Raw genomic sequence first — 54,535 nt, 5'->3', positions numbered from 1 at the left:
GTTCTTCAAGACACTGAAATCTGAACTCATCTGGAGAACGGTTTTTCTGTCACGATGGCAGGCAGAACGCGCCATTGGCACATTCATTGACGGGTTCTATAATCCTATACGGCGACACTCGGCCTTGGGCTACAAAAGCCCTATCCTGTTCGAGGCCGCCGCCTGACGGCGAGAAAATGGCTCTCCACTTTGCCAGGGCAAGTCCAGATCGAGGCGTTGCGGGGCCTGGGCTATTCAACGGCCACGGCGCTCGCCGACATCATCGACAATAGCGTGTCCGCCAACGCCCGAAACGTGTCGCTCACCTTCGAATGGGCCGGCAATAGGAGCCACGTCGCCATCCTCGATGATGGCGACGGAATGGATGCTGCCACCCTCGACCTCGCCATGCGCCTCGGCGAACGCAGCCCCCTCGACAAGCGGGAGGCGGGGGATCTCGGTCGGTTCGGCCTGGGCCTGAAGACGGCTTCCTTCTCCCAATGCCGTAGTCTGACCGTGGCTTCCGCCAAGGACGGCGAAATCCACTGCCTGAGATGGGACCTCGACGTCCTCGCGGCTTCCGCCGACGACGGGTGGCATCTGTTGGAGGGATCCGCCGAAGGGTCCGAGGGCATGCTCTCTCCGCTGACCGAAGCCCGCAAAGGAACGCTGGTCCTGTGGGAGAGCCTCGATCGCATCGTCACCCTAGGCTTCAAGGAGCAGGATTTCCTCGACCTCATCGACGGCGTGGAGCGGCATTTGGCCATGGTCTTCCACCGCTATCTTGGCGGCCCGCGCCCCAGGCTGCGGCTGATCATCAACGGACGTCCCGTCGCCCCGTGGGACCCCTTCATGGTTTCCCATCCCGCCACGTACAGTTCCCCCGTCGCCCCGCTGGGGGACGTCGAGGTGCAGTGCCACGTCTTGCCGCACAAGGACCGGCTGACGCCCGACGAAGTGGAGTCCGGCGGCGGCCCGCACGGCTGGACGGCGCAGCAGGGATTCTACGTCTACAGGAACGAGCGCCTGCTGGTGGCGGGAAGCTGGCTCGGCCTCGGCCAGGGACGGTCGTGGACGAAGGAGGAGGCCCACCGCCTAGCCCGGATCAGGTTGGACATCCCCAACTCCGCCGACGCCGCGTGGAAGATCGACATCAGGAAATCGACGGCGAGACCACCCGTCGGAATAAGGGCGGCGCTGACCAAGCTCGCAGAGGATGCCCGTTCGCGCGCCCGGAAGGTCTTTGCCCACCGAGGCCAACCCGTCCGCGTCGTCGGGGCGCAGCCAGTCGCCCAGGCGTGGCGGGCCGAGCACTTCAACGGGGGAATGCGCTACCGCATCGACGTCTCCCATCCTGCCGTCCGCGAGGTGCTCGACCAGGCCGGCGACCTCGCCCCGCAGATCAGGGCGATGATCAGGGTCATCGAGGAGACCGTCCCTGTCCAGCGCATCTGGCTGGACACGGCCGAGGGCAAGGAGACGCCGAGGACGGGCTTCTCGGGCGATCCGCCGGCCGAGGTCCGCTCCGTCCTGTTGGCTGTCTACCGGAATCTGGTGCTGCGAAAGGGCATGTCGCCCGAACTCGCCCGAGAGCGCCTTCTCCACACCGAGCCTTTCCACAATTACCCGGAGCTTGTCGGGAGCCTGCCCGACGACCCGGACGCAGGGGGGATGAAATGACGTCCGCAGCCGAGGAGACCCGCCAGAGGGTCGTCAAGCTGGTGCAGGAACTGTTGGTCGACGAGGATGACAGGTCGGCGGTCACCCCCGCCCTGATCTCCGAGAAGATCGACCTCGTCCTGACCATGCGGCCGAGGTGGGGCGAAGGCCTCGACCGCGAGGCGGTCACCGACGAACTGATCCGCCGGTTCAGCCTCTGGATCGGCGAGGACACCACGCTCAAGAACGACGCGGGCCACGAGGCGTGGCTTGTGGCCGCCCGCAAGCGGAACTGGAGATACTGGCAACGCTATCGGGAATGGCTTGAGCGCAGGCTGTCCTATAAGGCGGTCGAGGCGCTCGACAAGTCCACGGACTCGGTCCTCGCCATGCTTGAGGATCCGCTCCGCGAAGGGGCGTGGGACCGGCGCGGCCTCGTCGTCGGCCACGTGCAGTCCGGCAAGACAGGCCATTACAGCGGCCTGATCTGCAAGGCCGCCGACGCCGGCTACAAGATAGTCATCGTCCTCGCCGGCCTGCACAACAACCTGCGCTCCCAGACCCAGATGAGGCTCGACGAGGCCTTCCTCGGTTACGAGACCAAGCCTAACCACGAGGACATCCTGCCGATCGGCGTCAGCGAGATCGACGGCGACCCGGCGATCCGGCCCAACTACGCCACGAACCGCACGAACGGCGGCGACTTCAACGCCGGGATCGCCCAGAAGCTCGGCATCACGCCGGAGCAGCGGCCATGGCTGTTCGTGGTCAAGAAGAACAAGACCGTCCTGGAGCGTCTCCTGCGCTGGATCCGCAACCATGTCGCCAACGTCCACGACCCCGAGACGGGCCGCCGGATCGTGACGAACCTGCCGCTGTTCCTCATCGACGACGAGGCCGACCACGCCAGCGTGGACACCGGCGAGACCGTGCTGGATTCCGACGGCAAGCCCGACCCCGACCACCAGCCCACGGCGATCAACAGGTTGACCAGACGGATCCTCCATTCCTTCTCCCGGTCCGCCTACGTCGGCTACACCGCCACCCCCTTCGCCAACATCTTCATCCATGAACGGGGCGAGACCCGCGAGGAAGGCCCTGATCTCTTCCCTGCCAGCTTCATCGTTAACCTCGCGGCTCCGTCGAACTACATCGGCCCAGGGAAGGTGTTCGGGACGAACGGCAAGGATGGCCGTGAGGGCGGGCTTCCGCTCGTGAAGCAGGTCGACGACTACTGCTCGTCCGACGGGGTCGGCGGGTGGATGCCGCCCAAGCACCGGAACGGCCACCAGCCCCTCGTCGACGGGGAGGACACGCTTCCGGAGTCGTTGAACGAGGCCGTCGACGCCTTCGTGCTGGCCTGCGCCATCCGCAGCCTGAGGGGACAGGTGGACGCGCACAGCTCCATGCTCGTCCACGTCACCCGCTTCACCTCCGTGCAGAAGGCAGTCCACTCGCAGGTGGAGGAGCGCGTCCGCCACATCAAGCAGCGGCTGACCCGCCGGATCGGCCACGAGCCGGTCGTCGCGGCGCTCAGGGGGCTTTGGGAAAGGGATTTCAGGCCGACCACCTCGGACATGGCCGACAAGCATCCCGACTTGGTGCACGGCGACACGTTCGGTTGGGAGGAGATCGAAGCCGAGCTGGCGGACACGGTCTCTGACATCCAGGTCCGCATGATCAACGGCACGGCCAAGGACGCCCTCGACTACGCCGACCACGACGGCGCGGGCCTGAAGGTGATCGCCATCGGCGGCGACAAGCTTGCCCGCGGCCTGACGCTCGAAGGGTTGACGGTCAGCTATTTCCTGCGGGCGTCGAAGATGTACGACACCCTCATGCAGATGGGCCGCTGGTTCGGATACAGGCCGGGCTACCTCGACCTCTGCCGCCTCTACACCACGGGAGAGCTCTGCGAGTGGTTCGGCCACATCGCCGACGCCTCGGAGGAGCTCCGCGAGGAGTTCGACCTCATGGCCGCCAGCGGCGCCACGCCGCGGGAGTACGGGCTGAAGGTGCAGTCCCACCCCGTGCTTCTCGTGACGTCACGGCTGAAGATGCGCTCGGCCCGGAACCTGATGCTGTCGTTCAGCGGCCAGCTTCTGGAGACCGTGGCGTTCCATCGGGAGACCGACGTCCTCGAACGGAACCTCGCCGCTGCCCGGAGGCTGGTGTCGTCCCTCGGCATGCCGGAGGGGAATCCGGTCAGGGTCAGGAACGGGACCAGGCAGGCATGGCGGGGATACCTTTGGGAGGGAGTCCCGGCCGCCGACGTCGTCGATTTCCTCGTCGCCTACAGGACGCACCCGGAGGCCCACAAGGTCAACAGCGTCCTGCTTTCCCAGTTCATCCAGTCCCTCGTGGCCGAGGGCGAGCTGACGAACTGGACCGTGGCGCTCATCGGCGGCGGCGACGGCAAGCCGGCTGCATTCCGCGACGGCGTCTCCGTGGACATGCTCCAGCGCGCCGCGCACGGGGCTCATTCAGACCGCTACTCCATCCGGCGCCTGATGTCGCCCCGTGACGAGGCGATCGACCTGGACGAGGCCGCGTGGACAGCCGCGCTCGCCGTCACGCGGGCCGCGTTCCACGCCGACCCTGCGAGGCACGGGTCGGGCGAGCCGCCCGACGCCCCGAACGGCCCCGCCATCCGCCGCATCAGGGGATTCGGGGCCGAGGGCGTTCCCGCCCGGCCGGACCGCGGCGTGCTGTTCATCTACGCCATCGATCCCGACCTCGCCGGGCCGGAGGCGGGCCTGCCGCTAGGCGCGCCCCCGGTGGTCGCCTTCGCCATCAGCTTCCCCGACAGCAGGTCGGGCGCCAAGGTGGAGTACAAGGTCAACAACGTCGCATGGGAGCAGGAATATGGCGCCGCGGACTGACGCCGAGAGCCTGCGCCAGGCATGGCGGGCGCTTTCCTGCAAGGGCGGCGGCGAGGGATGGCGCACGATCCCCATCCAGTTGGAAGCCCCGTGCCGCCTGCTGGCGGGGCGGCACTGCCCCGGGGACGAGGAGGCGATCATCGTCGGCTTCAGCGGGGTCAGGCTTCCCCCGGATTCTCATCTCCCGCAAGGGCACGGCTTCGGCGTGGCGAAGCCCTCCGTCGAGGCGTTGGGAACGTCGCACGCATGGCTTGCCCTGTCCCGCAAGGCGGCCGGCGGCATCGACCTGTTCGCCATGATGGCCGGGGACGTGGTCCGGCTGCTCGAAGGGTGCGCCGACGCGGGCGAGGAGCGGCTTTTCCAGCTCTTCCTGTCGCGGATCCGTGCATGGCAGGACTTCATGGAACGGGGCCGGGACAGCGTGTTGAGCCAGGAGGCCGAGGTCGGGCTCTTCGGCGAGATGGTCATCCTGAAATCCCTGCTCGACGTGGGCGTGCCGACCAATTTCGCGCTCGACGCATGGCAGGGGCCGCTCGACGGCCTCCAGGATTTCCTTGTCGGCACGGGCGCAATCGAGGTGAAGACGACATTGTCGGCCAACGGCTTCCCGGCAACCGTCAATTCGCTTGAGCAGCTTGACGAGACCCTTCGCCAGCCTCTCTATGTGGCTGGAGTCCGCCTTGTGCTCGGAGGGGACGGCTCGACGCTGCCGGAGTTCACAGACTTGATCCGGGAGTTACTAAAGGACCGGCCCACGGCCCTCGGGATGTTCGAGAGTCGCCTAGTGCAGGCTGGCTACCTCCGCGCGCTTGCGGACAAGTATGTCCGTCGGTTCACGCATTCGGGAACCGCAGTTTTACCCGTCGAGGGCGATTTTCCGAGATTGACGCGCATGAACGTCGGCCCGGGCGTCAGGAAGGTGCGCTACGAAGTCGACCTTGACCTTTCCAGCTTGGTCGATGTCGGCCTTGTCCACGCGCTTGAAAAGTTGGGGGGAATATAGATGGAGCTTGAGGAGTTTCTTCAGCAGACACAGGCCGAGGTCAGAGGCGAGACCGACATGCCGTATCCGGAGCTGGTCTTCGCTGAGGTCGTGATGCAGCACATGGCGGACGAGAACATGACCTTTGAGCCGGTCGTCTGCCACTACCTCCATACAGGCAAGGGGAATGTGGGTACGCTGAGGCTGAGTGGCTACGCTATTTCCGAGGAGGCCGACCAGATCGACCTCTTCGTCAGCCTCTATGCAGGGGTGGATACGGTGACCCCAATATCCGACGTCGACACCAAGACGGCTGCGGAACAGTGCATCCGCTTTCTCTCCCGGGCAGCGGACGGCACCCTGCTCAAGGACATGGAGGAGACCCACGAGGCATACGGCTTGGTGCTCAACATCAAGGAATCATACGAAAGCCTGGACCAGATCCGTATCTACGTCCTGACAGACCGGCTGGCCAAGGCGAAGAATTTCAAGGCCCGTGAGGTGAAGGGCAAGACCATCAAGCTTGAGGTGATGGACATTGAGCGTCTTCACCGCCATTGGTCGTCCGGAAAACCCCGCGACGAGCTTGTTGTGAACTTCGAAGAGGTGTCGGGAGGGGCTCTGCCGTGCGTGTATGTGCCTGGCCAGATGGCGGACTACGACTACGCGCTGACGGCCATCCCTGGTGAGGCCCTGAGGTTCGTCTACGAGAAGTACGGCGCTCGCCTGCTTGAGGCGAACGTGCGCTCGTTTCTCTCCGTCACCGGAAAGGTCAACCGTGGCATCCGTGACACGCTGCGGGACGATCCCGAAAAGTTCATGGCCTACAACAATGGCATTGTCCTGGTGGCCGACGAAATCCACCTCGGCAAGACCGGAGACGGCGCCCCGGGGATCCTCTGGATGAAGGGTATGCAGGTGGTGAACGGAGGGCAGACGACGGCATCCATCTACTTCACCAAAAAAAGGACACCCGAGGTTGACCTGGGGCGTGTTCGCGTCCCTGCGAAAATTATCATCCTGAAGTCAAAGGACGGACCGGACGAGGAATCCCTGATTTCGGACATCTCGAAGTACGCAAACAGCCAGAACGCCGTGAAAATGTCGGATCTGTCGGCGAACAAGCCGTTCCACGTCGAGATGGAGCGGCTTGCACTGTCGACCTACTGCCCCGACGGCATCGGGCGCTGGTTCTACGAGCGCGCAGCGGGAAGCTACAATACCATACTGGCCCGGGAAGGCTCCACACCCGCCAAGCTTAGGGCGCTTAAGGAGGCAATTCCGACTGCCCGGAAAATCACGAAGACGGATCTGGCGAAATATCTCCATGCCTGGGAAAGCAAGCCGCACCATGTCAGCTTAGGTTCTCAGAAAAACTTCGAGCGATTTATGGAGGCATTCAAGGAGATCGACGGACAGCCAGTGGTCCCATTGCCCAATGTGGTAAACTACCGGCACATGATAGCTAAGGCGATCATCTTCAAGAAGGTCCAGAAGCTGGTCCGCCCCATGTTCCCCGCCTTCCAGGCAAACGTGGCCGCCTACACCGTTGCCGTACTCGCCAACCGCGTCGGTTCGCGGATCGATCTCGACGGCATCTGGACCCGCCAGGACCTGTCCATGCTACTGCAGGAGCAGATCATGACCTGGGCGAGGGAGGTCAGCGACGTCCTCCACCGTACGGCCGGCGGCAGGATGATCTCGGAATGGGCGAAGAAACCGGAATGCTGGGAGGCCGTCCGGGTACATGCGTATTCGGCTCCCATCAATGGCATCCCGGAGGTGCGCTGACAGAGGGAGAATCCGATGGCCGACGTCGTGTCCAAGGAGATCCGCAGCAGGATGATGGCGAGCATCCGTGGCAAGGATACCAAGCCGGAGATGCTGGTCAGGCAGGCGTTGACCACCGCAGGGGTCCGCTATCGACTCCATCGTAAGGATCTGCCGGGAGCACCCGACTTGGTGATGGCCAGCAGGCGGGCCGTCATCTTCGTCCACGGTTGCTTCTGGCACCGGCACAAAGGATGCCGGTACGTGAAGCTTCCATCTTCCAATGTTGACTTCTGGAGGGCGAAGCTTGACCGCAACGTCGAACGGGATAGAAAGGTGGTTGATGAGCTAATTGCGGCGGGCTGGCGGATCCTAATTGTGTGGGAGTGTGCTATTAGGCGCGGCGCAAATTCCGACCTTCAAAGGCTCATCATGAGTTGGCTGGAAAGTTCGGAAAGAAATGCAGAAATTCCGGCTCTAATCGAATTTGTGGATATAAATGGTCAATGAAGTGGAAAAGACCTTCCCGAGCCGGTAATTGTTGGCGATGCGACTGAGAACGATCGACCTTTTCTGCGGCGGCGGCGGAAGCAGCTGGGGCGCTAAAAAAGCGGGGGCAGAAATTGTCTGCGGCGTTGACGCATGGGACGTTGCGACCCAAACCTACGGAGCGAACTTTACCGGAGCCAGAGCACTCAACGTGCGGATGGAGGACGAATCTGGTCCATCTATCCTAGGTGACGTCGGCGAGATCGATCTTCTTCTTGCCTCGCCAGAATGCACGAACCATACCTGCGCGAAGGGTTCACGTCCGCGTGACGAAGGGAGCAAGAAGACCGCCCATTACGTCACGAACTTCGCGAGAGAACTGAACCCTCGCTGGGTCATAGTCGAGAACGTGATCCAGATGCGGAGCTGGAATGGATACGAAAGCCTGATCGCTGACCTTGAGGATTTGGGCTACAACGTCCTCCCGCAGGTGCTCGACGCCACCGACTTCGGTGTGCCTCAGTCTCGCCGTCGCCTGTTTCTCCTATGCGACCGGGAGGCAAAGCCGCTCCCCCTCTCCCCGTGCGGCCTGCCGTTTGGCACCGTAGGTGATAACATCATCATGAACGGCGGCTGGAAGTCACGGCCACTTTATCGACCAGGTCGGGCCAAGGGCACCCTTGCCCGTGCTGAGCGAGCGATCGAAGTCTTGGGTAGAGGCGTGCCGTTCCTGATCGTGTACTACGGATCAGACGGCAGCGGCGGCTGGCAGCCGCTAAATCGACCAATCCGGACCCTCACTACGCTCGACCGTTTCGGTCTTGTGACGTGGAACGGTGACGAGCCGATGCTCCGGATGCTCCAGGTGCCCGAGCTCCGCCGCGCCATGGGCTTTGGTAACGATTATCAACTGCCTTACGGGTCTCGGAGAGACCAAGTCAAGCTCCTTGGCAATGGCGTCTGCCCTCCGGTCATGACGGCGATAGTTCGATCGCTGGTATCGAGAAAAAATGTGATGTTGGCTGCTGAATGACGCAAGTTCTGTTGGGTTCAGAGCGGATTACGGTTGCGGATACTGTTTAGCCGTGCAGTGAACAAGTTCATGCCCCGCTCTCCAGTCTACATGTACCAGCCTTCAATAACAGCAAAATTAGTTTTGCCCCAGGCGATGAGCAGCAGCAGTGTCGTCATGACGGCGGTACAAAGGGTGACGAAAGCAACCTTCAAGGCATATTCGGCAGTGATCATACGCGAATCCCCGTCGGGGCGGAAGCTCAAGACAGGATCCCCGCATTTTTCAGATCCAGGATCAGGGCGCGCAGCACGGCGCGGACATCCTCCAAGGTGGAGCCATCGGCGTCCAGGCTGCGGGTGAAGGCGGTGCCGGTGGGATTGGGCCAGACCGCGGCGGGGCGGTCGTAGCGGGCGGCGATGATGTGCCAGGCGGCACCGTTGGAGATGGCGACCACATGATCACCGCGCCGGCCGAGCCGGACCTGGTCGGCGTCGGGGCCACCGCCGCCGGCTTGGGTGACGGTTACGGCGTGGGGGCCGCTGTCGGTTTTCTTCACCACCAGCACGACGCCGTTCAGCGGATGCGGATCGGGCAACTCGGCGGTGACCGGCCCGGTCCAGGCGCTGATCAGGTGGACGGTCCGCGCCGGGTCGAGGGTGATACTGGCCGTGCCCTCGGTAAAGGCGGTCTCCAGTTCCAGCCGCCCGATGCGCGCCTCGGTCAGTTCGGTGCGCTTCAGATGGTTCTTGACCGGATGGCCAGCGTTGAAGGCGGTGTAGCGACCGGCCCCGGTGGTATCCCAGATCGGCGCGCCGCCGGTCGCGGAGAACAGGTTCAGGATGGCCGTGTTCTGCGATCCACCGTCAATGCGGATGCCGGGGACCGGGCCGAGGCTTTCGGCGTAGAAGTTGACGATCAGGTTCTGGTCGGTGGCAAAGCCGAGCCGGAAACATGCTTCCGCCCCCGGATGCAGGTTGGCCTCGCAGTCGATGAAGCTGTTGTTGAAGCGCCCGGCCGAGATGAAGAACCCGCAGCCGGCCATGGGAGCTGCGAGGGAATAGACCCGGACGTCGTGAAACTTGTTGGCGTTGGGCGTGTCGCCGGCGGAGTCCACGGTCAGCAGCACCCCATGCAGTTGCGGTCGGGCGACCAGGGTGCGAGCGATGTGGTTCCAATAGCAGGGCCGGTCAGGATTATCGTTCCCGTCCAGCACGATGCCGATCACTGCATCCCAGATCGAGACATTCTCCACCACCGTCTTGACGCAGGGTCCGTCGCGGCCAAACAGCTTGATGCCACTGGCCCCGCCCACAATGCGCAGATTGCGGATGGCCGCATAACCATCCACCACCTCGACCGCGTTCCAGCCGGTCTGGCTGTAGATCGGTGCCGCCCCGTCGAATGGATCGGGACGGGCCTGGAGGACAGAGCCTTCCCCCACCCCCATCAAGGTCTGGCCGTAGCCAAGCACAACTGGGCGGGACACACGGTAGATGCCCGGCACCAGCAGCACCGTGGGAGCGGCGGCCAGGGCGGCGTCGATGGCGTCGGAACAGTCGGAAACACCATCGGGAATGCCGCCATAGCTCTGGGGAACAGCGATCTCCCGGCCGCGCAGATAATCGCGCAGGCGCTGTTTGTCCACCGGCTGGCCGGGGATCAGCACATCGTCGATAGCGGATGCCATGGCTCAGAGTTCCGCGCTGGCGAGCAGCCGCCCGCCAAGGCTGGTCAACACCACCGGGGTGTCACTGGTCAGACCGGAAAAGCCACTGACATCAAAGCGACCGCCATCGGCAGTGCGTTCATGGATGCTGCCGATACCAGCGGAGCCTTGCGTATAGTTGGCTGTCACCATGTCGGTGATGGTCAGCGGCGCTGTCACCTGATAGGCGGGGGCCGCCCGCATGCCGGGGTGGTTGACGGTCAGTTGGATGTTGGTGCCGGAATTGGCCCGACCGAAGGCGGTGGCGATGGGGCGTAGCTAGCGGTGGACCAGGGCCGTTTCCAAGGCGATGGGGCGCAGGTCGAGTGCCGTCGCGGTGTCTCCCGCTTCCAACTGGATGGCGCCGAGATAGAACCAGCGACTGGATACGGCGCCACAGGTGGCGGTGATGGTGATCTGCAACCCGGTCTCACAGGCACCCATGTCGGGCACGGCCAGGACGAGGTTCGTGTTGCTGTCATGGGGGACGCTGATGGTGGTCGTTGCGATGGTGCTGACGCTGGTGAAGCTGTCGGGGCTGCCGGCACGAGACAGTGTCAGGGTCCAGCCAATGGTCTGCCCGCAATCATGATAGGCGCGCGCCGACAGCACCGCCGGGCTGTGACGTAACCGCAAGGCATCCGCCGCCTCCAGACGCAGGCGCCAGTGGATGGCACCACCGCTGCTCAGGGTAGCGCCCTGAATGAGGCCAGCCGAACCAGATGGGGACAGGCTGAACACGCCGGTGGCGCGCTTCACCGTGCCGGCACTGGGGCTGCCATCGGCGCGGACCTGCCAAAGGTCAACCTCCCCCGGTTGCCAGGTGGCCGCCAACGCCGCCGCCGGGCGATGGGAAACGCGGGCACAGCCATTGACCACCAGATTGCGCTGGGCGGCCAATGCGCCAGCCCCACTGCCTGCCGACAGCCGTGGATCGTCGGCGCGCACCAGCTTTGTGGGATTGCTCTCCCCTGGATCGGCCACCGGCAGGTCGGCCAGGGCGTGGGTGTGGGTGGTCGGTGCCTTGCCGTTCAGCGCCGTGGACAGTCCCGTCACATCGTCAAGACTGTGGCTGTGGTCAGCCGGCGCCTTGCCGTCCAGGGCGGCGCGAACGCCGGGCAGGATGAAGCGGGCATCGCGCATGTGAGGTTACATGGGTTTCAGCCAGGAGGGATCGTGGGCGTAGACGTCGGCGGCGTCTTCGGCCAGGGCCAGATCGACGCCCATCTCTTCGGTCAGCCGCCAGGTCTCGACCCGGAACGGCGTGCTGGCCAAACCAAGCCGCCCCAGGGACACAGCAACCGGATAGCCTGCCGCCAGCCGCAGGCCGGCCAGATTGGCGGGCCAGTCCAGGCTCTTCTGCCGGCGGTTCTGGCGCAGCGCGATGCGGGCGATGCGCTGCGCCATGGTGTGCGAGGTGGTGAAGGGCAGATCGAGGGTCAGTGCCGCCTCGCCGTCATCGACGGCGATGGAGGCGGCGTCCGCCACCGGCGGATAGTCGGTCGGCTGCCAGTTGTGAGACGGGCTGGTGAAGGCCCCGCGCACGATATTGACCAGATCGCGCCGTGAGCGCCAAGGGCGATAGGATACCGGCGCCCGCAGCTCGTTCTCCCCCAGGATGACGGTCGGCGGCTGCCATGCCCCCACCGCCAGCCGCCACTTCCCACCGGTGAAGCTCAGACGGCCGGCACAACTGGTCAGCATGGATTCCAGATTGTCCAGCGGTCGCCCGGCCAGATCGAGCACGCCGTTGCAGGTGTAGCGTGGTTCACTGCCGGTCAGCGTCGCGACCTGTTCGTCGCAGATATTGGCCTGGGCGATCCAACCGGCAACGTCGATCTCGTCCGGGCCGGCGGCCAGCCCCCAGGGCGCCATCAGATAATCGAGGATGCACAGCGCGGCGTTGGCCGACCAGCTTGTGGCATCGTCGCGCGGATCCCAGAGTTTCCGGCCTCGCACCAGCCGGCTGAGATTGGGAATGCCGCTGGCAAACGCCTCCTGGTCGTAACGCAGACGCAGATGGGTATAGGCCCGCCCGCGCAGCCGATGGTTATGGGTCCAGCGCCCGCCCGCTTCCGCCACCAGCACCCCATCGGCCCCCTGGTCCGGATGGCCGGCATGGCTCCAGACATGGACCTTGCCGGCCCAGGGTGCGGCAGTGGCGGCCCCACTGCCATCCAGTGCGATGGCGGTGTCACCGAACCAGACCGTACCCAGGTTCTCCACCTCATGCGCCGCGTGGACGACGACCAGATGCAGAATGTCGAGCTTGCTGCCGCCGTCGCTGCGGGTGTGGGCAAAGACCAGCGGGCCACCCGTGCGGACCTCGCCATAGACGATGCGATGGCTGGTCACCGGCTGCACCAGCATCTGGGTGCGGCCAGCGGCATCCAGCATAGTCTGGCTGGGTTTCGGGGTGCCGATGACGCGGTTGCCGAGATAGGAGACGCCAACCGTGACCGTGGCCCCGACCAGGGCCCCGATCAGCCCGCCCCCCACAGCGGCAGCCGCCGCCGAACCGGCCACCGCGGCACCGACCGCAATGATGGCCGGTGGCATCAGCTGATCCTCCAACCGGACAGGGCATGGTTGCGGTCCAGGGCGGCCAGACCGCGCTGCGCCGGCAGGACCAGGGCGGCACCCAGGCAGACGGCGAGTGCATGGCGGTCGTCCTCCAGCCGTACCAGGGCCACGTCCCCCCTGCCGAGAAATGCCGGGGGAACCCTGGGCCAGCCGTGATGGCGGGCAATGCCGGCAGCGGTCGCGTCCAGACCGCCCATCCGCGCCAGCAGGCCGGCGGCTGCTCGAGCGCCTGCATAGGCGCCGCGCCAGGAAGCGGCGGGGTCGATGCCGGTGACGGCGGACACGGCATCGGCAGCAAACAAGCAGCAGTCGAACAGCCCCCAGGAGAAGGTGCGATGCCGCGCGTCCTCCACCAGCCGGTCAAGCCGTTCCGGCCAGTCGGGCAAACGGGTCATGATGCGGGCGCTCCCCAGCGGATTTCCAGTTCCTGAAGCTCGGGCACGAACTCGAAGCCCAAATCGCCAGGAAAGTCTGACTGCTGGTCCTGGCTGGTGTAGCGGCGCAACCGGGGGCGTTCCAGATCGCGCAGACGGTTTTCCGCGGCCAGGGCAATGGTGGCGATGCGGCCACCATCGGTGACCTCCACCATGTCCATCCGCCCATCGAACAACAGAACCGGTGCCTCGATGAAGCCGCCCCAATCTTCCGCCATGAAAGCCAGCCATAGCCGGGCTCGGCGCCCCTGGACACTGACGCCAACCACCTCGTTCAGCAGGCCGGAAGGCACGCCGGACAGTTGGAAACGCGCACCCGTCGCCCGCACCTCCGTGGTTTCCTCGATCGGCCCGACCGCGCCGAAGCTGCCAACACCAATCCAAGTCTGCCCCTCCCAGACCAGATCGCCCACCCCTGACCAGGCGCGCACGGCACCGCCGGCAAAGTCGAACAGGGCCATCAACACTGGGCGCACCACCGGCTGCGCCGTCTCTGCGGCCAGGGTGGCGCTGAGGCGTTGGGTCACGCCAGATCCTCCACAAGGTTCAAATTCCAACGGGTCCGGGCCGGTGGGCGGGTGCGTCCCCGGCCTGCCTCGTCGTTCGCCAGCCGCATACGCACTGTCAGCCCATCGGTCGCCAGGGGCGCGCGGCCGATGGGGCTGCGCAGAGGGGGCCGGACGGTGACGATCATCCGGCCGTCAATGTCGGTGCGCCCGGTCTGGACCAGCAGATGCACAGTGCCGGGTGGGAGCGAGACGGCATCGCCCGGTCTCAACACCCCTTCTGCCCATGGTGCAAAGCCGGCCACGGCCAGCCGTGCCGCGACGCCGCCGGTGATGTGGGGTTGGCCGGTTCCCTCGATGAAGCCGGCACCATCGTCGAAGTCGGTGCCATCACTGAAGCGGGTGATCCCGATGGCGGCTGCATACTCGTCCATCGACCGCAGCGAACCGGTGGCCCCGTCATGCAGCCAGAACGGTACGCGGAACGAGGCGACGGGGCCGCGACAGGCAGCCAGCCACGCCCCGAAACGGGCGGCATCAGCGCCCGACAGATCCACCGTCACCTCCGCCACCCAGCGGGAACCTTCCCGCTCCAGAACCAGGGTCTGGCGGGTCAGTGGTGAGGCGCTCTGCACTGTGACCGGCTGGAACCAGAAAGCCACAGCGACGGGATGAATGTCTTCCGGCCAGTCCGAAATCATGCCAGCACCTCGAACAGTTCCAGCGACCATTCGCTGCGGCGCGGCGGACGGGTCGGGTTGCGCCCGGCATCGTCAGAGGACAGGCGCATCCGCACCCGGCAGGCCGTGGTGACCAGCGGACCGATCGCCACCGGGTCGCGCAAGCGCGGTTCCACCGGCACCAGGGCGTTGCCATCCAGGCCAGCAGTGACGGTGCCGGTGACCAGATGGGCGCGACCGGGCGAGGTCTGGATCAGGTCGCCGGGCAGCAGCACGCCCGTTGCCCCTGGGGCAAAGCCGGTTACGGTCAGGCTGCGCCCGCTGCCGCCCGCCAGTTGCGGCGTTCCTGTCAGGGTCCCACGCGCAGCCAGGGTCCGCCAGTCGGGCACCAGCACGGTGCCGGCGGGACCGCGCAGAGACGCGATCAGGGCATCGACCTGCCGAGCCAGCGGATCGCCGCGCTGGAAGGTCAGGCGACTGACCCAGCGGGCACCATCACGCTCCAGCACCTGGTTCTGCCCGGTATAGGGGCTGGCCCACACGGTGCTGAGCGTCTGGATGTAGAATTCCTGGCTGGCCGGCCGCAGGTCCAGGGGCCAGACAAGATCACTCACCCCAAACGCCCTCCGCGGCGGCTCCATTCATCGGCCACCTGCGACCGGGCAACGCTGGCGGCCGCCTTGACCACGCCCGGCAGGCGGACGGCCAGTGCCTGATCCACCGCAGCTTCCACCCGCGCTGTCACTGTTTCCGGATCATCGGCACCCCTTGCATCGACCTGGATCATATAGACCGGCCCGCCGGTTCCGGCTTCGGTGCGGGTGCCGCCCGCCACCATGGCGGCGGACTGCGCCCGGTTCAGCACGATTTCGCCGCGTTGCAGGATGGCGGGGATTTCGTCCGCTGCAAGCCAGGGCATGGTGCCGCTATGCAGACGTGGGGCTGCCGTGAACGCCGCCGACGATACCATCCGCGCTGGTGCGGCACCACCCGCCATGCCGCCACCATGGAAGATCCCGGCCAGGGCGCTAGATGCCGCCTGGGCCAGCGGCGCGGTGATGGACATGCGGATCATCATCCGGGCAAAATCGGCCGCGATGGCATTCAGCAGGTCGGCAATGCTGAGCTTCTGGCGTGTAACCAGATCAACCAGGGCGTCTTCCAGTCGGCTAAAGGCGCTGCTGATCACATCTTCAACCTGGGCGGCGGCATTGCTGGCCGCATCAGCGTATTCTTCCAGGCCCCGGATGGCACCGTCCTGCCAGCGACGGCTGGCGGCCAGCAGCCGGTCGGCCGCCTGCTCCTCGGCCAGTGCCCAGGTTTCGGCGGTGATGGCGCCGGCCGCCTGCAACTCGTTCAATTTGGCGATGGCGGCGGCATATTCCTGCGTCGGGGACAGCAACCGTTCGGTCAGCCATGCCCCCTGCTCCAGCAGGCGGTTGCGTTTCTGCGTCTCTGGATCGGCCTGTGCCGCACGTTCCAGTGCTTTGCTGTACGTCTCCCAGGAGATGGCACCGGCATCCAGCAGGGTCTGGAGCCGCGCCAGTTCCGCCTGATAGCGTTCGGTCGGGTCGAGCAGGCTGTCGGTCAGCCGCGCTCCGTCCTCCATCAGCCGGTTGCGCTCCGCCGTCGCGGCGGCAGCATCGTAATTGGCGCCGGTTTCCGCACGGATCGCCTCCCGCTGCGCGTCGGTCAGGGCGATGCCGCCGCGCCGTACGGTTTCTTCGGCGCGCAGCAATTCGGTCTGGATGGCCCGCTCACGCGCCGACAGGGCGACCGCATCTCGTTCCCGCGCCAGGGCGGCAATCTGGCCGTCGATGGCATCCATCGCCGCCTGTCGCCGCTTGGTTTCCGCGTCCTGCTCACGGGCCGCCCGGTCGCGCTCGGGTTGTTCAATCTGGGTGATGCGCCGCCGCGCCAGTTCCTCGGCCTTGGCCTGGGCGCTGTTGACAGCACCGGCATTGCTGCCGTCAGGACTGCGCAAGGCCTCCAGCGCCTGCCGGGTGCGGTCGAGTTCGGCATTGACGCGGGCGATGCGCTCCGCCGGATCATTGGCCAGTTGGCCCAGCCCGTCGTCGAGCTTGCGGCGCCACTCGGCAATGATCTCTGCCCGCCGTTCAGCCTCGGCGCGGGCGCGGCCTTCGTCGGCCTGCCGCTGGTCGGCATCGGCTTTGTCGGCCTGCTGGCGAGCCTCGGTGATCAGCGCGTCGAGTTCGGCTTCCAGGCGGGCGACATCGGCGCGGGCGTCGGCCAGCCGGCGCTGGCCGAACCGACCGTTGGAGGCATCGACGATAGCCTGGATCTCGGCCGCCCGATCCTGCGCTTCCACCAACTGGCGGTTCAGGGCGACGATGCGCTGGTCGATGGGCGTGCCCTGAAGGATGTTGGCCCAACCATTGGCGGCCCTGGCCAACAGGTCCAGCACCGCCTCGGCTGGCCCGGCGACGGCTGGGGTCTTGCCGATCTCCTCCAGCATCTTGCCCCAGGCATCGGACAGGCGATTGACCGCCCCGGTGACGCCACCGGCCTCGGCAGCCGCTGCCCCGCCGACCTGTTGTTCCAGCGCATCCAGGATGATCCGTTGCGCACCGGCCACCTGACCGGTCTCCACAAGGCTGCGGATCACCTCCGCCTGACTGCCGGTGAAGCTGACGCCGACCCGCCGCAGCACGCTCAACCCTTCCACAGGGTCTTCCAGCGCCTTGCCAAGCTGCATGGCCGCCGACGACAGGTCGCCCCCGAACACCGCCGCCATGTCGCCGGCCAGGGTCAAAGCACGGGTGAAGCTTTCGCCGGCCACCAAACGGAAGGTGGCCAGCACGGATGCTGCATCCTGCACCGCCTCCGCGCTGGCAAGCGTGGCTTCTTCCTGCCCATCGGCAAAGGCGGCGATCTGTTCACCCGTCAGGCCGGCGGAATAGCCGGTGGCTTTCAGCACCGCCTCCAGACGGCGCAGCGACTGTTCGGCCTCGCCCGCGGCCTTCAGCCCCTCGGTGATGCCGATGGAGAGCACGCCCATGGCCGCTGCCGCCGCCAGCCCCACCGGCCCCACGGCGGCCAGCGCCGCACCGGCTGGCCCCAGTCGCCCGGCCATGGCTTCCGCCTCACCCCGGACTTCACCGGCGGCGGCATCGACCGCCTGAAGCGCGCGCGATGCCGGCTGGGATGCCTGTTCAATACGCTGAAGGGCGCGTTCGCCGGTGGTGCCAACCTCGCGCAGCTCTGCCCGCACCCGGTCGCCGCCGATGGCGGCAAGGCGCACGGCTATGGTACGGTCGGTCATGGTTGGACAGAGGCAGAATTGATCTTGTCGGGTACGGATTCATTCCGTACATATGGGGTCAGCATGGAGGGCCGCATCATGGCACGGACAATCTCTGAGACAGGGCGGATCGAGTTGCGGGTGGACCCGGCGGAAAAGGCGATGCTGGCGCGCGCCGCTGCCCTTGAGCATACCGACGTGACCGGTTTCATTCTGCGCAGCGCCCTTCCGGCGGCCCGCGAAGCGATTGACCGTGCCGAGCGGTTGCGGTTGAGCGAGCGCGACAGCCTGCGGGTTCTTGACCTGTTGGACAATCCGCCGCCGCCCAACGCCCGTCTGCTCGAGGCAGCGCGGGCACTGGCGCGCAACGACAAGTGACGGTTTTACCAATTTGGCATGAGGAAGCGATTGCCCGGCATCATGACCGGGCCGGCTTCGATTGCGGCACCCCGGCGCTGAACGACTATCTGCGCCGCTTCGCCCGCCAGAACCATGAAAGCGGTGGGGCCAAGTGTTTTGTCGCCGTCAGCGCCGATGCACCCTCCCGCATCCTTGGATTCTACACGTTGAGCCCGGCTTCGATCGAGTTCGCCCGTGTCCCGGACGATGTACGCCGGGGACTTGGGCGTTATGACATCGTTGTCTTCCGCCTCGGTCGTTTGGCTGTTGACCGCGACCTCGCCGGACGTGGTCTGGGCGGACAGTTGCTGTTGGCGGCAGGCCGGCGATGCCTCGCCGTCTCCCAGCAGGTCGGCGGTGTGGCCCTGCTCATTGATGCCAAGGATGAGCGCGCCGCCGCATGGTATGAAACTTTCGGGGCGTTGCGGCTGCTCGACACACCGCTGTCCCTGGTCTTGTCGCTCGCCACCATTCAGGCCGTGTTGAAAGATCAGCTTCCGTCCTGACCCGTTTCGGGGACGGCCCTGACATGGAAGGTGCCTGGAGACGTGGGCTGGCCTTGATCGGGTGGCGATCATTGGCATATTATGCCAATGATCGCGCCGTTACTGGAGGCTGCCCCATGCCGACCCGCAATGTGGTTCTCACCGACCATCAGGCCGAATTGATCGAACGGCTCGTATTGTCCGGTCGCTACCAGAACGCCAGCGAAGTCCTCCGCGAGGGACTGCGGCTGGTCGAAGATCGGGAAGCGGAGGATCGCGCCCGGCTGGACGCCCTGCGTGAAGCGGCCCGCTTGGGGATTGCCGACATCGAGGAGGGCCGGTTCCGGTCCTTCACCTCGGCCGACGCCCTGGGGAGGCATCTGACCGGATTGGCCGAAAGCGTACTCGGCGATGAGGCGGGTGTTCGGGACCGGTCATGACGTCCGACAGCACGATCTGGACGGTTCGCCTTTCGGCGGCGGCAGAGCGGGATTTTCAGGAGATCCTGCGCTGGACGGCGGACAGGTTCGGCCGCCCGCAGGCGAGTACCTACGCAAGAGTCCTGAGTGCGGCTCTCGAAGCATTGGTTACGGGTCCAACGATCATCGGGGTCAGACGTCGGGATGAGATTGGGCCGGGCCTCCTGACGCTGCACGTGGCGCGGAAGGGCAACAAGGGACGGCACTTCGTCCTGTTCCGCATCACGGCGAACAGGGATGAACGGACCATCGATGTCCTGCGCCTGCTGCACGACTCGATGGATATCAGCCGACATCTTTCCGCGGCCGAAGAACAGATGGGTGAGCCGTAACGCTTGTCAGGCGTCCTGCTTCCGTTCGGCGTTCGCCGCGTCCACCAGGGCTGCCTCCATCGCCGGCAACAGGATGGCCACGGCTGCGACTGGCATGTCGAGCGCTGTCGCTATCTCCAGCACCGCGGCATGATCGAACCCGTGCACCACCCCGCTCGGTGCGATCCGAAGCTGCCCGGCGCACGACAGCGCGAGATCCCAGACCTGCCAACCCTCCACCGTCTGCGGGGCGCGCTCATCATAGTGGCAACGCTGCCCACTTGGCCCCGGCCGCCCCTCTGCACAGGGCAGGCCGGCAGCCGCACAGTTCGCGCAGTATCCCGGCCCGCCGCCGAAGTGCCACCCGGCGCGGGCCTTCAGACGTTTTTTTCCTGCTCCAGCAGCGCCACCGGCCCCAGATAGTGCAGGCTGAAGGCGTCGGCCACTGGGTGCAGGTCGAGCAGCGCGTCGATGCCGGCAGGCGTCGGCTCGACCGGAGTGCCGTCGGCATCGCCCACCCCTTCCCAGCCAAGGATGGCCAGCCGCCCCATCGCCTTCAGGAAGGTGGCGGTGCGTGTGCCCTGCACGAGGTCCGGCGGTTCGTCGGTCATGTCCGCATCACGCACGACCTGACGGGCGGCCAGCACCAACGCCGTGGTGCAGGGACGCAGGTGAAGACGCACCCCCATTCCCAGATCGAGCCAGAACGGCTCGCGGGCCAAGTCGAGGCGGATCATGGTGGGCACTCCCCTGGGATTGGTTGAACCTTGACCGGCTTCGGACCACGGCGCATATTCTGGACAGAAATTCTGGACAGGTGCTGCCATGTCTCAGTCGAGCTGGTCGTTACAGGACGCCAAGAACAAATTCAGTACAGTGGTCGATGCTGCCTTGGCCGGGGAGCCGCAAATGGTTACCCGGCATGGCAAGCCTGCCGTCATTGTGGTTGCCGCAGACACGTTCGCACGGTTGCATCAACTGGACCGCGAACGGGCACCGTCACTTGCTGAGATGTTGCTGGCGATGCCGCAGGATGATGGATCCTTCGAGCGTTCCCATACGCCTCCGCGTGATGTGGAATTCTGATGTTCCTGCTCGATACTGTCGTGCTGTCAGAACTGCGAAAACGGGACCGCAATCCCGGTATCGTCGCCTGGATCAGCGAACAGCCAACGGCCGATCTGTTTATCAGCACCGTCACCATTGGCGAGATAGAGCGCGGCATTGGCCTGCAACGGTCGAAAGATGCTGCCTTTGCCGCGTCCCTCACCACTTGGCTGGACCGTGTCCTGACCACCTATGGCGAGCGGATCCTGCCGTTCGACCTCAAGGCTGCTCGCCGATGGGGACGCCTCAGTGCCGGGATCGGCCATGAGGGTGCGGATCTGATGATCGCTGCGACCGGACTGGAACATAGACTGACGGTCGTTACCCGCAATGTCCGCCATTTTCAGCCAACTGGCGTGGCGACCTTAAATCCGTTCTCGTGATCACCCATCCTGGCACCATCAGTAGCTGGCAATGTCGTTCTTCAGGGTGACGGTGACGAAAGCGCCCCCTGGGGCCCCACCGTCGGGCTTGGCAGCCTGCCAGTCGAAGCGGGCCTCGATGCCGGCGGGGCCGGAAATCGGGATGCGAGGCTTGGGCAGATAGACCGATGGCAGGGCGATGGTCAGGGACCGGTCGGCATCGATCACCCAGGCGAACTCTAACGCCGTGGCGGTGCCATCGGTGGCGGCATCCAGCAGCACCATGTCGGCAAAGCGGGCCGCCAGATTACCGGTGCAGGATGCCACGCCAAGGTCCGCCCCTTCGATCTTGCCATCATCGCGGATGACGCGGACGGGATCGAGATTGTTGGCATAGGTCAGTTCTGCGGCGGTGATATTGGCCAGCGCCGCCCCATCTTTCCGGATGCGTCCCTGGAATTGGTGGAACCGCTGCAAGCCCTGTGTGGTGGGGGTGCCGCCGGACGAGGTATCGGCGTCCGTCTCCCCCTGTGCGATCAGGGCCAGGGTGGCATTGGCCTTGCCCGATGGCGCCCAACCCAGGTTCAGGCTGTTGACCAGACAACCAAGGTTCAGGAAATAGCGCGGCACCTGCGGATGGCCGACTTCCAGCGCCAGACTGGGCAGCGTGTTGGCCCCGGATGTGTAGACATGGCTGTAAGGGCCGGTGCCGGTGGTGACCGGCGGCCCGAACAGCCCCTTCAGCCAGAAACCGATGCTGCGCAGGTCCACCGGGACGGTGATCTGGCCCTCCGCGGTGATGACATCACGCGATGGCGGGGCCGGGTCACGCCCCAACCCCAGCACGTCGGAGGCTTCCAGCGGCTGCTGGCTGCCGATGTCGCAACTGACAAAGGGCAGCGTGTGGAAATTGCCGCCGGGCGCGGTGCCATAGGCAGCTTCGAACGCACCCAGCAACTGCGCGTGGGCACCGGTGGCGCGGGCCATGGTCGGGTTCTCCGGGATCAGGTCAGCGGATCGGGCGTGGTGTAGGTGAGCGTCACCGGCACGCGGGCGGCCTTGATGGCGGCCCCGCCGGCAACAGCAATGTCCTCGGTTTCCGGTGCGCCCCAGGTTAGCCACTCGACCGTGCCGCCCAGCGTGCGGTCGGCCCCCAGCGACGCCGCCAGCGCCCGCAGCAGATCGTCCAGCGCGCGCGCCCGGCCAGGGCCGGAGCGGCCCAGCGGCGGGTCGGCGGCCTGGACCAGCACCTCGATCTCGGCGGTGTGGTCGTAGTGGTGGAGCAGCGGTGACAGGGTTATCTCCGGCGCACCCGGCTCACCATCGCGCAGGATCAGCAGGCCGCCAGGCGGGATGCGCTCGGGCACCGCAATCTCCCGCCCCGCCACGGCATCCGGTACGGCGACAAGCCGCGCCAGCAGCGCGGACAAAGCCGTTTCCCGGATGCTTGGCATGGGTCAGGGTTCCTTCCAATGACGCAGGATCAGACCGGGCAACCGGCCCTGCCAAGCTCGGGCAGCCCCCACCACATCCAGGCGCTTTTTCACCCGCACCTGCGGCACCAGGATGAAGACCGGCACCGTGGTGCGCCCGGCCAGCCGGGTGAAACCGGCATCACCCCGCCGCCCCCGGTTGGCTGTCGCCAGCCCGCGTTTGCTGATGCGGGCATTGTCTGCCACCAGCAAGGACGGGCCGCGGCGGCGATAGATCAGCCGCAGGATCAGGCCGGTGCGCTGTTCCCAGCCACCCGGCGTGATCTTCTGGCCGCCATCGCCATAGCGACCGGCGGCCTGGGTTGGGATGGCCAGGAACAGGCCATGGCGGGAGCGGATCACCGCCCCCTCCTCGTAAAGCCCGACAATGTCGGGGGCTTTGCTCCAGACCAGACCGGCGGCGCGGATGCTGCGGCCACCCTTGGGATAAATTTCACTGCGCCAGGTCCGGGCCAGCCGCTGGCCGAGACCGGCCCCGGTGATCTGGCCGCGCAGTTCGGTCTTCAACCCGTCGCTGGCCTCCCGCAACCCGGCGGTGACGGCCCGCTCCGCCGCTGCGAGGTCGGCCGCCAGCATCTCAGCAAGACGGCCTTCGATCGCAGCGGCAAGGCGCATGGACGGTTACGCCAGCTTCACCGGCCGTTCCAGGCTGATTTCCAGCCGCGTCGGCGTCAGCGCCCGACCGATATAGACGACATTGCCGGTGGTGGGCGGCGTGGCGGTCAGCACGCCGGCGGTGCCGCTCAGATAATAGGTGCTGCCCGGCGTCAAGGTGGCGCTGCCAGCGGCGTCGGTCCAGTCGGTCACCTCGATGACGCCATCGGTCAGCACGGTGACATAAGCGTCGAGCGCGGCGCTGGTCAGGGCCAGACCGATGACCTCGGCCTTCGTATCATCGTCGGCATCGGCCAACATGCACTGGAAGCCGGCATTGCTGTAGACGGCCATGCCAGCAGCGGTGATGGCCTCCTTGGCCTGGAGTTCGATGGCATCGACCTCCTGCACCCGGGCATCCAGCGTGCCGTTGAGCGGCAGTTGCTGGATGCGGCCATTGATCAGGACAAGCGGGCGGTAGGACGGCATGGGGCGTGATCCTCAAAGCTGGATAGGGGTGCCGGGCTGGACATGCAGCACCGTCGGCGCCACGGCAAAGCCGACGGGAACCACCCACCATCCGGGCGCGGATGGCGGCATATCGGTCACGCCGCCCGCGATCCGGGCGGACAGGAAATAGTCGGTGCCGGGCACCAGGGTGGCCGCCCCGCTCTCCAGCAGGGTGGACCAGTCGGCGCGCTCCACCGGCCGTTCGGTGGCCCAACGGGCAGGCTCCCCCGCTGGTGCGCCGATCAGTACGACGCCCGCAGGATCGGCGGTGGCGGTGCCATCAGCGCGGCAGGGCGTCAGCCGACCGCCAGCGTTGACATGGACGATCTGCCCCACCGCCAGCGTCACCTGGGCGGCGGTCACATAGGTGCCGGTCCACACGCCGGGCGGGGCATTGGGGCCGAGCACCGTCTCGACAGCCCCGCCGGATATTGTCGGCGGATCGAATTGCGGGTAGCTGGTCGGTGCCGGGATCTGCACCGTCTCCAGGGTCCAGACCAGCCGCGCGGGGTCGCCGCGCACCGGGGCACCCTGGACCTCGAACAGGTCGTCCCCGACCAGCAGCCTGTCTCCCGCCCAGGGGCGGATACCGGCGGCGGTCAGGTCAGCGGCCCGCAGCTCGAACAGGGCCCCATCGGAGACCCACTCGCCGCCACCAAAGCCGGTGACAAGATCATTGCGGCGGGCAATGACCTGCAGCGGAACCGTGGAACCGCCGATCGCGATATAGGTGGCGGGCGTGCCCAGGATGGCGAAGATCGGATCGAGTGCGGCCTGGAACGGATCAGCCATGACCGGCTGATATCAAACGGCAGTGCCATTCAGCCGGACCCGGCCAACCGTCTCACCGGCCCCGTTGCCAACCGCGGCGATGGCAGCGCCGATCAGGCTGTTGCCGGTGGCAGTCTTGGTGACCTCCCGGGCTGCATTGTCCCAATAGAGCTTGTCGCCAACGCTCCAGGCCTGCGAGGGCGTCTTTTTCATGTCGAAGATTCCGACAAGGACCGCCTCGACCGGTTCGCCCATGGCCGCACTGGTGATGGCAATGCCGAACAAGCTGCCAACCAGCATCCCCTCTCCCGAGGTGACGGCATAGGGGGCGGTCAGGGTGATTGTGTTGCCGGGTTGAACATAGTTCTTCATGGGTGATCTTCCTTGCAGATGCGCGATCAGCGGCGGGGCCGGTCCGGCATGAGGGCGAGGATCAGGCCGGCGGCAGCGGCACCGGCGGTGGCGATGTGATCCAGACAGCCTGGATCGATGCTGGCCCCCAGCGCCGTCAGCAGAGTGGTGAGACCAAGCCAGGTGCTGCGCTCACGCAGGCGTTCGATCAGATAGCGCATGGGATATTCCTTCAGATCGACGGACTAGCGGACCGGAAGCCGCCCTCATCCAGGCCGAGGACGGCGCGATAGTCGAAATTGGGGCAGAGTTTGGCGGCAACCTCGCGGTGCCCGCGCCAGCGCAGGCGCTTTCCCTGGCCGGCATAGGCCGCGTCCATCGCATCAGCCAACCGCCGCAGGGCGTCGAACTGTGCCGGGGTAAAGGTCTTGAAGCCGTGCAGGCAGATGGCGATGGAGCCGCTATTATGGCCTTCCTGGGCCGCCGGGATTTGCTCCAGCGCGCGGCCGCGCTGGATCGTGCCATCGCCGCGGATGAAGAAGTGATAGCCGATGCCGCGCCAGCCGCGCTGGCGGTGCCACTGGTCGATCACCGCCGCATCATCATGAACGGCATGGTCACTGGCGCTGCAATGGATGAAGACCACATGCACCGGCCGCTTGGGCGCGGTGAAGGGCACCGCTGCGCCAGGACGGCTGAGGATGGGAAACGAGTCCGTCATGGCTCAGGCCCCGGCATTCTTGTAGAGGCCGCGCCAGTCGATGGCCTTGGCCCCGAAATCCAGCCGGCACTTGATCTCCACCCCGTCCACATCGAAGCCGTTGCGGGTTTCGATATAGGCGCCCTGCTGGCCCTCCAGATAGGCGTATTCCAGCGTGTCGATCTGGGCCGGGTTGGCCGCCAGATACCAGGCAGTGGCGCTGGCAGCGTCCAGCCGGGGCTCGGCGATGGGCGTCAGGGTACGGATGGAGGCCGGCACGATGTCGCTGGTCTTGGCCGGCGTCAGGTTCTGCGCCACCAGTTGCTCGGCGGTCAGTTCCAGCGCTGCCGGCACGATCAGGAAGGACGGCCGGATGTTCAGCACGGTCTTCTTGTCCAGCCCGGTCTGCTTGGCCATCGCCGCACGGGCGTCACCGATGGCGGTGACGGTCGGGGGTGCTGCGGTGCCGGCGAGGTTCTTGTGGTCGACATGGAACAGCGCCTTGCCGTCGGCCATGGCGGCGTTAGCGGTGAGGATGCCCCAGACCACGTCGCTTTCCAGGGTGGCGATGGCGGTGCCGTACATGGCCGGGATGCGGGTGAAGGCGTCGAGATCATCATTGATCAGCACCTGCCGGGTGATCGCCACCACGCGGCCATAGGTCTCGATGCGGTAGCTTTCCTTGCTCTCGCCAATGGTGCCGCGCTGGAACTCGCCGCCCTCATTGACCTTCAGCAATTGCGGCGCCTCACCGATCTGGACCCGGTGCATGGCCTTGAAATCGGTGGCCAGCACCTGCCGGCAGAACGGCGTGAAGGTGCGTGGATAGACCTCATAGGCCTGGCGCAGGGTCTTGGCGGTGACGGCGGACAGCACCTCGGGGAAGTCGGAGGTGGAATGCAGGGCGCGGGTGGCGATCTCGTCGCGCGACAGGCCGCGCACGGCCACCCCGGCCTGGGTCAGGAACTCGCGGGCCAGTTCCAGCAGGCTGAGGCCGCGATATTCGCGGGCCTGGTCGGTCAGCGGGAACAGGGTCGGGCTGTAGCGATGCAGCAGGGCCGCACTGACCGCCTCGCGCCGCAACAGCCGTTCGTCCTTGCCACCCAGCGGGACGGTCACCTGCGGGAAAATGCGGGTGCGGTCCGACGCCTCCGCCACCTTGTCCAGGATCAGCCGGCGCGCCTCGTCCAGGCCGGTGCCGCGCTGGACCAGATCGTCAGCAAAGCCGCGTTCCAGCCCTAACCGCCCGGCAAGCGCGTGGATGGTGCCAACCCGCTCGCGTTCCGTTTCTCGCGCCCGGGCGACCAGGGTATCGGTATCGGGGGCCGGCGGTGGCGTGGCATCCGTCCCCACCGGCGGGGTCTGCGTTTCATCCATGGCAATCCTCGCTGGAGATGAAGCGGCGTCGCGGCGAACCAGGACGCAGGGCGACAGGGGTTCGGCGCTGCGAAAGCCGGCAGCGGGGTCGGCCCCCACCGGCACGGCGGAAATCTCGAAGGGCGTCCAGTCCACCGCGCGCCACAGTTCCGGCCCTGCGGCCGGTCGCGAGACCTCGAAACGGTGGACCTGATAGCCGATGGAGACGGCGCGTAGATGGCCGGCGCGGATATCTGCCAGGATCGGTTCCACCTCCGCCCGTTCGCTGAAGCGCACGCGGGCGATGCCGCGACCGTTCTCGATGCGGGCGCTACCCGGCACCACCGAACCGATCACCGCGTCCAGGGTGCCCATGTCATGGACCTTCAGCAGCGGTGCCCCGCCATTCAGCCGTTCCAGCCGGACATGGGCGGGGTCGAGGCTCAGTTCCTCGTCGAAGGGCTCCCCGAACAGCGGCTGGCGGCGCACCCGCGCGCCAGTGGACCAGACCAGTTCCACCGAGCGGTCAGCCTCGTCGAAGCTGGCCAGCACAAGGTCAGCCGCGCGGCGCAAGGCCGGCAGGTCAAGGGTGCCGTGCATGATGGGTCAGTCCTGGTTGGAAACAGTCTCACCGGCCTGGATGGTGCCGGTCTTGGTCACCCGTCGCGGATCGCTGTCCAGCACAAGGCCGAGCGCGTCCAGGCGGGCATTCATGGCGGCGATCTCCGTCAGCACCGCTTCGGGATTATGGCCCTGGCGGGAGATCGCCTGGGCCAGCGTCATGGTGCCGGAGCGCATGGCCAGCAGGTCGGCCATGGCGTCCTTCAACGGGTCCACCGCTTCAAAGCGCGGCGGCGACCATTCAACCGGAATGTCCGGGCGCGGCAACCGGCCTGCCGCCCAGGCCTGGGTGGTGAACCAGTCCCAGACCGGCTGGCACAGCATGGGGATCACCAGTTGCCATTGCGCCGCCTCGATCAGGCGGCGGAATTCCACCAACCCGGCGCGGATGCTGGAATAGTTCACCTGGGACAGGTCGCCGGTCAGCAGCTCGTAGGGCATACGAAAGCCGGCGGCGATGATGTGCAACTGCGCCCGCAGCCATTCCGCCACGCCGGCCGTGGTGGCAGGCTGGTTGAAGCGGATATCCTTGCCGCCGCGGGCATAGGCGATCAGGCCGGGCTCGAACTGCTCGACCCGATGGCCATCGGCATCGACCACAGAAGGCGCGATGCCCTGTTCCCCTTCGTCGGCCCCCAGCACGATGCCAACCACGCAGGCCTCGGTCTTCTTGCGCACCAGTTCGGCCTGGGTCCAGTCGTCAAGATCGCGCAGCGCCCGCATTACCGGGGTGCCCCAGGGCACGCCGCGCACCTGGGCGCGCTGCTTCTCGTAGATGTGCGCCACCTCGGCGGCGGGCACGGCGGCGCTGTCCAGCCGGCGGCGCAGGCTGACCACGGCGTCGCCCGGATGCTGGGCGTAGAGCCAATAGGCCCGACGCCGGCCCAGCGGGTCGAACTCGATGCCCTGGACGATCCAGCCGCCATCGGCAAGGTCGCCGTTGCGCCCGGCATCCAGCAGATCCGCCTCGACCAGTTGGATCTGGAGCGGTACCGGCAACCCGTCAGCCGCGCGCCGGGGCCGGCGGCGCAGCAGCACCTCGCCCGCCTCCACCATCTGGCGGCAGGCCAGGGTCTGCAGTCCGTAGACATCCAACTGCCCGTCGGCGTCGCACCGTGCCGACCACTCCTCCCACAGGGCGTCGGTCGCCTTATCCAACCTGTCGTCGCCAGAGGCGGCGCGCGGCATGATGCCGGAACCGACGATATTGTTGACCAGCACCGACACCGCCTTGGCGGCGTGCGGGTTGTTGCGCACCAGATCGCGCATCCGGTCGCGCAGCAGCGCCCCGGCCACCACGATCTCGGCATCGGCCGAACTGCCTGGTGCCCGCCAGCCGTCGGTGCGGCGTCCCTTGGCAGCACCGTCATAGCCGCGGGTCAGCCGGTCGAGGCTTTGGCGGGCCAGCACCCGGCGCAGGGCCGCCTGCGGCGCCACCAGCCCCAGGGCGCGGTCGAGCCAGAGCCCGGCCATCAGCGCTCCCCGCGCCCGAAGCCGGCGAAACCCGCCATCGGCAGCTTGCTCGATGTGTTGCCAGCCATTTCCCGCTCGATGGTGCGGATGCGCGACAGCAGGTCGGCAGCGGAGCCGTAATCGACGCTGCGGCCGTCATAGCTGACGCGCAGCGTGCCGGCGGCATAGGCGCGGCGCAGCGCTTCCAGTTCTCCCTGGGTCCAACTCATCCCAACCATCCCTGATTGCGTCCACCCAGCCAACCGCCCCGACGTTTCTCCCCCGGTGTGGTGGGGCGTTGAAGCTGACCGGCAGTCGGCCCTCCGGCATCCGGCATGATCGGGGCCGGGGTTGTAACTGCATTGGGTGCCGGTCCGACCTGATCTTCCAGATCCCGCCACTTCGCCTCGGTCCAGCGGTCGATGCCGGCGATCCAGGCGGCGGCGCGGGCGTAGACGCGGCAGTCCAGCGCCTCGTTGCGCTCGCGCAGCTTCTGCCAATCCAGCTTGGTGAAGCCGCGTTTGGTCTTCACCGTCACCAACTGCTCGGCCACAAGCTGCTTGACCCATTCGGCCTCCACCCCCTGCGGTAGGTGCAGGCTGCCGGCGGGCACGGTGATGCCGGCGGCCAAATCCTCGTCGGTCGGCCGGACCAGCCGCAGGAAGCGGTAGGTTTCGCTCTTGAAGGTGGCCACCGCCACCGTCCATAGCCGCGCCCCGCGCCGCACCTTGCGGCCGTTCTCGGTGGCATCGACATAGCTGGGGCCGACCACCGGTGCCGCGCGGTTGAAGCCCTCCACCCCCTTGACCGGGGCCACCTGCGCGAAGCCCACGCCCCTTGCCCAGGCATAGACGGCGGGCGCCTCATAGCCGGTGTCGATGGCCAGCCGCGCCAGCCCCAGCCGGCTGCCGTGGGCGTGCGGCCATGTCCGGCCCAGCAGCAGCGTCAACGCCGCCCAGGCTTCCGCCCGTTCGGGTCCGCCCTCAATGACGAGATGGTCGACCAGCCAACTGGTCAGCCCGCGCCCCCAGGCCCAGACCGACACCTCGATCCGGTCCTTCTGCACGTCGGCCCCGGCGGTCAGGAACAGGCCGCCCGTGGGCACCGTGCCGAAGCGGTAGCCGCCGCGCCGCTCGTATAGTCGCTGCCAGTCCGGTGCCTCGCCGCTCTCCTGCCAGGTTTCCCCCAGGGAAGTGTTGACGAAGGTTTTCATCGCCTCGTCACCGGCAGCCTTGGCCGACAGGAAGGTGCGCACCATGTCGGCCAGCCGAACCCAGGTGGAATAGATCTCATTCAGGTGAAAGCCGGCGATGCTCGTAAACGGTGCCTCCGCCCTCCACTCGCCTTTCGCAATCGCCTGCCAGCGCCTTGCATCGCCCCAGACGGCATCGCAATGGATGCAGACATAGCGGGCGCTGTCCGGCCGGGGTTCCGGGTCGCTGTCCCAGCGCACCTGCGCCCAGGCCAGCACCTGATGCTGGCCGCAATCCGGGCACGGCACCCAGAAGCGGCGACGGTCGCTTTCCTCGAACGCCGTTTCGATCCGGCTGGCTCCTTTCAGGGTCGGGGTCGAGACCAGCACGATCTTGCGGTTCCAGAACGTCACCGTGCGTTTGCGCGCCAGCTTGACCGGATCGCCTTCCGCCCCGGCGCTGACCGGATAGCGGTCCACCTCGTCGCACAGCAGGATGCGGATCGGCCGGCTGGCCAGCCCCGACGGCGCATTGGCGCCGACGATGGTCAGGTGGCCGCCGGCAAACCGCTTGTGCAGGATCTTGTTGGAGCCGTCGCGCGACTTGGGATCCGCAATGCGCCCGGCGAGGCACGGCGTATCGCGGGCCATCGGCGCGAAGCGGTCCTTCGACCAGGTCTCGGCGTCGCGCTCGGTGGGCATCACCACCATGATCGGCGCCGGGTCCTGGTCGATGTGGTAGCCGACCGTGTTGTTCAGCACCTCCGTCTTGCCGACCTGGGCCGACGACATCACCACCACGGTTTCGATATCCGGGTCAGAGACGGCGTCCATGATGCCGCGCTGGTATTCGGCCCGCGCGGTGGACCAGCGGCCCGGTTCGGCGCTGGCCTCAGAACTCAGCCGGCGGTTGGCGTCCGCCCATTGGCTCACCGTCAGGTCCGGCGGCGGCGTCAGCATCTGCAACGCCGTCGTCACCAGCTTCGCCAGCCCCGGATGCCCGGTCAGGCGCAGCGGCGACGGCGACCGGCGTCGCCGCAAGTTCGGCGAGCGCCTCGACGATCGCCGACCGGAGAAGGGCGCGGACGGCGGCGGGGTTTGCGGCATCATGGACCAGGGGGGCCAGCTTATCCGGCAGGGCGATCAGGCGGGCGCGCAGCCGGGCTGTCACCGCCGCCCAGGCCAGTGCCGTCTCTGCCGCTGGCACCAGATCGCCGCGCCGTTGCTGCGCGTCCAATTCGGCAAGGTCGGCCTTGGCCTTGACCAGTCGGGTACGTTCGGTGGGCAGGTCGGCGACACCACCCTGCGCCTTCTGCGCCAGATCGCGCAGGTAGCGCACATAGCCGCGCACAGCACCCACGAGATCGTAGGCACCGCGCTCGGCCTTGGGGATCACGCCTTCGCGGCTGAGCTGCTGGACCCGGCGTTCCGACAGGTCGAGCAGCTTGGCGATCACCGCCAGCGGCTGCCCGTTGCCGGCCATGGGCATCGTCCTTCATTGGGTAAAAAAGCAATCAAATCATCGATCTAGGTGCTTGGCTGCGGGGTCGTACAGCGCGATGACGAACACCACCACGATGGAGGATGCGATGCCGAAGCCCCGCGACAACACCCAGGCCCTGGACGCCTTCCTGGCCCGCAAGGCAGAGATCGACACGATGTTGGCGCGGCTGACGACGCTCAGCGCAGACCACTTCAACGTCGCGCCCGACGACATCCACTGGGGCCATGTCGGCACCCTGGCGACCTACGCTGAGCTTCTGAAGCGGATCACCGATGCCGCCTTCCACGAGGGCGAACACGCCGACTGAAGGCAAGCCCGCCGCCACCAGCCCCGACCGGGTTTGCCCGGCGGGGCTCAGGCTGGTGGAAGCGTCCGGATCGGCCGGGCGCTGACCAACGGGAGACGCCGTGATGACCAGCCTGTCCAACCTGACCTTGCCGCAACTGGCCGCCGCCTATGGCGTCCTGGCCGGTGTTACCACCACCCCGAAGACCTTCAAATGCCGCGCCATGGCGATCAGCCGTCTGGAAACCTTGTTCAGCGAGCGGGGGCTGACCGTTGACGATGCCATGCGGGCCGCCGGTCTATCGCCCACGACACCGTCTCCGCCGCAACCTGACCTGGATGCCGCCGTCACCGCCATCGAACAGACCCTGGTCGCCGAACCACCCCGACCGGTCAAAAGCCGTGCCGACAGCAAACAGGCCCAGGTGATCGCCATGCTCCGTCGGCCGGAAGGGGCCACCATCACGGAGATCGCGGCGGCCACCGGCTGGCAGGGTCATACAGTCCGGGGCTTCTTTGCCGGGGCGCTGAAGAAGAAGCTCGGGCTGAAAGTGACCTCGGAGAAGGTCGAGGAACGCGGGCGGGTCTATCGGGTGGTCCAGACACCCTTCACACATTCGCTCCGCTCTGCCGCCGCCGTGCCCGGGAGGCGGTGCAACACTTCAGAAGCACCGTCCTAAATATGTTGCCCCCTGCATTGACGCGACGGAACCACAGCATTAAGGTATAGTACCATCAGAGCAGATCTTATCGGTTTCGACCGCACAACACGCCCAGCAAACAACGCCGCGAAGAGTAAAAATGAATATCCTTTCGGGCTATATATCGATAATTATTGTATTTTTATTCTTCATTTTATTTATTCCATTGATGATCGTCATAATTTTTCTTGCTTTTAAGTGCATGTATCTTACAATTTATTTTGCTGTTTGCGCTTCATTTCATGCAGTCAGTTGCGTACTACAGATGGAAGTAAAGACAACAAATCTCCAATCAATTTTCCAGCTTGGCGCTGCTTTGTGTCTGGCACTCACTGCGGCGGGCCCCCAAATCAGAGAGCTTCTGACCAATCATTTCAACGAACTGAACGTAATCCGCGAATCCGCTGCTGGGCTGAAAGATCAGGTTGGAGCACAAGCATCGCGCCACATGGAAATGCGCGTGAAAATACTCGATTTCCTCGAACGGATCATCGAAAAAGAAATCAATGATATAAAGTCATCAAATCCACACCAGCTTTTTTATTATACTTGCTTGTCAATTTTTAACATTATCTTTCTATTAATTGTGACATTTTGGGAGAGAAATATATCAGCAGCACTCTCTGTTCCTTTCTTGTTGGTCGCCCTACTTCCTCCAGTTCTTGTTCCACTTCAGATTTTTCCAAGGCTTTTTTTGTTGGCTCGGTATATTAAGCAGGTTTTGGATTCAGTCAGGTATATTCCTTACAGCGGCGACGATGAAGAACAACTAAAACGAATTCTCCATCAGGTAGCTCAGCGTGCCATTTCGCAGGCGCGCCCAAGTTAATCTTGTTCAAGTCGGGTTGCCTTTTGCCCGGTGAACCCCTCCCAGCGCCGCACGATCACGTCGCAATAGGCCGGGTCCAGTTCCAGGGCGTAGCAGACCCGGCCCACCGTTTCGGCGGCGACCAGGGTGGTGCCGGAGCCGCAGAACGGTTCATAGAGGACATCGCCCCACGCGCTGTTGTTGACGACGGGGCGGCGCATGACCTCCACCGGCTTCTGGGTGCCGTGGGGCGTGGCGGCATCCTCGCCGCCGGCAGGGGCGATCGACCACAGGGTCGACTGGTCGCGTGCCCCCTGCCAGTGGCTTTTGGCGCCCTTGCGCACGCCGTACCAGCACGGCTCATGCTGCCAGTGATAATCCCCGCGCCCCAGAGCGAAACGGCTCTTCGACCAGACGATTTGTGCTCGGATATCGAAACCGCAGGCCGCTAAACTCTCGGCCACCGTGGTGGCGTGGATGGCGGCGTGCCAGACATAGGCGACGTCGCCAGGAAACAGCGCCCAGGCATCACGCCAGTCAGCGCGGTCGTCATTGGCGACCTTGCCGGTGCGCTTCGTCTTCGCCACGCCCGCCTGGTTGCGCCAGGACGGATCGTATTCCACGCCATAGGGCGGATCGGTCACCATCAGGTGCGGGCGCGCACCGGCCAGCAGCCGCTCGACATCGCCGGCCAGGGTGGCGTCGCCACACAGCAGGCGATGGGAACCAAGGATCCAGAGATCCCCCGGTCGGGTCACAGGCTCGGCAGGCGGTTCCGGCGTGGCGTCCTCGTCCACCAGCCCCGGCGCCGGGTCGTCCAGGTTCAGCAGCCGGTTCAGTTCCCCGGCATCAAAGCCGAGCCCGTCCAGCGCGGTGCCTTCTTCGACCAGCCGCGCCAGTTCGGCCGACAGCAGCGCATCATCCCAGCCCCCGTTCAGGGCGATCCGGTTATCGGCCAGGCGGAAGGCACGGGCCTGTGTCTCGGTCAGGTGGCCAAGCCGAATCACCGGCACTTCCGCCAGCCCCAGCCGCCGCGCCGCCAGCAACCGTCCATGGCCGGCGATCAGCACGCCGCGATCGTCGACCAACACCGGGTTGTTGAAGCCGAACTCGCGGATGGAGCCCGCGATCTCCGCCACCTGCGCCTCGGAATGGGTGCGCGCGTTGGCTGCATAGGGCAGCAGCCGGTCCAGCGACCAGCGTTCGATCTGGATATCGGTCAGCATCGGATCAGGCAGCGATGGCCAGGGTCACGCCCCGCGCAGCGGCGGTTTCGGCGAAGGTGCCGCCACCCTCCAGCCTAGCCGGGGTGGCGGGGAACAGTTCGTTCCAGCGGCGCACCGCCACGTCGACATAGGCCGGTGCCAAATCGATGGCGCAAACCCGCCGGCCGGTGCGTTCGCCGGCGATCAGGGTGGTGCCGGAACCGGAGAACGGCTCATAGACGACATCGCCTGGATCGGCATAGGCGTTCAGGACCAGTTCGGGCAGCGCCACCGGGAACACCGCCGGGTGCTCCACCTCGATGCCGCGCGCCTTGTGCCGGCCGATGCGGATCACGCTGTCGGGGATGCGGTGCGTCTGGGTCGGCTGCCCCGCATGGGTCCAGGCCCCAACGGTGCCGTCGGCCTTGCGCATGGCGGTGGAATGGCCGTCGGCCCGCAAGTGGGTGTCGAGGCCGGCATATTTGCAGGGCACGATCTTGTTGGGCTTGCGGCCCTGCCGGTTGAAATGAAAGACGAACTCGAAGCTCGGCGCCAGCCGACCACCCCAGTCGCCGGGCAGCCCCGGTCCCTGGTCCCAGACGTAAATGCCGAAGCGGCGCCAGCCCTGGGTCCGCATCCAGTCCAGCCAGTCCGACCAGTACGGCAGCCACTCGCCGTCGCGGTGGATCAGCCCGAGATTGACCAGCACCTGCCCATCAGGGGCCATCGGCAAATGGGCGAACACGCCCTGCATCAGCGCATCCCAACGGGCGATGCCGCCGGTGGTGTAGTCGCGCTGCTGCCCATAGGGCGGGCTGGTGAAGCACAGGGCGGCACTGTCCCCGCCCATCACCTGTGCCACCGCCGCCGGGTCAGTGCTGTCGCCGCAGAGCAGGCGATGTTCCCCCAGCAGCCAGAGGTCGCCGGCCCGTGTCACCGGATCGGATGGCGGCTCCGGCGCCGCGTCGGGATCGGCGCTGTCGGCGGCGTCGGTATCCTGGTCCGCTGTGTCGTCCAGTGCGGCCAGGATGTGGTCGATCTCACCAGCGTCGAACCCGGTTAGCGTCAGGTCCACCGCGTCGATGCGCAGGTCCTTCAGTTCCAGCGCCAGCAGCTCGTCGTTCCAGCGCGCGTCCTGGTGGCTGCGATTGTCCATCAACCGGTAGGCTCGCGCCTGCGCCGGCGTCAGGTCGGTGGTGACATGGACCGGGACCGTGGTCAGCCCCAGGCGACGTGCTGCCTCCAGCCGTGTGTGGCCGGCGACCACCACCATGTCCCGGTCCACCACGATGGGCTGGCGCCAGCCATATTCGGCGATGGACGCCGCCACCTTGGCCACCGCCTCGGCATTGTGCCGCGGGTTGCGGGCATAGGGGACCACCCGCTCGATCGGCAGGTTGATGATCTCCACGATCTCTCCTGAAAGCGAAACGGGCGGCACACAGACGATGGCGGAAAACGAAACGGTCCGGCATCCAGCGTTTCGTCAATCGGCGGGGGCCGGATGCCATAAGCCCTTGGCTTTGCAGGTCCGGCCCGGTTGGCGAAACGAAATGCCCTGATTTTTCCGCGTTACTGGCGGAATGCCGAACCTCTGCCGCCAGCATAGGGTATCGGCCAGGAAGGAACCGCGAGGCCGCAACCTTATTGCTCGCCGCCGGCCGGATCAGCAATGAGACGATCCCTCCGGCCACCCCGGCGGCGATGGGCGCGCCTGCGCACCTCGCCTGAGCATGATGGAAATCTACCCCAGAACCGCCTTTCCCGTCTCAGCGAAAAGTGTCTGCCCGGTCGATTGCGCTACCCTACGCTGCCGCACGCCGCACGGACCATCGCGATCACCTGCTGGCGCGACCGCTTGCCCGGCACCCGCCGCCCGTTAAGCCGCCAGGCGATGACACAGAGCGCGTAGAGCCAGTGCTGGTGGGCGGCAGCGCGCGCCAGACCGACCTTCCAGCATACCTCCTTCCAGCGTTCGCCGCCGGCCCGCAGCCAGACGATCCGGGCATCCACCGGATCGAGCCCGATGGTCCAGCCAAGGCATTCCTCCATGCGGCTGATGGCGGCGGCGGTGGGTAGCGGCGGGCGAAGCCGGGGCGGCTCGCGCCCGACCAGATCGCAGAACTCGGGCACGATCTGCGGCCAAGTGTTGAAGTAGCCGCCGATCCGGCCTTCGGGCAGGCGCTTCAGCACATCGGCTGCCTCGGTCAGCCGTTCCTCGACCAGCAACGGGGTCCAGACGGGATCAGCCATGAGGCACCTCCCGGTCCGGGCGATCGCCATAAAGTTTGCGTCCCAGTTGGCGGACCAGTTCACGTTCCGGCCAGGACAGGCGGGCATCATCGGCGCTGACCACCAGGATGCCCTGAGCCCGCCAGCCGTCGCGCTTGATGGTTTCCGGCGGCGTGCGGTCGCCACCAAACCCTTTGGGCAGGAAGCTCACGACACACCTCCCGCCCGGTGCTGGATGGCCCAGAGCAGCAGGGCGATGGCGTCGGCCTCGTTGTCGTCCGCCGGATTGAACCCGCGCGCCCCGATGGCGGCGATCACCGCCTCCTTGCCGGCATTGCCCTTGCCGGTTGCAAAGCGTTTGATGGTGCCCACCGGCACCGCCTCATAGGCGACATTCCGGTCCTCGCACCAGGCGGTCAGCGTGGCGAGGAAGCCGCCATAGACATGGGCAGCATCGGTGCCGGCATGGCGGCGGACCTCCTCATAGACGATAAGGCCGATCCCGCCATTGGTGGTGGCGATCTCCCCCAGCCAGCGCCGGAAACGCAGGTAGCGCATACCGCCGCCGGACCAGCGGTCCTGGCGGAAGGCCTCGGTGCCGGAGACGATGGTGCCGTCACCGGCACGCAAGGCCCAGCCCATGACCGTGCCCAGGTCGAGGGCTAGGATGGATTGCGGTGGCCGGCTGGCCCCATTGGGGGCTGGCCTGGGGTCCGGCGCTGCCGGAACAGAATGCAGGAGAAACATGATGAAGGCTCACGCATGGGTGGGCCTTCGGCTTCGGTCACGAGGATGGAATCACAGGCCGACGGACGGCGCAAGAGGGTCGTTTGCTTGCTGCGCGCATCCCTTGGCGGTCCCAACCGTCCCATGTCCCAACGGGGGGTGCAAACATTCTATAGCAAAAATAATTTTAGCCATATTATGTGTATAAGTGTCAATCAACCGCACCCCATTGGTGATTTTTCTCTCTCCATAATGCCTTTGCCAGAGGTTGGGACCGTTGGGACGGATGGGACAAAGCCAGGATTTCAGCGGGCTTCAGCGTGTCCCAACCTCCTGATGAGGTTGGGACGGTTGGGACGTGCCGGGCGGGGTGAGTTGGAACTGGGCTCGGGCTTTATCCCAACCTTGGCAGACGGCGCGGGTGTGTTTCAGAGAGGTTGGGACAGCGATCCGCAGCAGGCGATCGGGACAGTGTTGGCCATGTTTCCGGTCGCCAAACGTCCGTTTGACAGATGCCAGACGGTAGGTGGGGATCTATGATCCCTTTGTACGGCTGCTTAGCGCCCCATGTCGGTCAAAGACGCCTTCATCCTGCGTGCCTGTAAGCAGACACGGTATTGGTGGCGGCGTCGCGTCACCTATGCCCACCAGTTCCGAACGTCCGCAGCTCCGGGCCTATTGATCGCAAGCTTCCGCATGTACCAACTGGAGCGCGCTCCCGTAGTCGGACCGGGATATCACCTGCGAGAAGTCGATAGCTTGACTGAGCCACCCCATCCGGGAACGGCAGCACCAAGGGGTACTAGACACGCTCCCGAAAAAAATTCTGGTTTTTTGGAGCGACACGAGCGTAAATTGTTCCTGCCATTTTAGAGTGTTCAGGGTCATGCTGTGTTAGAAGAACTGATTAAGATAGAAAAAAAGATTGAAGGCCTTGCAGATGCAGAGCTTGCAAGTGGTCAGCCGTACTTACTTAGCAAGCTTGGAATGGATTTAGGTCCAGACCTAAAAATCATTAAGCAAGAGGCCGAGACACTTGCTGAGTTCATCAAGAGCAGATTTAGCGAAAAATATGATATTATTTCTACTGGAAAGTATGGAAACATCCAGTCGCTGGTAAGTAAAAGTTCGGTCATACCTAACGCTGGCAATCGAACAAATGATTTAGGAGAAGAGAAACGAGCCGAACGTTTCAATTATCGTTTCTGGGCTGCCTTTTCAGTGCCGATTGAGGGAAACTCCCGCTTCCTCAATATTGAAAACTTTATATTTGAAGACACCGATGTCGCCCCCTCTGCCGCTCACGAAATCATAGAGGCTGAATTCATCGCTCCAGAAGAGGCGAAGGATCGCGACAAGCTAATAATCGAGAATATTCGCCGCTGGATCGATGCCAAGGGGTTCAAGACGGAACAGTTCCTAGCGAAGCGCCGCATAGGACAAAGTGCGAGCTCTGCAACGCACAACCGTACACTGCTGCACGCATTTGTGGACGCCCTAGACAAGAAACAGTTGTCGTCGGTGTCGCTGCCTCTAGACGTTGTCGCAGCTCTCCTCAACAGAAGCGCCTAGTTGTTGAGCGTGGAGCAGGTATGCCGGAATATTCCATCGTCATTGCTGGCCTTCCAACTCTGCTGTTTGATCGGCTTCGGAAGGAGCCCGAAATCAAAATTGCACCGGGTGGAAAACTCTTCCTATCACCCAACCCTTGGACTCAATGCTACAGCCCAAAGCACGTCGACAACCTGATCAGCCAGCTTTTCGAGTACTACCTAACGCGACCTGAGAAGGACCCAATAGTGACGCTATTGCTTTACGCTGATTATGCTGATGAGAGCACAGGCAAGCTGTTAAATAGGTTCTTTCCATTCGCCCTTCCCCGCCGCTTGCCACTCCCGGATCTTTCCGCAGCGAAGAGCACGCAGGAGCATAACAGGCTACTTAATGGCTTCGCCGCCGACGTAATAGATGCCAGCAGGAGGCTAAGAACGACCTCAAACAAAATATCCCATAAAACTCACGTCCACAATCTCAACCCACTGCTATTGCCGGTTCGAAATTTCCAGGGCAGCGAATTGTCCAAGCTACTTTGGAAGATCTATACGGAAGCGTCGTATAGCGACGATCCAGAGAAGCTATTGGACGGCGAGATAGAGAAATTTCTCGCCAAACATCCGTGGGTTACGCCACCAGAGGGACAGAAACGCGCACTCAGTGATGGCGTTCTCTACTTTAAAAGTCCTGGAAATGACCGTCATGGCTTTATGAGGAACAGTGTCGCCAAGATACATCCAATCGATTGCCTTCTGAACGCTCGTAGTCGCTTAGGCGGCAAATACGACTACTGCTTCCACTACGACTGCACTCCGGTCAAAGGCAAGCTCAAGGCAAGTTATGACAACTGCCATGGCCATCAAAGTCCCCCCAAGGAAAGACACGTCAATATCGCGCCAAACGACTTCATTATTTGAGCGCAATGAGAAAGGGCCGATAATGAGAAAGGGCCGATGTCGCTACTAGCACCATCGACCCCATTTCCCAGTCATTCGCGTGATAGCAAAAGACCCATTATTGTTGCTTGCCTTTCGAACAACGAGATCGTGCAGCAGTTCTACTCCGCAACTTATCTCTCACACCTACGGATCGTAACAACCACTCTGGAGGCGTCCGGCCGGACGATGTCCAAAGTCTAGATGTTACGAACACGCCCAAATTTACCCGCAAGCAGGTAATCTGAACTTCGGATGGCTTTCCAGATTTCCTCAAGGGTAATCCAGTCCGCTCGCGTGTGCTCGCTTTATGGAAACGCATATGCAGCAAAAAAGATCATTGTTGCAAGCGTTTTTTTTAAGCGCCTATTCGGCACCTAATCCATATTTGAAGGACGTTAACACGCCCTGACCGCCATTGCCATTCATCCATATGGATAATGCTGTCCGCGGTTTCAATGCATCGATCATTGTCAATTCGAAGCCGACTGTCCGCCCCAAAGCAGCCGATCTTATGCGCCTGCATACTGTCCACCGCCAAGCGTCGACGACGAACTTTCGGATGAAGCCGCGACCAAGTCAATCTACTGCCCACACCGGCCGCCGATACCGCCATTCCCGCCGTCCACCCGCCCCCGCCTTGTACCGTTCCCACTGCCGGGCCTTCAGATACGCTGCCACGCGCATCTGATCGCACCGTGACCATTTCCCCGTTTCAATCCCCAGCGCCCCTTCTAGGATTTCACCCACGGACACGTCACAGACCGGCTGGTCGCGTTCGACCTCCTCGTCGCGCCAGTCGTCATAGCCGAGGGCACCCCGGTTGACGCGGCGGCGTTCGTGGGTCAGCCAGCGGTCGATGCGGGTGTCCCAGGCGTCGCCCTGATAGCGGGCTTCCTGCTCCAGCTTGGCGGCGGCGATCAGGTCGGGATCGTCCAGCCACCAGATGGCGCCGTGGCGGTAACGGGCGACCGCCTCGGCCCAAAGCTGGTCGCGGTCTTGGCGCAGACCGTCAAGGTCGATACGGCCGCAGCGCAGCGGCCAGAAGCGGCGGTTGCCGGTCTCGTCGCGCAGATAGGTGTCGGGGTTCACCGACCCGGCGAAGACGCATGCCGGGGCACGTCGATGACGTAGCGCTCGTAGGGTGGCCGGTAGCGGTCGGTGGTGCGGGTCAGGAAGGCCTTGATGCGTTCAACCTCGGCCCGGCCAATGGCGTCCAGTTCGGCAATCTCGATGATCCAGACGCCGCGCATCTGCTGGGCGCAGTCCTTGCTGCCGATCTCCGCCAGTTCGTCGGTGAACCAGTCCTCTCCGGCCAGGATCTTCAGGGCAGTGGATTTGCCGGTGCCCTGCGGCCCTTCCAGGATCAGCATGTGGTCGACCTTGGCGCCGGGACGCAGGATACGGGCGACGGCGGAGATCAGCCAGCGGGCACCGAAGGCGCGGTTGAGCGGCGTGTCCTTGGCGCCCAGATAGCGGATGGCCCAGGTCTCCAGCCTTGGCGTGCCATCCCAACGCAGATGGTCGAGATAGTCACGCACCGGGTGAACGCGGATGTCGTTGGCCACCGCACCCACGCTGCGGCTGACCACCAGGGGCGTGACATTGATCTCGCGGCGCTGGAGCCATTCGGCGCAGCGCACATCGTCGGTGGCATTCCAGGGACGTGGGGCCTGGAACGGGCCGCTTTCCCAGGGCAGCGGGCGGGCCGCCAGGATCTCCTGCCGGAATTCGTCAAAGACCAGGGCACCGGCAAAGGCCGGATCGTTGGACAGGGCGGTGATGACATTGGCCTCGTTGCGCTCCGGCGTGCCGTCGTCGCCAATACGCAGCATGGCGGCCCAGGGCGGGCGGATCGCCGGTGCGTCACCCCCGCCGCCATTCAGCCGGCGGCGCAGGTCGCGCAACTGCTTCTCCAGCACCGAAACCGGGATGCGGGTGGTCGCCTTGATGGTGGTCAACAGGTGCCGGATGGGCACCGGGTCGAGCCGCGCGGTGGCAATGGCCCCCAGCAGGCGGGCAAGGTCCGTCATGTCGGGCGGGTGGGTCAGCGCAAGGGCTACGGCTTCCATCTCCGCCAGGGTGTGGGGCGTTGGGACGGGTTGCGCGGCAGGCTCCAGGCCATAGTCAGCGGCGGTCGCCCCTTGCCGCAGATCATCGTTGAAATCATCGCCGTGCAGCGGGACGACGATGGTATTGGGTATGTCCGCCCGGTTCAGCCGGTCGGCCAGCGCGGCGGCAGCCTGGCGACCGGCGTCGCCAGCATCGGCGAAGATGGTGACGTGGCGCACGCCGTCGGGCCCCTGGAACCGCCGCATGCCGTCGGCCGACAGTCCGGCCCAGGTAGGAATGCCGAAGATCGCTGTTGCCGCCAGCGCCGTCTCGATGCCTTCGGCAACGCCCAGCCGTCCATCCGCTCCGATCGCACACAGCCGGACATGCCCGTCCGCGATCGGCCCCAGCATCTTCTTGCCCGGCGGGGCCTTGCCCGAACCATCCTCCAACAGGAACGTGCGGTGGATGCCACCGGTGGGTTGGCCGGCACTGTCGCGCACCCGCGCCACCATGCCAGGCCAACCGCGCGCGCTGTCATAGTCGGTCAGGTCGTCATGGAAGAGCAGGTCCGGCGATCCGGGGTCCGACAAGCCCCGGCTGCGCAGATAGGCTTCCGCCACCGTGCCGGCCAGCGGGCGGCAGCCATTAAGGATGCGGGCGATTTCCAGGCTGTGGTCCGGCTTGGTTGGTGTGGCTCGGGCCACCGGCAGCGGCATATCCAGGCGCGCCAGCCGGGCCGCCTCCTCGAACAGCGGCGCATCCTCCAGGCCGGTGGCGTAATGGATCAGGTCGATGGGGCCGGCACTTTCCCCCGTGGCGAAGTCGAAGCCCCAGCCGGCATGGCTCCCGGCCAGATGGATGACACAGGAGCCTTCGTTGCGCGGTGGCCGACCGGAGAGATCGGCACAGCGCAGGGTGCGGCAGTCGGCGGATAGGCGCGCCCTGGGGAACAGGGCCGGCAGCCAATCGGGTGCCGATGCCGCCAGCCGGTCGCGGACCTGGCGCAGATCGAACCGGGGTGGCGGCTGCCAGACATCGTTCAGGTCGATCATGCCAGGATCACCAGCCCCTTCTCGGCCCGGGTGATGGCGGTGTAGAGCCAGCGGGCGCGGTCCTCTGCCGTGCGGCCCAGCCCATCGTCCCAGACGATGACGTTCTCCCACTGGCTGCCCTGTGCCTTATGGCCGGTGATGGCCCAGCCATATGTGGCTTCGACCAGATGCCGCTTCTCCTTCCAGTCGCGGTCGTGGCGGTCCTTGTCCAGGACATGGTGATCTTCGAAATGCCCCTTGTAGAGGCGCAACCGCTCCCGCTTTCCCTCCGGGCCGACAGGGCCGATGGCGTTGCCGTCCTCGTCGGTCACCGTGGCGGAGAAATACAGGCTGCCCTCATCCACAATGTCATCCAGCGTCAGGAACATGCCGTTGATCACGCCAAGGTCGTTGCGGTTTTTCAGGCAGACGATCTTCTCGGCAGGTCCTGTCGGCAACCAGCCGCCATTGAGGCCGGCGGCACGACGCAGGGCGTTGTTCAGTTGCAGCCGGGTAGCGTTCAGGCCGCAGATCACCTGTCCGCCGCGCAGGCACTGGTCCGGCGTCACCGCCGTCTTCGCCAGCTTCCAGACGTGATCATCGTGCCGGCCCATGGGGATCGGCCGGCCCTCGCGCGCCCAGGTGGCCAGCCGGATGACGGCGCTCTCCACCGCCTGCCGGTGGATCTCGGTCAGCATGATGTCGGGTGCTGCTTGCGTGAAGGCGCCTTCGCCCTTGATCGGCGGCAACTGGCCGGGGTCGCCCAACACCAGGATGGGCTTGCCGAAGGACAGCAGGTCGCGGGCCATGTCGGTGCCCACCATTGATACCTCGTCCAGCACGATCAGCCGGCAATGGGCAGCATCGCTGTCGGGGTTGAGGTCGAAACGTGGCTTGCGCATGTCCTTCAGCCCCTGGCGCATGGCCTCGATCGCCGCATCGGCGGTGACACGCTCAAAGCCGGACAGGGTGCGTGCCTGCTGCTCAGCCTCGGCGATCTTCTGCCGCGCTGCCTCGATCTCCTCTTCGGTTGCCTCGATCACCCGGTAGATCAGGCTGTGGATGGTGCGCGCGGGCGTGCCCTTGCGCCGCAGCACCAGCGCCGCCTTGCCGGTGAAGGTGGCCGTGACGACGCCCGGCACCATGGTGCCGCCCTCCCTGCCGGAGCGATGCGGGTCAAGGCCCAGATCGTCGAGCGCGAATTTCAGCACGGTGCTCTTGCCGGTGCCGGCATAGCCAAACAGGCGGAACACCGGCTGTTCGCGGGTGCGGTTCTCAAACCAGTTGCGGATGGCGGCGATGGCGCGGGTCTGGTTGGCGGACGGGGTGATGCCGATCATGGCGCGGGCCCCCAGCAACGGTCCTGCCAGGCACAGGGCGCGTGCCATTCCCCGCCGGTCCAGCCGCCGCGACACAGGGCCGAGGTGCGGTGGGCGGCGGCACGGGGCAACAGTTCCCGCGCCGCGGATGCCCGCACCACCTCCACCGCCCGGTCGCTCATCCGCTGCGCCAGCGGCACATCATAGGGCACCAGTTCGGCGTGCAGTTCCCAACTGTCGCGGTTCAGCGCCGTGAACAGGGCCGGTTCGGCCAAGTCCATATAGGCCTGATAAAGCGCGACCTGTGCCGCGTAAGTGGGCCGTGCAGCGACGACGCCACGCTTGACCACCTCCTTCCACGGGGCTGCCCCCAGGCATTTATTCTCCCACAGGGCCGGATAGGCCATGGCGGCGGGGCCGGAGACGAGGCAGCCATCGATATGGCCACGGAACCGCCCGTCCAGCACCGAAAAGCCGAACTGCCTTCCGTCCCGGCGGTGGGTGCGCAGGTCGAAGCCGCCGGCGCGCAGCCAGTCGGCCACCACATCCTCGCCACGATGGCCGGCTTCGAAGATGCGCAGGGTGGCGCCCGTGAAATCAGCCCCTGCATCCTTTGGCAGGGCGAGATAGTCGTACTGGATCTGGCGCAGGCATTCGCGACCGATGCCAGAGGTGCTGACATAGTGCCGGGGCGGCTGTGCCCGGTTGCGGGTGGCCAGGGCAGCATCGATGGCAGCGTTGATGGCGGCAGCAATGCCGGGGTCGCGGGCCGGTCGCTCATACTGGCAGCCGGAACCGTGGTTAAGGTCGATCATGGCGGCGGCCCGATTTCAGAACGGCAAGGGGTCGTCCAGCGCGGTGCCGGTCCGCTCCTGCACGCCCGCTTGGCGCTGCATACTCTCGACATAGCCGGTGACGGCGGCCTCGATCAGGCGGTCGATCTCGGCGGCGGTGCGATGGAAAAAGGGTTCCATCAGGCCAAGGTCGGTCAGCGCCTCGGCAAAGGGGCGGCGGGCGTCCTTCAGCGCCCGCACTTCCCGTGCGGTCTTGTCGATCATCCCGTTATTCTCCTTTGCCAGACGGGATCCTGCATCAAGGCAGCCCATGGAGCAGAAGCGGTGGAACAGCAGCGGATTGTGCCGGTGCAGGTAGAGGAAGCCGCGTCCCTCCCGGTGGCACAGTTCACAAGGGCCTATCCGAGCAAGAGCCGGGTGAGGTTCTGGCTGTCGTTTGGCTGGTCGCGGATCCGTTGGGCGGCCAGCACCACGAACCGGGCGACGGCGTTGGCCGCCATCGCTTCCAGCTCTGCCAGGGTCAGCACCGCAATGGGCTGATGCAGTCGGCCACGTCCTTCCAGCCATTGTCCGATCGCCTTTGCCGCTTCGCGCGTTGCCAGCGCCTGCCATTCATCGTCCGTCATGCCGGTGGTGCCGGCCCGGTCAGCCGTTCAGCCATGCCGGCCCAACCAGAGCGGCGGGGGGCGATGGGGGCGGCGTGGTCTGGCCCGCCCAGGCGGGGGCCGCATTCCAGGCAGTGCCGCTGTTGGCGGTGGCCGGTGGGTTGGCTGCCCAGGCGAGGCCACCTTGCGCGGCGGGTTCCGCTGCCTTGCGGGGCTTGGCGTTTACCGGTTCGGGCGGCACCGTCTCCCCGCGCAGCACCATTGCGTGCTGCGGCTCATCGGGCGTCACCACATGGGCCAGCTTGTTGGCATCCTTGTATTGCGGGTTGCTCGCCGGCTCGACCATGATGCGGGCAACAAAGGTGATGCCGTCCAGATCCTTCAGCCCGCGCAGGGTGCGCTTCGCCTTGGCGGCGTCGCTCATGTCCTTGGGATCCAGCCCCAGGGCACTGTCCACCATGGCGCGGAAGGCGGCCTTGGCGATGTTCCAGCCCTTGGACACACCCTTGTCATCCAGTTTGCCGCCAGCCACGGTGAAGTTCTGCCAGAATTTCCGGCGGGCAAACGGCCCCTCGACGACGGTGAATTCACAATCCAGCATCTTGGCGTCGGAGGATTTCGAGGCGGTCAGCAGCCCGGCATCCAGCGGGCTGGAGCCGTTCACGCCGCCGGGGCGGATGGTCATGCGCACGCGGGCAAAAGTGCCATCCGGGATCAGGTCACCGGCAGGGGCCATCTGCGGCTGGGCATCGTTCAGATCATACATGGTGCTCTCCTTCAGGCGGTCGCGGCGGCAGTGCCGGGCGCGTTGATCTTGGTGAAAAGGGCGGTGAGGTCGGGCGGCTCGGTCGGGTCGAGGCGGCCGCTGCGGTCCTTGGCCGGCAGGCCCCAGGGATTGCCCGCACGACAGACCAGCCGCCGGTGTTCGCCCTTCTCGTTGAAGGCAAATCCGCCGTCGCTGGTGCTGTCGAAGAAATGCATCGTCATGACCTGGTCGACGATGCCCGGCAGTTCGCGGCCGATCTTGGCGCCCTCCATCTGGGGCTGCCAAGTGACGGCGTTGAACTCATCGGTCACCTTCTCCAGCACCCCGACGAAGATCACCGTCTTGCCGGGCGCGTGCTGCAGTAGCTTCAAAGCGTGGATCACCTCACGCCCGAGCAGGCCATACGCCCCCCGCACATCGGGCTTGCCGGTGCGCTCAGAAAAGGCCTCGGGCTGCTGGCGGGCGAAGGTCATCACCTGCCGGGAAAGGTCGGTAATGCTGTCAACGAACAGGATGGGCTTGGAGGCAAGGAACGCTTCCAGCCCGCTATCGGCGTGACTGGCCCGGACATGCTGGTAATGCGCCTCGCCATAGGTGGCGGTCGGGTGGACCGCCGGATCGGGGCCACTGATCAGAACGACGAGATCACGGAAATCCAGATAGCTGCGGATCGGGATGCTGGTGCCCCGCCAGTCCTGGACGGATTTCAGCCCCGCCTCCAGGTCGAGGCACAAGGTACGGTCCGGCGGCAGGGTCTTCAGCAGCGAGGTCTTGCCGACCCCTGGAACGCCGAAGATGGCGAAGCTCGTCTTGTTGCTGGCGGCCGACAGGCGCTCGTCGGCGGTGATGATGCGGATGGCCATGATCTATGGATCCCTGAAAATGCAGGTCGAAGGGGTGCGGCGGGGTGTTGACCAGGCGCCGAAGGGAAGCCCGCCCGTCCTTGCGGATAGGGCCACCCCGCCGCGTCCGGGATGGTCAGCGCGGCTTTGGCCGTTCCAGGCGGAAACCGGGTTTGCCGACGCGGAGCGTTCGGGCGGGCTCAAACAACCGACGGATTTCCGGCGGCCACGCGCCATAGCGTGTTTCGCTGACCTTGATCTCAATGCCGATATAGTCATCGGGGTTGGAGCCCCAGGACCGGATGGTTTCGACAGCCGCCCGCAGCTTGCCCTGGTCATACTCAGGCTTTTTCGGCAGGTCGCAGATGGCGACGAAGCCCTCGGCCTCTTCGATGCGGACGGTGCCGGCATCCTTGCCCAGGGCATGGCGCAGGGCCCGGGCGCGCTCGCCATAACGCAGAGCCAGAGCCCCGTTCAGCCAATCGTCCAGCCGTTTCAGCCGGGCCCTTTCCTCGGCCAGATCGTCCAGCAGCAGCGCCAACTGCTCGACCGGCAGGCCGGATATTTCGCCGACCGGCATTCCCATCAGATCGTCGAGCGTGATCCGATTGTTCATGGAAATCTCCTCCCGGCGCTCCCGCCGGACATCTTGATGGCGAGATAGGCCATGTGCCCGTCGGCCCGGCGGCGCTGTGCCGCCGTCACCGTTTCTTCGGCAACCAGCGTCAGAACGCGGTTGGCCAGCCGGCACAGCGCCTGCCGCTGCGGGTCGGTCAGGGTGGTGCTGCCGCGCTCACGGTCGGCAGCAAGATGGCCAATGTGGTAGAGAAAGTGCTCGCCCGGCTGCGCGGTCCGGAGCCAGTCCAGCAACGCGGTCTCGTCGGTGAACAGGGGGCGGGTGGGTTCGGTGTTCTGCATCCCCATTTCAGTACTGGAGGCAGGCTCCTGGACAAATTCGCGTGTTTTCGCCCTGTTTCGCCCGCGAACCGGAGAGAAAACAAAGTGATCGCTGCGGGATTCTGCGCAGGTGTCTGCTGTCATCGCCTGGGTCATGCGACCGCCTCCCGCTGCTTTTCAGCTTCGAAGGCTTCGATATCTTCCAGGCGGTAAACGACGCGGCCGCCGATCTTCAGGTATTTCGGCCCCTGTCCCAGCCAGCGCCACCGCTCCAGGGTGCGCGGGCTGATCCGCCAGCGCCGGGCCAGATCGGTCTGGGTTAAATGTGTGATGTGCATGGACATCTCCGCTGCTGCATCTCGTCTTTTCATCCAGTCACGTTGGGGTGCTTGGATATGCGAGGATTTTCAGCGGATTACGGTTCTGCCGATATGGTCAGACCCGAATTTTCTTGTGACGTCCGGACACGAAAAAGCCCCCCATTTCCGAGGGGCTGATACGGAGTGCGTGACGAGCGGGCTTCAGCTTGTGACGGAGCGACTTCAGGCCTTTGACAACAGTGCGGACTCGCTTCGGATGTCGGCCATCGAAACTTCCCGCAGCGCCGGGTTCAACCGATAACCGGAACGCTCTTTGGTCTGAATGAAAGTATCTTGGTCAAGAGGGATGCCGAGACTGACGACAAGAGGCTCAAGCGCCTCCCGGAGCCGGCGTAATTGCTGCCGCATGGACGGATCGCTCAGCCCAAGCCGATCCGCCAGATCGACTGAAGCCATAAACGGGATCTCCTCATCGACAGCTTTTGCCCTCCGGAAATTCTCGATCAATGCCTCAACCATCCGGAAATTTGCCCCATCAAGACTGTGCTCCCCGCGAAACAGCACCCGCTTCCCCTGTCCATCGACGGCGAATTCAAGGATGGGGGCGCTGAGCCTGTCGATGAAGGCCTTGGTTCGGGTATCATAATCAGGGGCCGGAGCGACTTCGACATGTCCCCGGCTGAAGCAGACGGCCAAGAGAGAACCGGATGGCAGCTCATTGCGGAATAGGGATCGGGAATGCTTGGTCACTGCATCGGCAATGACGTCTTCCACAGCTTTTGCGTGCCGTTGGAACAGACTGTAGAGCCTTGTGCCGGCTTCGTCGGCTGACAAGCTGGGAAACCGGTCCAATGCTGGTACGATTTCAGGATGATCGATCAGAAAGCGTTCTTTCGAGGTGCTTCCCAGCCGCTGGAAAAAGGATACATAACTGAGGGCCATGCGTAGATCGTCATCGATGCTCCGGTCCGCCAGGAGCAGGTCCCGCATATAGCTGTCCGCGGGCTCGTGATCGCCCATTCCGGCAGCCAACACCGCAAAACGGCGGTCAATGCATTGCGAGCAGACACCGCAATGCTTTTGCGTTCCAGTCCATTTTCGTGGTCGTGTGCAACTGACCGTCATCGCCAGCATGTCTGAGAAGCCCGCGTCCCTGATCCTGAGGACGACCTCCTTCTTGGTCAGCCATTGCAGTGGCGTGCGGATTTGGATGTCGCGCTCCAGCAGGGCCGAGAACAGCCCCTCCAACCCCCGCAGGACCTTTGGATGCGTGGTGCGGGTCGCCCGCCCGCCGATCACGTCACCTGCCAAGGGCAGGTTGATGCTGACCACACCATTCTCGTAGAAGCTGAAACTGTCCTTTCCGGACATGCGCGCGACAACCAACCCGAGACAGGCGAAAAGGAATAAACGGGTTCGCTGGGTGTATTCACGCGCGCGCTCACCTTCATTGCTGACCCATACAGGAATGTACGAGATCTTTCGCTCAAAGCCGCGCTGCTTTAGGCCGTTGATAAGAAGTTCCTGAACATTACGAACCTTCGTTGATGAAGAATGACCGACGAGGGTGACTGACTTATCGTTGATAGCGACATCGTCCACCGCGCCCGCGAACGAATCAATGCCGCCTGAGAACAGAGCAACCTCGTCATTCTCCATTGAGCCGTCGATCAGATTTGCAAAGTAAAGTGACTGCGGCTGCGCCGGTGCCTGCGCTTGCCGGAAGTCAAACTCGTAGCTGTCGTCGGAAAGGAAACCAAGTGTCTCGATCAGAAGGTCGTTGATTTCTGGATCCTGCCATACGTCCAACTGCCGGACTGGGATAGAAAAATGCAAACTACGTCGCCAGTCTTCTCCGAAATTCGGCAGATTTTCCGATCCGCGCCCGATCCGCTGATCAGCGCAGTAGACATAGGCCGCCAATTCCAGAAGATCAATCAGCAGGTCCGGAACATTTCCCAGCATCGTTCGGGTGATGTAGTCGATGCGAAGCTTAACGTTCCGGCCAGGGCCTTGCACATCCATGATGATGGACTCAGGGGTAGAAGACTGCGCAACGCCACATTCGATCCGGTGGTGTCTCACGATAAACCCTTCCTCTGGCCCCTTCTCTGCTCCAGTTCGCGCCCAATTTTCTCCACGGCAAAGGCAGAGAACCTACCCATGTCTTGTCTGGTTATTGTCCGACCATCCCGGTAATGGTTCTTCCCCATCCAGTCGCGTGCAAAATTTCGCATGATCAGTGCGGCTTCGTTACAGTGCCGTTTGATGGCATCATCAAATGTCCGGAGATCTGAAACAGATCGACTAAGCCTATCGACGCCGACCATTTTGTGAAGATTTCGATCCACGTAGTAGCGAATAACCCGTCCCACGAAGTTCGCATAAAAGCTGTGCGCCATCACAGCAAACGACTCCGTGCCCTTCAATGTCGAAAGGGTTGTCCTGAGATCATCTGCGGTCGGCTGCCATAGACTGGGCAGCCGGCTTTGAATGGCCTCACCCAAAGCGGATGCACCAGCACGACGCGCGATTTCGCCGAGATCCGTCACATGCGCGTGCTGTCGACGTTGAAACCGTTCAAGTGCGCTGTCGTAGACGACCAGCATTTCCGACAATGTCGTCGGTAACGTATCGGGCAACCCAATTTCCTGGCAGGCACCGGCCACATCAGGAGAACCAACCGCCTGAGGAAGTCGCGCTAACAACCATAGCGCTTCGACAAATAAGGGATCTTGCTGGCCGCGTTTCAGAGCATCCTGGCCAATTCTGGTCACCTGATCGACCAGATCGTCCGTTGGCGTTCCTCCAGCAACGAGATAACGGACGATCTCCGGCAGGGAACGAAGGGCAGGCAGCTTTCCAAGACGCTGGTGGCCCATAGTTTGCCCCTACCAACAGTCGTTGGTCTGGTTATGGGCGGCAACCATGCTCAAAATCGGGGAACAGAACCGATAGACAGATGCCATTGCGCGAAAGCCTATGCATTAATGTCGCATTTCGGAGATGTTGGTAGAAGCATCTCAAAAAAAAGTCTCCCGCGCCAAGATTTTTACCACCCACCCGAAGATGCGTTCGCGACCGGGGGAGAGCCATTGGTTGATGGGGTGGCGAACTGATGCCGAAGGTCATGATAGATGCGACCGGTATGGGAATGCAGGGTACGCATTCCCATACCGGCAATTCCTTCTTCTTCGCCCTGCCGCGATAAGCATCTGACTTTACTTCTATTTTTTGTCCCAGACGCCTACGGTCCGCGCCATCGACATCAGTTGCGGACAATCTCCATGGACAAGCCCCTGAGCGGCCCCAACGCCCTCGGCCCCGACCGGATGACAGCAGAGGAGCGGCTGGCCGAGGTGGGCCGGTTGCTCGCCGCCGGCCTGTTGCGCGTGCGTGGCGGAGACATTCGCCTGGACTTCTCGCCTGCCCAGCGCGGTGGTGGTCGCGAACCACGCAACAGGGTTGGAGGGTTAGGATGACGCTGGTGCAGGCACGAAAACAGGCCGGCGGGCTGCCCCGTCCCGGTACCGACACGGAACGGGATGCCACGGTGCTGGCGCGGCTGGCCGCACTGAAAGAAATGAGCGTCAACGAATTGAAGACGGAATGGCGCCGCCTGTTCAGTGCAGACGCGCCGAACAACAGCCGTCCGTTTCTGGAAATGCGCTTGGCCTGGCGCATTCAGGAACTGAGCTATGGCGGCCCCACGCGGGAGACGGTCCGGTTGCTGGATGCGCTGGCCGACGAGGTGAATGGCAAGCCCGGTCGCAGGGCGATGCTGGTCGATCCGCGCAAGCCGGTGGCCGGCACGCGGCTGGTGCGCGAATGGAACGGGGTGGAGCACACCGTCACCGTCCTGCGCGATGGATTCGAGTTTGAGGGCCGGACCTTCCAGTCCCTGTCGGCGGTTGCCCGCACCATCACCGGCACGCGCTGGAACGGCTGGCGCTTCTTCGGGCTGCGGGAAATCGGAAGGGACAAGCCATGAAGCGGACAAATGCCCCCGCCAGCCCACCCCAACGCCGCCTGCGCTGCGCCATCTACACGCGCAAATCGACCGAGGAAGGGCTGGAGATGGAATTCAACAGCCTGGACGCCCAGCGCGCGGCCTGTGAGGCCTATATCGTCAGCCAGAAGGGCGAAGGCTGGGTGGCACTGCGGGACCGCTACGATGATGGCGGCTATTCCGGCGGCACCCTGGAACGGCCGGCCCTGCAACAATTGCTGGCCGATATCGATGATGGGCTGGTGGATGTGGTCGTCGTCTACAAGATCGACCGCCTGTCCCGCGCCCTGATGGATTTTTCCCGGCTGGTCGAGGTGTTCGATCGCAATGGCGTCACCTTCGTTTCCGTGACCCAGAGCTTCAACACCACCACTTCTATGGGCCGGCTGACGCTGAACATCCTGCTCAGCTTCGCCCAGTTCGAGCGCGAGGTGATCGGGGAGCGGATCAGGGACAAGTTTGCCGCCTCACGCGCACGCGGCATGTGGATGGGCGGCTATGTGCCCACCGGCTATGATGTGAAGGACCGCAAGCTGGTGGTGAACGCGGCGGAGGCCGCCACCATCCGCATGATCTTTGAACGATTCGTCCAGTTGGGCTCGGCCACCGCCCTGGTGGCACAACTGGCCAACGAAGGTGTCGTCAGCAAGCGGGGCAAGCCCATCGACAAGGGCTTCCTCTACAAGTTGCTGAACAACCGCATCTATCTGGGGGAGGCGGTCCACAAGGGCACGTCATATCCGGGCGAACATGCGGCGATCATCAGCCAGGATCTGTGGGACAAGGTCCATGCCATCATGCAGAAGAGCCCACGCTCCCGCGCCGCCGCCACGCGGGCACAGACGCCAGCCCTGCTGAAGGGCTTGATCTTCGGGCCAACCGGCACCGCCATGACGCCGACGGCCACCAAAAAGGGCAGCCGTCTATATCGCTATTACGCCTCGATGGATGTGATCCGGGGGCGGTCCATCGACCCGGATTCCGGCGCCCCGCTGCGCCTGCCGGCGGAGATGGTGGAGAATGCCGTGATCCGGGAGGTGCGCCGCCTTGTGCGTATGCCGGAGATCGTGGCGCAAACCCTGGCAGCGGCCCGCCCCGAAGCACCCGACCTGACCGAGGGAGAGGTGGTGGCGGCACTGGACCGGTTCGATGAGATCTGGTCTGCCCTGTTCGTGACCGAACAGGCGCGTCTGGTGCGGCTGCTGGTGGATCACGTCACCGTTACCGCAGACGGCATCATCGTTGACCTGCGCACAGCCGGCCTGGGCACAATGGTGCGCGATCTGCTCACCCCGCGCAGCCTGGAGAGCGTTGCATGAGCAACAGCCCCGATACCATCCGCATTGTCATCCCGCTCGCCCTGAAGCGCCGCAACGGCCGCCCGCGCATCGTGCCGCCGGCCGATATCGAAATGGCCGCCGACGGGCGCGCGCCCGATCCCCGTTTGCTGCGTGCCATCGCCCGCGCCTGGGACTGGCGTCGTCGGCTGGAGCGGGGCGAGGCGGCAACCCTGACGGACATCGCCGCCGCGGAGGGAGTGACGGTGCCCTTTATCAGCCGATTCCTGCGACTGGCCTATTTGTCGCCTATGGTTCTGGAACAGCTTCTGATCAACCGCCGCCCGTGCCCCCTGTCGCTGGACCGGCTGGCGACCGTCGCCCAGGCACCATGGCAGCAGCAGCCGGGCATGGTTTTCGAGGAGTGAAACGTTGCGTCGCGATTGACGTATGAACGTGCGTCATTACATTATCAGAGGAAGCTAACAAGGATGTCGCCATGCACACCACCCGCCTGACCAAAGTTGGAAATTCCACCGGG

The 54,535-nt window shown here is 64.8% G+C and carries 63 protein-coding genes and 1 pseudogene (1 of these 64 cut by a window edge); 22 read left to right on the top strand and 42 right to left on the bottom strand.

Features of this window, described 5'->3' with window-relative positions; all coding sequences use genetic code 11:
- The 7 genes from GE253_RS24130 to GE253_RS24100 all read left to right on the top strand — a co-directional run.
- On the top strand, window positions 1-166 hold part of the coding region annotated (locus tag GE253_RS24130; RefSeq protein ID WP_153206712.1) for an IS3 family transposase (this coding region is incomplete at its 5' end). Its footprint begins 445 nt before the window's first position; 166 of 611 annotated nt are visible.
- 50 nt (window positions 167-216) lie between these two features.
- A complete protein-coding gene (locus tag GE253_RS24125) occupies window positions 217-1,659 on the top strand; it encodes an ATP-binding protein (RefSeq protein ID WP_247878845.1) in 1,443 nt (480 codons plus the stop codon).
- A complete protein-coding gene (locus GE253_RS24120) occupies window positions 1,656-4,520 on the top strand; it encodes a Z1 domain-containing protein (protein ID WP_153206710.1) in 2,865 nt (954 codons plus the stop codon). Before GE253_RS24125 ends, GE253_RS24120 begins: the two co-directional genes overlap by 4 nt.
- Window positions 4,504-5,523, top strand: coding sequence for a PD-(D/E)XK motif protein (locus tag GE253_RS24115; RefSeq protein ID WP_153206709.1), 1,020 nt, complete (start codon window positions 4,504-4,506; stop codon window positions 5,521-5,523). The genes GE253_RS24120 and GE253_RS24115 overlap by 17 nt, the downstream gene beginning before the upstream one ends.
- The gene (locus GE253_RS24110; protein WP_153206708.1) at window positions 5,524-7,293 is read left to right on the top strand and encodes an AIPR family protein; all 1,770 of its coding nucleotides are present in this window, start codon (window positions 5,524-5,526) and stop codon (window positions 7,291-7,293) included.
- A gap of 15 nt (window positions 7,294-7,308) precedes the next feature.
- Window positions 7,309-7,782, top strand: a complete 474-nt coding sequence (vsr, locus tag GE253_RS24105; RefSeq protein ID WP_153206707.1) for a DNA mismatch endonuclease Vsr — start codon at window positions 7,309-7,311, stop codon at window positions 7,780-7,782.
- 37 nt (window positions 7,783-7,819) lie between these two features.
- Window positions 7,820-8,794 carry a DNA cytosine methyltransferase gene (locus GE253_RS24100; protein ID WP_153206706.1) on the top strand — a complete coding sequence of 325 codons (975 nt, stop codon included), beginning with the start codon at window positions 7,820-7,822 and terminating at the stop codon, window positions 8,792-8,794.
- 86 nt (window positions 8,795-8,880) lie between these two features.
- Here GE253_RS24100 and GE253_RS26620 read toward each other — a convergent pair whose 3' ends face one another.
- From GE253_RS26620 to GE253_RS24055, 10 genes are all read right to left on the bottom strand, one after another.
- Window positions 8,881-9,009 carry a hypothetical protein gene (locus tag GE253_RS26620; protein ID WP_282183260.1) on the bottom strand — a complete coding sequence of 43 codons (129 nt, stop codon included), beginning with the start codon at window positions 9,007-9,009 and terminating at the stop codon, window positions 8,881-8,883.
- A gap of 26 nt (window positions 9,010-9,035) precedes the next feature.
- The gene (locus GE253_RS24095; protein ID WP_153206705.1) at window positions 9,036-10,463 is read right to left on the bottom strand and encodes a hypothetical protein; all 1,428 of its coding nucleotides are present in this window, start codon (window positions 10,461-10,463) and stop codon (window positions 9,036-9,038) included.
- Between the two features lie 3 nt (window positions 10,464-10,466).
- Complete coding sequence (locus tag GE253_RS24090) at window positions 10,467-10,685, bottom strand: hypothetical protein (RefSeq protein ID WP_153206704.1); 219 nt, start codon at window positions 10,683-10,685, stop codon at window positions 10,467-10,469.
- Between the two features lie 75 nt (window positions 10,686-10,760).
- Complete coding sequence (locus tag GE253_RS24085) at window positions 10,761-11,624, bottom strand: hypothetical protein (protein WP_153206703.1); 864 nt, start codon at window positions 11,622-11,624, stop codon at window positions 10,761-10,763.
- Between the two features lie 6 nt (window positions 11,625-11,630).
- Window positions 11,631-13,040 (bottom strand): phage tail protein, encoded by a 1,410-nt coding sequence (locus tag GE253_RS24080; protein ID WP_153206702.1) that lies wholly within the window; start codon window positions 13,038-13,040, stop codon window positions 11,631-11,633.
- Window positions 13,040-13,459 (bottom strand): hypothetical protein, encoded by a 420-nt coding sequence (locus GE253_RS24075; RefSeq protein WP_153206701.1) that lies wholly within the window; start codon window positions 13,457-13,459, stop codon window positions 13,040-13,042. Before GE253_RS24075 ends, GE253_RS24080 begins: the two co-directional genes overlap by 1 nt.
- The gene (locus GE253_RS24070) at window positions 13,456-14,025 is read right to left on the bottom strand and encodes a hypothetical protein (RefSeq protein WP_153206700.1); all 570 of its coding nucleotides are present in this window, start codon (window positions 14,023-14,025) and stop codon (window positions 13,456-13,458) included. Before GE253_RS24070 ends, GE253_RS24075 begins: the two co-directional genes overlap by 4 nt.
- Complete coding sequence (locus GE253_RS24065; protein ID WP_153206699.1) at window positions 14,022-14,705, bottom strand: hypothetical protein; 684 nt, start codon at window positions 14,703-14,705, stop codon at window positions 14,022-14,024. The genes GE253_RS24070 and GE253_RS24065 overlap by 4 nt, the downstream gene beginning before the upstream one ends.
- A complete protein-coding gene (locus tag GE253_RS24060; protein WP_153206698.1) occupies window positions 14,702-15,298 on the bottom strand; it encodes a hypothetical protein in 597 nt (198 codons plus the stop codon). Before GE253_RS24060 ends, GE253_RS24065 begins: the two co-directional genes overlap by 4 nt.
- Window positions 15,295-17,967: a phage tail tape measure C-terminal domain-containing protein gene (locus GE253_RS24055; RefSeq protein WP_153206697.1), complete on the bottom strand. Its 2,673-nt coding sequence runs from the start codon at window positions 17,965-17,967 to the stop codon at window positions 15,295-15,297. The genes GE253_RS24060 and GE253_RS24055 overlap by 4 nt, the downstream gene beginning before the upstream one ends.
- Window positions 17,968-18,045: 78 nt before the next feature.
- Between GE253_RS24055 and GE253_RS24050 the strand changes: the two genes are divergently transcribed.
- From GE253_RS24050 to GE253_RS24035, 4 genes are all read left to right on the top strand, one after another.
- Window positions 18,046-18,324 carry a DUF1778 domain-containing protein gene (locus tag GE253_RS24050; RefSeq protein WP_153206696.1) on the top strand — a complete coding sequence of 93 codons (279 nt, stop codon included), beginning with the start codon at window positions 18,046-18,048 and terminating at the stop codon, window positions 18,322-18,324.
- On the top strand, window positions 18,321-18,851 hold the full coding sequence (locus GE253_RS24045) for a GNAT family N-acetyltransferase (RefSeq protein ID WP_211101574.1): 531 nt from the start codon (window positions 18,321-18,323) through the stop codon (window positions 18,849-18,851). Before GE253_RS24050 ends, GE253_RS24045 begins: the two co-directional genes overlap by 4 nt.
- Window positions 18,852-18,967: 116 nt before the next feature.
- The gene (locus GE253_RS24040; protein ID WP_153206695.1) at window positions 18,968-19,270 is read left to right on the top strand and encodes a type II toxin-antitoxin system ParD family antitoxin; all 303 of its coding nucleotides are present in this window, start codon (window positions 18,968-18,970) and stop codon (window positions 19,268-19,270) included.
- Complete coding sequence (locus GE253_RS24035) at window positions 19,267-19,641, top strand: type II toxin-antitoxin system RelE/ParE family toxin (RefSeq protein WP_153206694.1); 375 nt, start codon at window positions 19,267-19,269, stop codon at window positions 19,639-19,641. The genes GE253_RS24040 and GE253_RS24035 overlap by 4 nt, the downstream gene beginning before the upstream one ends.
- Before the next feature lie 6 nt (window positions 19,642-19,647).
- Here GE253_RS24035 and GE253_RS24030 read toward each other — a convergent pair whose 3' ends face one another.
- Complete coding sequence (locus GE253_RS24030) at window positions 19,648-19,860, bottom strand: hypothetical protein (RefSeq protein WP_211101573.1); 213 nt, start codon at window positions 19,858-19,860, stop codon at window positions 19,648-19,650.
- Between the two features lie 137 nt (window positions 19,861-19,997).
- A complete protein-coding gene (locus GE253_RS24025; protein WP_153206693.1) occupies window positions 19,998-20,357 on the bottom strand; it encodes a hypothetical protein in 360 nt (119 codons plus the stop codon).
- Window positions 20,358-20,445: 88 nt separating this feature from the next.
- Here GE253_RS24025 and GE253_RS24020 point away from each other — a divergent pair, with 88 nt between their 5' ends.
- Both GE253_RS24020 and GE253_RS24015 read left to right on the top strand, forming a co-directional pair.
- On the top strand, window positions 20,446-20,706 hold the full coding sequence (locus GE253_RS24020) for a type II toxin-antitoxin system Phd/YefM family antitoxin (RefSeq protein ID WP_089290722.1): 261 nt from the start codon (window positions 20,446-20,448) through the stop codon (window positions 20,704-20,706).
- Window positions 20,706-21,110, top strand: a complete 405-nt coding sequence (locus GE253_RS24015) for a type II toxin-antitoxin system VapC family toxin (protein ID WP_153206692.1) — start codon at window positions 20,706-20,708, stop codon at window positions 21,108-21,110. The genes GE253_RS24020 and GE253_RS24015 overlap by 1 nt, the downstream gene beginning before the upstream one ends.
- A gap of 18 nt (window positions 21,111-21,128) precedes the next feature.
- Here GE253_RS24015 and GE253_RS24010 read toward each other — a convergent pair whose 3' ends face one another.
- Genes GE253_RS24010 through GE253_RS26390 form a run of 13 tightly spaced genes read right to left on the bottom strand, consistent with a single transcriptional unit; the run spans window position 21,129 to window position 31,612 of the window.
- Window positions 21,129-22,076: a phage tail tube protein gene (locus GE253_RS24010; protein WP_153206691.1), complete on the bottom strand. Its 948-nt coding sequence runs from the start codon at window positions 22,074-22,076 to the stop codon at window positions 21,129-21,131.
- A gap of 17 nt (window positions 22,077-22,093) precedes the next feature.
- Window positions 22,094-22,543 carry an acyl-CoA transferase gene (locus GE253_RS24005; protein ID WP_153206690.1) on the bottom strand — a complete coding sequence of 150 codons (450 nt, stop codon included), beginning with the start codon at window positions 22,541-22,543 and terminating at the stop codon, window positions 22,094-22,096.
- A gap of 3 nt (window positions 22,544-22,546) precedes the next feature.
- Window positions 22,547-23,197 (bottom strand): DUF6441 family protein, encoded by a 651-nt coding sequence (locus GE253_RS24000; RefSeq protein WP_173012808.1) that lies wholly within the window; start codon window positions 23,195-23,197, stop codon window positions 22,547-22,549.
- Window positions 23,198-23,203: 6 nt separating this feature from the next.
- Window positions 23,204-23,665: a capsid cement protein gene (locus GE253_RS23995; protein ID WP_153206689.1), complete on the bottom strand. Its 462-nt coding sequence runs from the start codon at window positions 23,663-23,665 to the stop codon at window positions 23,204-23,206.
- Between the two features lie 12 nt (window positions 23,666-23,677).
- Window positions 23,678-24,478 carry a hypothetical protein gene (locus GE253_RS23990; RefSeq protein ID WP_153206688.1) on the bottom strand — a complete coding sequence of 267 codons (801 nt, stop codon included), beginning with the start codon at window positions 24,476-24,478 and terminating at the stop codon, window positions 23,678-23,680.
- A gap of 12 nt (window positions 24,479-24,490) precedes the next feature.
- Window positions 24,491-24,829: a DUF2190 family protein gene (locus tag GE253_RS23985; protein ID WP_153206687.1), complete on the bottom strand. Its 339-nt coding sequence runs from the start codon at window positions 24,827-24,829 to the stop codon at window positions 24,491-24,493.
- A gap of 26 nt (window positions 24,830-24,855) precedes the next feature.
- On the bottom strand, window positions 24,856-25,029 hold the full coding sequence (locus GE253_RS25950; RefSeq protein WP_173012807.1) for a hypothetical protein: 174 nt from the start codon (window positions 25,027-25,029) through the stop codon (window positions 24,856-24,858).
- An 11-nt stretch (window positions 25,030-25,040) separates the two neighbouring features.
- Window positions 25,041-25,529 carry an N-acetylmuramoyl-L-alanine amidase gene (locus GE253_RS23980; RefSeq protein WP_153206686.1) on the bottom strand — a complete coding sequence of 163 codons (489 nt, stop codon included), beginning with the start codon at window positions 25,527-25,529 and terminating at the stop codon, window positions 25,041-25,043.
- Between the two features lie 3 nt (window positions 25,530-25,532).
- On the bottom strand, window positions 25,533-27,464 hold the full coding sequence (locus tag GE253_RS23975; RefSeq protein WP_153206685.1) for a prohead protease/major capsid protein fusion protein: 1,932 nt from the start codon (window positions 27,462-27,464) through the stop codon (window positions 25,533-25,535).
- Window positions 27,465-27,470: 6 nt separating this feature from the next.
- Entirely contained in the window at window positions 27,471-28,958 is a 1,488-nt protein-coding gene (locus GE253_RS23970; RefSeq protein WP_153206684.1) for a phage portal protein, read from the bottom strand.
- Window positions 28,958-29,167, bottom strand: a complete 210-nt coding sequence (locus tag GE253_RS23965; protein WP_153206683.1) for a hypothetical protein — start codon at window positions 29,165-29,167, stop codon at window positions 28,958-28,960. Before GE253_RS23965 ends, GE253_RS23970 begins: the two co-directional genes overlap by 1 nt.
- On the bottom strand, window positions 29,164-31,107 hold the full coding sequence (locus GE253_RS23960) for a phage terminase large subunit family protein (RefSeq protein ID WP_348770943.1): 1,944 nt from the start codon (window positions 31,105-31,107) through the stop codon (window positions 29,164-29,166). The genes GE253_RS23965 and GE253_RS23960 overlap by 4 nt, the downstream gene beginning before the upstream one ends.
- Window positions 31,022-31,612, bottom strand: coding sequence for a terminase small subunit, Nu1 (locus GE253_RS26390; RefSeq protein WP_247878844.1), 591 nt, complete (start codon window positions 31,610-31,612; stop codon window positions 31,022-31,024). The genes GE253_RS23960 and GE253_RS26390 overlap by 86 nt, the downstream gene beginning before the upstream one ends.
- Window positions 31,613-31,688: 76 nt before the next feature.
- Between GE253_RS26390 and GE253_RS23950 the strand changes: the two genes are divergently transcribed.
- The 3 genes from GE253_RS23950 (at window position 31,689) to GE253_RS23940 (ending at window position 33,448) form a co-directional block, all read left to right on the top strand.
- Entirely contained in the window at window positions 31,689-31,940 is a 252-nt protein-coding gene (locus GE253_RS23950) for a hypothetical protein (RefSeq protein ID WP_153206681.1), read from the top strand.
- A 103-nt stretch (window positions 31,941-32,043) separates the two neighbouring features.
- Complete coding sequence (locus GE253_RS23945) at window positions 32,044-32,598, top strand: DUF3489 domain-containing protein (RefSeq protein ID WP_153206680.1); 555 nt, start codon at window positions 32,044-32,046, stop codon at window positions 32,596-32,598.
- A gap of 121 nt (window positions 32,599-32,719) precedes the next feature.
- Window positions 32,720-33,448, top strand: a complete 729-nt coding sequence (locus GE253_RS23940) for a hypothetical protein (RefSeq protein WP_153206679.1) — start codon at window positions 32,720-32,722, stop codon at window positions 33,446-33,448.
- On the opposite strand, the gene GE253_RS23935 is transcribed toward GE253_RS23940, so the two are convergent.
- From GE253_RS23935 to GE253_RS23915, 5 genes are all read right to left on the bottom strand, one after another.
- Window positions 33,445-34,653 carry a DNA methyltransferase gene (locus GE253_RS23935; RefSeq protein ID WP_153206678.1) on the bottom strand — a complete coding sequence of 403 codons (1,209 nt, stop codon included), beginning with the start codon at window positions 34,651-34,653 and terminating at the stop codon, window positions 33,445-33,447. The genes GE253_RS23940 and GE253_RS23935 overlap by 4 nt on opposite strands.
- 4 nt (window positions 34,654-34,657) lie before the next feature.
- Entirely contained in the window at window positions 34,658-36,043 is a 1,386-nt protein-coding gene (locus GE253_RS23930) for a DNA modification methylase (RefSeq protein ID WP_348770942.1), read from the bottom strand.
- A 389-nt stretch (window positions 36,044-36,432) separates the two neighbouring features.
- Window positions 36,433-36,885 (bottom strand): DUF6362 family protein, encoded by a 453-nt coding sequence (locus GE253_RS23925; protein WP_153206677.1) that lies wholly within the window; start codon window positions 36,883-36,885, stop codon window positions 36,433-36,435.
- The gene (locus GE253_RS23920; RefSeq protein ID WP_348770941.1) at window positions 36,878-37,075 is read right to left on the bottom strand and encodes a hypothetical protein; all 198 of its coding nucleotides are present in this window, start codon (window positions 37,073-37,075) and stop codon (window positions 36,878-36,880) included. Before GE253_RS23920 ends, GE253_RS23925 begins: the two co-directional genes overlap by 8 nt.
- Window positions 37,072-37,506, bottom strand: coding sequence for a hypothetical protein (locus GE253_RS23915; protein WP_153206715.1), 435 nt, complete (start codon window positions 37,504-37,506; stop codon window positions 37,072-37,074). Before GE253_RS23915 ends, GE253_RS23920 begins: the two co-directional genes overlap by 4 nt.
- A 975-nt stretch (window positions 37,507-38,481) precedes the next feature.
- Here GE253_RS23915 and GE253_RS23910 point away from each other — a divergent pair.
- Window positions 38,482-39,162, top strand: a complete 681-nt coding sequence (locus GE253_RS23910) for a hypothetical protein (RefSeq protein ID WP_153206675.1) — start codon at window positions 38,482-38,484, stop codon at window positions 39,160-39,162.
- A 20-nt stretch (window positions 39,163-39,182) separates the two neighbouring features.
- Window positions 39,183-40,061 carry a hypothetical protein gene (locus GE253_RS23905; protein ID WP_153206674.1) on the top strand — a complete coding sequence of 293 codons (879 nt, stop codon included), beginning with the start codon at window positions 39,183-39,185 and terminating at the stop codon, window positions 40,059-40,061.
- Between the two features lie 597 nt (window positions 40,062-40,658).
- Here GE253_RS23905 and GE253_RS23900 read toward each other — a convergent pair.
- The 12 genes and pseudogenes from GE253_RS23900 to GE253_RS23845 form a co-directional block, all read right to left on the bottom strand.
- Window positions 40,659-42,544, bottom strand: a pseudogene (locus GE253_RS23900) (VapE domain-containing protein).
- A gap of 638 nt (window positions 42,545-43,182) precedes the next feature.
- Window positions 43,183-44,553, bottom strand: coding sequence for an AAA family ATPase (locus tag GE253_RS23895; protein ID WP_247878843.1), 1,371 nt, complete (start codon window positions 44,551-44,553; stop codon window positions 43,183-43,185).
- The gene (locus GE253_RS23890) at window positions 44,502-45,299 is read right to left on the bottom strand and encodes a hypothetical protein (protein ID WP_153206673.1); all 798 of its coding nucleotides are present in this window, start codon (window positions 45,297-45,299) and stop codon (window positions 44,502-44,504) included. Before GE253_RS23890 ends, GE253_RS23895 begins: the two co-directional genes overlap by 52 nt.
- Window positions 45,300-45,314: 15 nt before the next feature.
- On the bottom strand, window positions 45,315-45,542 hold the full coding sequence (locus GE253_RS26385) for a DUF6511 domain-containing protein (RefSeq protein WP_247878842.1): 228 nt from the start codon (window positions 45,540-45,542) through the stop codon (window positions 45,315-45,317).
- Window positions 45,543-45,676: 134 nt separating this feature from the next.
- Window positions 45,677-45,904, bottom strand: coding sequence for a hypothetical protein (locus GE253_RS23880; RefSeq protein WP_153206672.1), 228 nt, complete (start codon window positions 45,902-45,904; stop codon window positions 45,677-45,679).
- Window positions 45,905-45,923: 19 nt separating this feature from the next.
- Window positions 45,924-46,649: a hypothetical protein gene (locus GE253_RS23875; RefSeq protein WP_153206671.1), complete on the bottom strand. Its 726-nt coding sequence runs from the start codon at window positions 46,647-46,649 to the stop codon at window positions 45,924-45,926.
- A gap of 11 nt (window positions 46,650-46,660) precedes the next feature.
- Entirely contained in the window at window positions 46,661-47,512 is an 852-nt protein-coding gene (locus GE253_RS23870; protein WP_153206670.1) for an ATP-binding protein, read from the bottom strand.
- 115 nt (window positions 47,513-47,627) lie between these two features.
- Window positions 47,628-48,107, bottom strand: coding sequence for a hypothetical protein (locus GE253_RS23865; RefSeq protein WP_153206669.1), 480 nt, complete (start codon window positions 48,105-48,107; stop codon window positions 47,628-47,630).
- Window positions 48,104-48,544, bottom strand: a complete 441-nt coding sequence (locus GE253_RS23860) for a hypothetical protein (protein ID WP_153206668.1) — start codon at window positions 48,542-48,544, stop codon at window positions 48,104-48,106. Before GE253_RS23860 ends, GE253_RS23865 begins: the two co-directional genes overlap by 4 nt.
- Entirely contained in the window at window positions 48,541-48,726 is a 186-nt protein-coding gene (locus GE253_RS23855) for a helix-turn-helix domain-containing protein (RefSeq protein WP_089288095.1), read from the bottom strand. The genes GE253_RS23860 and GE253_RS23855 overlap by 4 nt, the downstream gene beginning before the upstream one ends.
- A gap of 204 nt (window positions 48,727-48,930) precedes the next feature.
- Window positions 48,931-50,733 carry a 7-cyano-7-deazaguanine synthase gene (locus GE253_RS23850; RefSeq protein ID WP_153206667.1) on the bottom strand — a complete coding sequence of 601 codons (1,803 nt, stop codon included), beginning with the start codon at window positions 50,731-50,733 and terminating at the stop codon, window positions 48,931-48,933.
- 56 nt (window positions 50,734-50,789) lie between these two features.
- Window positions 50,790-51,590, bottom strand: coding sequence for a hypothetical protein (locus GE253_RS23845; RefSeq protein ID WP_153206666.1), 801 nt, complete (start codon window positions 51,588-51,590; stop codon window positions 50,790-50,792).
- 405 nt (window positions 51,591-51,995) lie between these two features.
- On the opposite strand from GE253_RS23845, the gene GE253_RS23840 reads away from it, so the two are divergent.
- The 4 genes from GE253_RS23840 to GE253_RS23825 are packed head-to-tail and all read left to right on the top strand — an operon-like array spanning window position 51,996 to window position 54,422.
- Window positions 51,996-52,190: a hypothetical protein gene (locus GE253_RS23840; protein WP_153206665.1), complete on the top strand. Its 195-nt coding sequence runs from the start codon at window positions 51,996-51,998 to the stop codon at window positions 52,188-52,190.
- Window positions 52,187-52,699, top strand: coding sequence for a DUF2924 domain-containing protein (locus tag GE253_RS23835; protein ID WP_153206664.1), 513 nt, complete (start codon window positions 52,187-52,189; stop codon window positions 52,697-52,699). The genes GE253_RS23840 and GE253_RS23835 overlap by 4 nt, the downstream gene beginning before the upstream one ends.
- Window positions 52,696-54,036, top strand: a complete 1,341-nt coding sequence (locus tag GE253_RS23830; RefSeq protein ID WP_153206663.1) for a recombinase family protein — start codon at window positions 52,696-52,698, stop codon at window positions 54,034-54,036. The genes GE253_RS23835 and GE253_RS23830 overlap by 4 nt, the downstream gene beginning before the upstream one ends.
- Window positions 54,033-54,422 carry a hypothetical protein gene (locus GE253_RS23825; RefSeq protein ID WP_153206662.1) on the top strand — a complete coding sequence of 130 codons (390 nt, stop codon included), beginning with the start codon at window positions 54,033-54,035 and terminating at the stop codon, window positions 54,420-54,422. Before GE253_RS23830 ends, GE253_RS23825 begins: the two co-directional genes overlap by 4 nt.
- The last annotated feature ends 113 nt before the right edge of the window (window positions 54,423-54,535 follow it).

It is taken from the genome of Niveispirillum sp. SYP-B3756 (assembly GCF_009495745.1).
In the GTDB taxonomy this organism is placed as follows: Bacteria; Pseudomonadota; Alphaproteobacteria; order Azospirillales; family Azospirillaceae; genus Niveispirillum.
Note: the sequence above shows the minus strand (reverse complement) of the source record. Positions and strands in the feature narration are given on the sequence as shown.

Bases quoted from the DNA above. Each gene is read 5' to 3' on its own strand.
- GE253_RS24120 (WP_153206710.1), top strand. From the start codon at position 1,656: ATGACGTCCGCAGCCGAGGAGACCCGCCAGAGGGTCGTCAAGCTGGTG.
- GE253_RS24115 (WP_153206709.1), top strand. From the start codon at position 4,504: ATGGCGCCGCGGACTGACGCCGAGAGCCTGCGCCAGGCATGGCGGGCG.
- GE253_RS24110 (WP_153206708.1), top strand. From the start codon at position 5,524: ATGGAGCTTGAGGAGTTTCTTCAGCAGACACAGGCCGAGGTCAGAGGC.
- vsr (WP_153206707.1), top strand. From the start codon at position 7,309: ATGGCCGACGTCGTGTCCAAGGAGATCCGCAGCAGGATGATGGCGAGC.
- GE253_RS24100 (WP_153206706.1), top strand. From the start codon at position 7,820: ATGCGACTGAGAACGATCGACCTTTTCTGCGGCGGCGGCGGAAGCAGC.
- GE253_RS26620 (WP_282183260.1), bottom strand. From the start codon at position 9,009: ATGATCACTGCCGAATATGCCTTGAAGGTTGCTTTCGTCACCCTTTGT.
- GE253_RS24095 (WP_153206705.1), bottom strand. From the start codon at position 10,463: ATGGCATCCGCTATCGACGATGTGCTGATCCCCGGCCAGCCGGTGGAC.
- GE253_RS24090 (WP_153206704.1), bottom strand. From the start codon at position 10,685: ATGCGGGCGGCCCCCGCCTATCAGGTGACAGCGCCGCTGACCATCACC.
- GE253_RS24085 (WP_153206703.1), bottom strand. From the start codon at position 11,624: ATGCGCGATGCCCGCTTCATCCTGCCCGGCGTTCGCGCCGCCCTGGAC.
- GE253_RS24080 (WP_153206702.1), bottom strand. From the start codon at position 13,040: ATGCCACCGGCCATCATTGCGGTCGGTGCCGCGGTGGCCGGTTCGGCG.
- GE253_RS24075 (WP_153206701.1), bottom strand. From the start codon at position 13,459: ATGACCCGTTTGCCCGACTGGCCGGAACGGCTTGACCGGCTGGTGGAG.
- GE253_RS24065 (WP_153206699.1), bottom strand. From the start codon at position 14,705: ATGATTTCGGACTGGCCGGAAGACATTCATCCCGTCGCTGTGGCTTTC.
- GE253_RS24055 (WP_153206697.1), bottom strand. From the start codon at position 17,967: ATGACCGACCGTACCATAGCCGTGCGCCTTGCCGCCATCGGCGGCGAC.
- GE253_RS24050 (WP_153206696.1), top strand. From the start codon at position 18,046: ATGGCACGGACAATCTCTGAGACAGGGCGGATCGAGTTGCGGGTGGAC.
- GE253_RS24040 (WP_153206695.1), top strand. From the start codon at position 18,968: ATGCCGACCCGCAATGTGGTTCTCACCGACCATCAGGCCGAATTGATC.
- GE253_RS24035 (WP_153206694.1), top strand. From the start codon at position 19,267: ATGACGTCCGACAGCACGATCTGGACGGTTCGCCTTTCGGCGGCGGCA.
- GE253_RS24025 (WP_153206693.1), bottom strand. From the start codon at position 20,357: ATGATCCGCCTCGACTTGGCCCGCGAGCCGTTCTGGCTCGATCTGGGA.
- GE253_RS24020 (WP_089290722.1), top strand. From the start codon at position 20,446: ATGTCTCAGTCGAGCTGGTCGTTACAGGACGCCAAGAACAAATTCAGT.
- GE253_RS24015 (WP_153206692.1), top strand. From the start codon at position 20,706: ATGTTCCTGCTCGATACTGTCGTGCTGTCAGAACTGCGAAAACGGGAC.
- GE253_RS24010 (WP_153206691.1), bottom strand. From the start codon at position 22,076: ATGGCCCGCGCCACCGGTGCCCACGCGCAGTTGCTGGGTGCGTTCGAA.
- GE253_RS24005 (WP_153206690.1), bottom strand. From the start codon at position 22,543: ATGCCAAGCATCCGGGAAACGGCTTTGTCCGCGCTGCTGGCGCGGCTT.
- GE253_RS24000 (WP_173012808.1), bottom strand. From the start codon at position 23,197: ATGCGCCTTGCCGCTGCGATCGAAGGCCGTCTTGCTGAGATGCTGGCG.
- GE253_RS23995 (WP_153206689.1), bottom strand. From the start codon at position 23,665: ATGCCGTCCTACCGCCCGCTTGTCCTGATCAATGGCCGCATCCAGCAA.
- GE253_RS23990 (WP_153206688.1), bottom strand. From the start codon at position 24,478: ATGGCTGATCCGTTCCAGGCCGCACTCGATCCGATCTTCGCCATCCTG.
- GE253_RS23985 (WP_153206687.1), bottom strand. From the start codon at position 24,829: ATGAAGAACTATGTTCAACCCGGCAACACAATCACCCTGACCGCCCCC.
- GE253_RS25950 (WP_173012807.1), bottom strand. From the start codon at position 25,029: ATGCGCTATCTGATCGAACGCCTGCGTGAGCGCAGCACCTGGCTTGGT.
- GE253_RS23980 (WP_153206686.1), bottom strand. From the start codon at position 25,529: ATGACGGACTCGTTTCCCATCCTCAGCCGTCCTGGCGCAGCGGTGCCC.
- GE253_RS23975 (WP_153206685.1), bottom strand. From the start codon at position 27,464: ATGCACGGCACCCTTGACCTGCCGGCCTTGCGCCGCGCGGCTGACCTT.
- GE253_RS23970 (WP_153206684.1), bottom strand. From the start codon at position 28,958: ATGGCCGGGCTCTGGCTCGACCGCGCCCTGGGGCTGGTGGCGCCGCAG.
- GE253_RS23965 (WP_153206683.1), bottom strand. From the start codon at position 29,167: ATGAGTTGGACCCAGGGAGAACTGGAAGCGCTGCGCCGCGCCTATGCC.
- GE253_RS26390 (WP_247878844.1), bottom strand. From the start codon at position 31,612: ATGGCCGGCAACGGGCAGCCGCTGGCGGTGATCGCCAAGCTGCTCGAC.
- GE253_RS23950 (WP_153206681.1), top strand. From the start codon at position 31,689: ATGACGAACACCACCACGATGGAGGATGCGATGCCGAAGCCCCGCGAC.
- GE253_RS23945 (WP_153206680.1), top strand. From the start codon at position 32,044: ATGACCAGCCTGTCCAACCTGACCTTGCCGCAACTGGCCGCCGCCTAT.
- GE253_RS23940 (WP_153206679.1), top strand. From the start codon at position 32,720: ATGAATATCCTTTCGGGCTATATATCGATAATTATTGTATTTTTATTC.
- GE253_RS23935 (WP_153206678.1), bottom strand. From the start codon at position 34,653: ATGCTGACCGATATCCAGATCGAACGCTGGTCGCTGGACCGGCTGCTG.
- GE253_RS23925 (WP_153206677.1), bottom strand. From the start codon at position 36,885: ATGGCTGATCCCGTCTGGACCCCGTTGCTGGTCGAGGAACGGCTGACC.
- GE253_RS23915 (WP_153206715.1), bottom strand. From the start codon at position 37,506: ATGGGCTGGGCCTTGCGTGCCGGTGACGGCACCATCGTCTCCGGCACC.
- GE253_RS23905 (WP_153206674.1), top strand. From the start codon at position 39,183: ATGCCGGAATATTCCATCGTCATTGCTGGCCTTCCAACTCTGCTGTTT.
- GE253_RS23895 (WP_247878843.1), bottom strand. From the start codon at position 44,553: ATGGCACGCGCCCTGTGCCTGGCAGGACCGTTGCTGGGGGCCCGCGCC.
- GE253_RS23890 (WP_153206673.1), bottom strand. From the start codon at position 45,299: ATGATCGACCTTAACCACGGTTCCGGCTGCCAGTATGAGCGACCGGCC.
- GE253_RS26385 (WP_247878842.1), bottom strand. From the start codon at position 45,542: ATGATCGACAAGACCGCACGGGAAGTGCGGGCGCTGAAGGACGCCCGC.
- GE253_RS23880 (WP_153206672.1), bottom strand. From the start codon at position 45,904: ATGACGGACGATGAATGGCAGGCGCTGGCAACGCGCGAAGCGGCAAAG.
- GE253_RS23875 (WP_153206671.1), bottom strand. From the start codon at position 46,649: ATGTATGATCTGAACGATGCCCAGCCGCAGATGGCCCCTGCCGGTGAC.
- GE253_RS23870 (WP_153206670.1), bottom strand. From the start codon at position 47,512: ATGGCCATCCGCATCATCACCGCCGACGAGCGCCTGTCGGCCGCCAGC.
- GE253_RS23865 (WP_153206669.1), bottom strand. From the start codon at position 48,107: ATGAACAATCGGATCACGCTCGACGATCTGATGGGAATGCCGGTCGGC.
- GE253_RS23860 (WP_153206668.1), bottom strand. From the start codon at position 48,544: ATGACCCAGGCGATGACAGCAGACACCTGCGCAGAATCCCGCAGCGAT.
- GE253_RS23855 (WP_089288095.1), bottom strand. From the start codon at position 48,726: ATGCACATCACACATTTAACCCAGACCGATCTGGCCCGGCGCTGGCGG.
- GE253_RS23850 (WP_153206667.1), bottom strand. From the start codon at position 50,733: ATGGATGTGCAAGGCCCTGGCCGGAACGTTAAGCTTCGCATCGACTAC.
- GE253_RS23845 (WP_153206666.1), bottom strand. From the start codon at position 51,590: ATGGGCCACCAGCGTCTTGGAAAGCTGCCTGCCCTTCGTTCCCTGCCG.
- GE253_RS23840 (WP_153206665.1), top strand. From the start codon at position 51,996: ATGGACAAGCCCCTGAGCGGCCCCAACGCCCTCGGCCCCGACCGGATG.
- GE253_RS23835 (WP_153206664.1), top strand. From the start codon at position 52,187: ATGACGCTGGTGCAGGCACGAAAACAGGCCGGCGGGCTGCCCCGTCCC.
- GE253_RS23830 (WP_153206663.1), top strand. From the start codon at position 52,696: ATGAAGCGGACAAATGCCCCCGCCAGCCCACCCCAACGCCGCCTGCGC.
- GE253_RS23825 (WP_153206662.1), top strand. From the start codon at position 54,033: ATGAGCAACAGCCCCGATACCATCCGCATTGTCATCCCGCTCGCCCTG.